The 57671-nt window shown below is 71.4% G+C and carries 51 protein-coding genes and 2 pseudogenes (2 of these 53 only partly in view); 28 read left to right on the top strand and 25 right to left on the bottom strand.

All coding sequences use genetic code 11. From position 1 onward, the window contains the following. Positions 1–1603, bottom strand: the 5' portion of a protein-coding gene (locus ABEA87_RS12125) for a serine/threonine-protein kinase (protein ID WP_345628900.1). It extends 170 nt beyond the left edge of the window; 1603 of the gene's 1773 nt are visible here — the first part of the coding sequence; its start codon is at positions 1601–1603; its stop codon lies beyond the left edge, outside the window. 333 nt (positions 1604–1936) lie between these two features. Here ABEA87_RS12125 and ABEA87_RS12120 point away from each other — a divergent pair, with 333 nt between their 5' ends. From ABEA87_RS12120 to ABEA87_RS12100, 5 genes are all read left to right on the top strand, one after another. Continuing rightward, positions 1937–3517 carry an acyl-CoA mutase large subunit family protein gene (locus tag ABEA87_RS12120; protein ID WP_345628898.1) on the top strand — a complete coding sequence of 527 codons (1581 nt, stop codon included), beginning with the start codon at positions 1937–1939 and terminating at the stop codon, positions 3515–3517. Between the two features lie 691 nt (positions 3518–4208). Beyond that, on the top strand, positions 4209–5519 hold the full coding sequence (locus ABEA87_RS12115; RefSeq protein ID WP_425570845.1) for an amidohydrolase: 1311 nt from the start codon (positions 4209–4211) through the stop codon (positions 5517–5519). 184 nt (positions 5520–5703) lie between these two features. Then, positions 5704–6336 carry an MBL fold metallo-hydrolase gene (locus ABEA87_RS12110; protein ID WP_345628894.1) on the top strand — a complete coding sequence of 211 codons (633 nt, stop codon included), beginning with the start codon at positions 5704–5706 and terminating at the stop codon, positions 6334–6336. 15 nt (positions 6337–6351) lie between these two features. Then, positions 6352–7413, top strand: coding sequence for a hypothetical protein (locus ABEA87_RS12105; RefSeq protein WP_345628892.1), 1062 nt, complete (start codon positions 6352–6354; stop codon positions 7411–7413). A 31-nt stretch (positions 7414–7444) separates the two neighbouring features. Then, positions 7445–8209 (top strand): SCO6745 family protein, encoded by a 765-nt coding sequence (locus tag ABEA87_RS12100; protein WP_345628890.1) that lies wholly within the window; start codon positions 7445–7447, stop codon positions 8207–8209. 151 nt (positions 8210–8360) lie between these two features. Here ABEA87_RS12100 and ABEA87_RS12095 read toward each other — a convergent pair whose 3' ends face one another. Next, positions 8361–8816 carry a gamma-glutamylcyclotransferase family protein gene (locus ABEA87_RS12095; protein WP_345628889.1) on the bottom strand — a complete coding sequence of 152 codons (456 nt, stop codon included), beginning with the start codon at positions 8814–8816 and terminating at the stop codon, positions 8361–8363. A gap of 68 nt (positions 8817–8884) precedes the next feature. Between ABEA87_RS12095 and ABEA87_RS12090 the strand changes: the two genes are divergently transcribed. After that, the gene (locus tag ABEA87_RS12090) at positions 8885–10285 is read left to right on the top strand and encodes an NAD(P)H-quinone dehydrogenase (RefSeq protein ID WP_345628887.1); all 1401 of its coding nucleotides are present in this window, start codon (positions 8885–8887) and stop codon (positions 10283–10285) included. Positions 10286–10488: 203 nt separating this feature from the next. Continuing rightward, a complete protein-coding gene (gene thrS, locus ABEA87_RS12085) occupies positions 10489–11697 on the top strand; it encodes a threonine--tRNA ligase (protein ID WP_345628886.1) in 1209 nt (402 codons plus the stop codon). A 4-nt stretch (positions 11698–11701) separates the two neighbouring features. Here thrS and ABEA87_RS12080 read toward each other — a convergent pair whose 3' ends face one another. Further along, positions 11702–13447 carry an acetyl/propionyl/methylcrotonyl-CoA carboxylase subunit alpha gene (locus ABEA87_RS12080; protein ID WP_345628884.1) on the bottom strand — a complete coding sequence of 582 codons (1746 nt, stop codon included), beginning with the start codon at positions 13445–13447 and terminating at the stop codon, positions 11702–11704. Positions 13448–13578: 131 nt separating this feature from the next. Between ABEA87_RS12080 and ABEA87_RS12075 the strand changes: the two genes are divergently transcribed. From ABEA87_RS12075 to ABEA87_RS12065, 3 genes and pseudogenes are all read left to right on the top strand, one after another. After that, a complete protein-coding gene (locus ABEA87_RS12075) occupies positions 13579–14130 on the top strand; it encodes a PadR family transcriptional regulator (RefSeq protein ID WP_345628883.1) in 552 nt (183 codons plus the stop codon). 109 nt (positions 14131–14239) lie between these two features. Then, a pseudogene (locus ABEA87_RS12070) lies at positions 14240–15180 on the top strand (ATP-binding cassette domain-containing protein). A 93-nt stretch (positions 15181–15273) separates the two neighbouring features. Continuing rightward, positions 15274–16026 carry an ABC transporter permease gene (locus ABEA87_RS12065; RefSeq protein ID WP_345628881.1) on the top strand — a complete coding sequence of 251 codons (753 nt, stop codon included), beginning with the start codon at positions 15274–15276 and terminating at the stop codon, positions 16024–16026. Between the two features lie 67 nt (positions 16027–16093). Here the strand turns inward: ABEA87_RS12065 and ABEA87_RS12060 are convergent, their stop codons facing one another. Together ABEA87_RS12060 and ABEA87_RS12055 are read right to left on the bottom strand one after the other, a co-directional pair. Next, positions 16094–16735: a Maf family protein gene (locus ABEA87_RS12060; RefSeq protein WP_345628879.1), complete on the bottom strand. Its 642-nt coding sequence runs from the start codon at positions 16733–16735 to the stop codon at positions 16094–16096. Between the two features lie 65 nt (positions 16736–16800). Next, positions 16801–17004 carry an acyl-CoA carboxylase subunit epsilon gene (locus ABEA87_RS12055; RefSeq protein WP_345628877.1) on the bottom strand — a complete coding sequence of 68 codons (204 nt, stop codon included), beginning with the start codon at positions 17002–17004 and terminating at the stop codon, positions 16801–16803. Positions 17005–17045: 41 nt separating this feature from the next. Between ABEA87_RS12055 and ABEA87_RS12050 the strand changes: the two genes are divergently transcribed. Then, on the top strand, positions 17046–20540 hold the full coding sequence (locus ABEA87_RS12050; RefSeq protein ID WP_345628875.1) for a serine/threonine-protein kinase: 3495 nt from the start codon (positions 17046–17048) through the stop codon (positions 20538–20540). A gap of 19 nt (positions 20541–20559) precedes the next feature. Further along, on the top strand, positions 20560–21285 hold the full coding sequence (locus ABEA87_RS12045) for a M50 family metallopeptidase (protein WP_345628873.1): 726 nt from the start codon (positions 20560–20562) through the stop codon (positions 21283–21285). Positions 21286–21431: 146 nt separating this feature from the next. Here the strand turns inward: ABEA87_RS12045 and ABEA87_RS12040 are convergent, their stop codons facing one another. Continuing rightward, a complete protein-coding gene (locus ABEA87_RS12040) occupies positions 21432–23018 on the bottom strand; it encodes an acyl-CoA carboxylase subunit beta (protein ID WP_345628871.1) in 1587 nt (528 codons plus the stop codon). Positions 23019–23161: 143 nt separating this feature from the next. Between ABEA87_RS12040 and ABEA87_RS12035 the strand changes: the two genes are divergently transcribed. Both ABEA87_RS12035 and ABEA87_RS12030 read left to right on the top strand, forming a co-directional pair. Then, on the top strand, positions 23162–23983 hold the full coding sequence (locus tag ABEA87_RS12035) for a biotin--[acetyl-CoA-carboxylase] ligase (protein ID WP_345628869.1): 822 nt from the start codon (positions 23162–23164) through the stop codon (positions 23981–23983). Between the two features lie 70 nt (positions 23984–24053). Further along, positions 24054–24629 carry a PH domain-containing protein gene (locus ABEA87_RS12030; protein ID WP_345628868.1) on the top strand — a complete coding sequence of 192 codons (576 nt, stop codon included), beginning with the start codon at positions 24054–24056 and terminating at the stop codon, positions 24627–24629. Positions 24630–24811: 182 nt separating this feature from the next. Here ABEA87_RS12030 and ABEA87_RS12025 read toward each other — a convergent pair whose 3' ends face one another. The 3 genes from ABEA87_RS12025 to ABEA87_RS12015 are packed head-to-tail and all read right to left on the bottom strand — an operon-like array spanning position 24812 to position 26487. After that, a complete protein-coding gene (locus tag ABEA87_RS12025; protein ID WP_345628867.1) occupies positions 24812–25309 on the bottom strand; it encodes a MaoC/PaaZ C-terminal domain-containing protein in 498 nt (165 codons plus the stop codon). Continuing rightward, on the bottom strand, positions 25306–25938 hold the full coding sequence (locus ABEA87_RS12020; protein ID WP_345628865.1) for a GtrA family protein: 633 nt from the start codon (positions 25936–25938) through the stop codon (positions 25306–25308). The genes ABEA87_RS12025 and ABEA87_RS12020 overlap by 4 nt, the downstream gene beginning before the upstream one ends. A 30-nt stretch (positions 25939–25968) precedes the next feature. Then, positions 25969–26487, bottom strand: coding sequence for a GtrA family protein (locus ABEA87_RS12015; protein ID WP_345628863.1), 519 nt, complete (start codon positions 26485–26487; stop codon positions 25969–25971). 388 nt (positions 26488–26875) lie between these two features. Here ABEA87_RS12015 and ABEA87_RS12010 point away from each other — a divergent pair, with 388 nt between their 5' ends. Next, entirely contained in the window at positions 26876–28708 is a 1833-nt protein-coding gene (locus ABEA87_RS12010; protein ID WP_345628861.1) for a phosphoenolpyruvate carboxykinase (GTP), read from the top strand. Between the two features lie 115 nt (positions 28709–28823). Further along, complete coding sequence (locus ABEA87_RS12005) at positions 28824–29594, top strand: isoprenyl transferase (protein WP_345628860.1); 771 nt, start codon at positions 28824–28826, stop codon at positions 29592–29594. Between the two features lie 73 nt (positions 29595–29667). On the opposite strand, the gene ABEA87_RS12000 is transcribed toward ABEA87_RS12005, so the two are convergent. After that, positions 29668–30036 (bottom strand): hypothetical protein, encoded by a 369-nt coding sequence (locus tag ABEA87_RS12000; protein ID WP_345628858.1) that lies wholly within the window; start codon positions 30034–30036, stop codon positions 29668–29670. A gap of 155 nt (positions 30037–30191) precedes the next feature. Further along, the gene (locus tag ABEA87_RS11995) at positions 30192–30629 is read right to left on the bottom strand and encodes a helix-turn-helix domain-containing protein (protein ID WP_425570844.1); all 438 of its coding nucleotides are present in this window, start codon (positions 30627–30629) and stop codon (positions 30192–30194) included. A gap of 368 nt (positions 30630–30997) precedes the next feature. On the opposite strand from ABEA87_RS11995, the gene ABEA87_RS11990 reads away from it, so the two are divergent. The 6 genes from ABEA87_RS11990 (at position 30998) to ABEA87_RS11965 (ending at position 36375) form a co-directional block, all read left to right on the top strand. Beyond that, positions 30998–31330 (top strand): hypothetical protein, encoded by a 333-nt coding sequence (locus tag ABEA87_RS11990; protein WP_345628856.1) that lies wholly within the window; start codon positions 30998–31000, stop codon positions 31328–31330. Continuing rightward, positions 31327–31620, top strand: a complete 294-nt coding sequence (locus ABEA87_RS11985; protein WP_345628854.1) for a hypothetical protein — start codon at positions 31327–31329, stop codon at positions 31618–31620. Before ABEA87_RS11990 ends, ABEA87_RS11985 begins: the two co-directional genes overlap by 4 nt. A 568-nt stretch (positions 31621–32188) precedes the next feature. Beyond that, the gene (locus tag ABEA87_RS11980; RefSeq protein ID WP_345628852.1) at positions 32189–33508 is read left to right on the top strand and encodes a PhoH family protein; all 1320 of its coding nucleotides are present in this window, start codon (positions 32189–32191) and stop codon (positions 33506–33508) included. 235 nt (positions 33509–33743) lie between these two features. Beyond that, positions 33744–34433: an aggregation-promoting factor C-terminal-like domain-containing protein gene (locus tag ABEA87_RS11975; RefSeq protein ID WP_345628850.1), complete on the top strand. Its 690-nt coding sequence runs from the start codon at positions 33744–33746 to the stop codon at positions 34431–34433. 43 nt (positions 34434–34476) lie between these two features. Next, entirely contained in the window at positions 34477–35166 is a 690-nt protein-coding gene (locus ABEA87_RS11970; protein ID WP_425570842.1) for a rhomboid family intramembrane serine protease, read from the top strand. 240 nt (positions 35167–35406) lie between these two features. After that, on the top strand, positions 35407–36375 hold the full coding sequence (locus ABEA87_RS11965) for an NAD(P)/FAD-dependent oxidoreductase (protein ID WP_345628849.1): 969 nt from the start codon (positions 35407–35409) through the stop codon (positions 36373–36375). 31 nt (positions 36376–36406) lie between these two features. Here ABEA87_RS11965 and ABEA87_RS11960 read toward each other — a convergent pair whose 3' ends face one another. The 3 genes from ABEA87_RS11960 to glpX all read right to left on the bottom strand — a co-directional run bounded on the left by ABEA87_RS11960 (position 36407) and on the right by glpX (position 39297). Then, a complete protein-coding gene (locus ABEA87_RS11960) occupies positions 36407–37111 on the bottom strand; it encodes a TetR/AcrR family transcriptional regulator (RefSeq protein WP_345628848.1) in 705 nt (234 codons plus the stop codon). Between the two features lie 102 nt (positions 37112–37213). Next, entirely contained in the window at positions 37214–38230 is a 1017-nt protein-coding gene (locus ABEA87_RS11955) for a DMT family transporter (protein ID WP_345628847.1), read from the bottom strand. Positions 38231–38271: 41 nt separating this feature from the next. Further along, positions 38272–39297, bottom strand: coding sequence for a class II fructose-bisphosphatase (glpX, locus tag ABEA87_RS11950; RefSeq protein ID WP_345628845.1), 1026 nt, complete (start codon positions 39295–39297; stop codon positions 38272–38274). Between the two features lie 49 nt (positions 39298–39346). On the opposite strand from glpX, the gene ABEA87_RS11945 reads away from it, so the two are divergent. Together ABEA87_RS11945 and ABEA87_RS11940 are read left to right on the top strand one after the other, a co-directional pair. Then, the gene (locus ABEA87_RS11945; RefSeq protein ID WP_345628843.1) at positions 39347–40087 is read left to right on the top strand and encodes a DUF4245 domain-containing protein; all 741 of its coding nucleotides are present in this window, start codon (positions 39347–39349) and stop codon (positions 40085–40087) included. A 95-nt stretch (positions 40088–40182) separates the two neighbouring features. Further along, complete coding sequence (locus ABEA87_RS11940) at positions 40183–40980, top strand: LppX_LprAFG lipoprotein (RefSeq protein ID WP_345628841.1); 798 nt, start codon at positions 40183–40185, stop codon at positions 40978–40980. 112 nt (positions 40981–41092) lie between these two features. On the opposite strand, the gene ABEA87_RS11935 is transcribed toward ABEA87_RS11940, so the two are convergent. Then, on the bottom strand, positions 41093–41317 hold the full coding sequence (locus tag ABEA87_RS11935) for an exodeoxyribonuclease VII small subunit (protein ID WP_345628840.1): 225 nt from the start codon (positions 41315–41317) through the stop codon (positions 41093–41095). Then, positions 41314–42483, bottom strand: a complete 1170-nt coding sequence (xseA, locus tag ABEA87_RS11930; RefSeq protein ID WP_425570840.1) for an exodeoxyribonuclease VII large subunit — start codon at positions 42481–42483, stop codon at positions 41314–41316. Before xseA ends, ABEA87_RS11935 begins: the two co-directional genes overlap by 4 nt. Positions 42484–42508: 25 nt before the next feature. Between xseA and ABEA87_RS11925 the strand changes: the two are divergent. Continuing rightward, a pseudogene (locus tag ABEA87_RS11925) lies at positions 42509–43595 on the top strand (4-hydroxy-3-methylbut-2-enyl diphosphate reductase). Between the two features lie 90 nt (positions 43596–43685). Here the strand turns inward: ABEA87_RS11925 and ABEA87_RS11920 are convergent. Beyond that, positions 43686–44834, bottom strand: coding sequence for a DNA recombination protein RmuC (locus tag ABEA87_RS11920; RefSeq protein WP_345628835.1), 1149 nt, complete (start codon positions 44832–44834; stop codon positions 43686–43688). A gap of 88 nt (positions 44835–44922) precedes the next feature. On the opposite strand from ABEA87_RS11920, the gene ABEA87_RS11915 reads away from it, so the two are divergent. Next, complete coding sequence (locus ABEA87_RS11915) at positions 44923–45741, top strand: hypothetical protein (RefSeq protein WP_345628834.1); 819 nt, start codon at positions 44923–44925, stop codon at positions 45739–45741. Positions 45742–45853: 112 nt separating this feature from the next. On the opposite strand, the gene ABEA87_RS11910 is transcribed toward ABEA87_RS11915, so the two are convergent. The 6 genes from ABEA87_RS11910 to ABEA87_RS11885 all read right to left on the bottom strand — a co-directional run bounded on the left by ABEA87_RS11910 (position 45854) and on the right by ABEA87_RS11885 (position 53492). Further along, complete coding sequence (locus tag ABEA87_RS11910; protein WP_345628832.1) at positions 45854–46462, bottom strand: DUF1349 domain-containing protein; 609 nt, start codon at positions 46460–46462, stop codon at positions 45854–45856. 15 nt (positions 46463–46477) lie between these two features. Continuing rightward, entirely contained in the window at positions 46478–48319 is a 1842-nt protein-coding gene (locus tag ABEA87_RS11905) for an ABC transporter ATP-binding protein (RefSeq protein WP_345628830.1), read from the bottom strand. A 35-nt stretch (positions 48320–48354) separates the two neighbouring features. Then, the gene (locus tag ABEA87_RS11900) at positions 48355–50127 is read right to left on the bottom strand and encodes an ABC transporter ATP-binding protein (protein ID WP_345628828.1); all 1773 of its coding nucleotides are present in this window, start codon (positions 50125–50127) and stop codon (positions 48355–48357) included. Between the two features lie 114 nt (positions 50128–50241). Continuing rightward, complete coding sequence (locus ABEA87_RS11895) at positions 50242–50742, bottom strand: methylated-DNA--[protein]-cysteine S-methyltransferase (RefSeq protein ID WP_345628826.1); 501 nt, start codon at positions 50740–50742, stop codon at positions 50242–50244. Beyond that, complete coding sequence (locus tag ABEA87_RS11890) at positions 50742–52346, bottom strand: DNA-3-methyladenine glycosylase 2 family protein (protein ID WP_345628824.1); 1605 nt, start codon at positions 52344–52346, stop codon at positions 50742–50744. The genes ABEA87_RS11895 and ABEA87_RS11890 overlap by 1 nt, the downstream gene beginning before the upstream one ends. A 180-nt stretch (positions 52347–52526) precedes the next feature. Continuing rightward, on the bottom strand, positions 52527–53492 hold the full coding sequence (locus tag ABEA87_RS11885) for an alpha/beta hydrolase (protein ID WP_345628823.1): 966 nt from the start codon (positions 53490–53492) through the stop codon (positions 52527–52529). A gap of 331 nt (positions 53493–53823) precedes the next feature. Here ABEA87_RS11885 and ABEA87_RS11880 point away from each other — a divergent pair, with 331 nt between their 5' ends. Beyond that, positions 53824–54270, top strand: coding sequence for an HIT family protein (locus ABEA87_RS11880; protein WP_345628821.1), 447 nt, complete (start codon positions 53824–53826; stop codon positions 54268–54270). Between the two features lie 102 nt (positions 54271–54372). Here ABEA87_RS11880 and ABEA87_RS11875 read toward each other — a convergent pair whose 3' ends face one another. Next, a complete protein-coding gene (locus ABEA87_RS11875) occupies positions 54373–55299 on the bottom strand; it encodes an ROK family protein (protein WP_345628819.1) in 927 nt (308 codons plus the stop codon). A 205-nt stretch (positions 55300–55504) separates the two neighbouring features. On the opposite strand from ABEA87_RS11875, the gene ABEA87_RS11870 reads away from it, so the two are divergent. Then, the gene (locus ABEA87_RS11870; RefSeq protein WP_345628817.1) at positions 55505–56533 is read left to right on the top strand and encodes a LacI family DNA-binding transcriptional regulator; all 1029 of its coding nucleotides are present in this window, start codon (positions 55505–55507) and stop codon (positions 56531–56533) included. Between the two features lie 69 nt (positions 56534–56602). Here ABEA87_RS11870 and ABEA87_RS11865 read toward each other — a convergent pair whose 3' ends face one another. Then, positions 56603–57671, bottom strand: the end of a protein-coding gene (locus ABEA87_RS11865) for a glycoside hydrolase family 2 protein (RefSeq protein ID WP_345628815.1). Its footprint extends 1376 nt past the window's final position; only the last 1069 of its 2445 coding nucleotides appear in the window; its start codon lies beyond the right edge, outside the window; the stop codon is at positions 56603–56605.

Genomic DNA, 57671 nt, shown 5'->3' with positions numbered 1-57671 from the left:
CCAGCTCCGCGGCGGGGTGGCCGCTGAGCGTGACGTCGTCGTTGAGCGCGACCTGCTTGTACGGCGCGGTGCAGACCTTCGGGTTGTCCAGCGCCCGCCCGACCGCCTTCATGTAGTCGGCGTTGCTGTTGCCGGCCGTCTCCACGTTGACCCGCAGCCGCCGCAGCGGGTCCTTCGGGTCGGTGAAGTCGAAGTAGCTGCTGCCGGTCTGCTTCCAGTCGGCGGGCACGTTCAACGAGAAGCCGCGCGGGTCGGAGTACTTGACGACCGGCAGGCCCGGGCCGCTCGGCGAGGCCGCGGCGCTGGCGCGTGCCGCCGGGGTGGACGAGCCGCCCCCGAAGCCGCCGGCCAGCCCGATGATGGCGATCACCAGGACCACCGCCACGCCGCCGACGATCCCCGCCTGGGCCGCCTTCGGCAGCCCCCGGAACCGGTTGAGCAGTGGCTTCGCGCCAGCGCTGATGTCGGCGAGCATGCCACCGCCGCGCGGCTTGCCGTGCACCGTGCCCCGCTGCGGCTGGTTCGGAAACGTGGGCTGCGGCTGGTTCGGGAACGTGGGCTGTGGCTGGTTCGGGAACGTGGGCGGCGGCGGGAAGCCCGGGCTGGTGTGCTCCAGCATGGCGGGCCCGCCGGCCAGGTTGTGCGGGGGCGGCGGGACCGGGCGCCCGGAGATCCGGTCGGTCGGCAGCTCACCGGGGGCGAGCATGGCCCGGCCGCCGATCTGGCCCTGCTGGGCGGCCCGGTCGCTCTGGTAGACAGGCCGGGGCGGCTGGGCCACCGGCACCACGGTGTAGGGATCGGTGACGTGCTGGCTGGCGTTGCTGGCGAGCGGGCCGGCGAGCAGGTCGCGCAGGGCCTGCCGGGCGGCGCGCACGTCCCAGCGCCGGGCCGGGTCCTTCTCTAGCAGCCCGTACAGCACGGGTGCGAGCAGGCCGGCCCGCACCGGCGCGGCGGGCGGCTCCTCGACCACCGCGCGCATGGTCTCGAACGGGTCGCCCTTGTCGAACGGCGGTCGGCCCTCGACGGCCGTGAACAGCGACACGCCCAGCGAGAACAGGTCGCTCGGCGGCCCGAAGGCCCCGCCGACGGCGCGCTCCGGCGAGATGAAGTGCGGCGAGCCGAGCACCATCCCGGGGGTGGTCAGGTTGCTCTCCGCCGGCATCCGGGCGACCCCGAAGTCGGTGAGCACGCACCGGCCATCGGTGCAGATCAGCACGTTGGCCGGCTTGACGTCGCGGTGCAGCACGCCGGCCCCGTGGGCGACCTCCAGCGCGCCGAGCAGCGCGATGCCGATCTTCGCGACCGCGCGGGGAGCCAGCGGGCCGTCGGAGATGATCATGTCGGCGAGGCTGCGGGCGTGCAGCAGTTCCATCACGATCCACGGCCGACCGCCCTCGGTGACCACGTCGTAGACCTGCACCACGCTCGGATGCGACAGGGCCGCCGCGGCGCGCGCCTCGCGCAGGGTGCGCTCATACATCGCGTCGCGGTCCGAGGCCGCCATGCCCGGCGGCAGCAGGACCTCCTTGACGGCGACGTCGCGGCGCAGGATGGTGTCCGCCGCGTGCCAGACCGTGCCCATGCCGCCGTTGCCGATGGCCACTCGCAGTTGGTAGCGGCCGCCGATCACGGTCCCTGGGACGGCCCGCTGGGAAGAGGGCTGGGGATGAGGTTCGCCGTGCCACGTCGAGGTCTGAGTTGTCACTGGCCTTCAACCGTCGCTGGGAAATCAGTGCCGAAAATCTGGTGTAGCGGGAGGTGCTCTTGAGCAACCTACCTATCTTGCGCGGTCATCTCTCCGAGGGAAAGTCGCGGGTCCACGGATCGGACAGTTCCCACGAGATGTAGCCACCAACTTACTTATGGTCGCGATCGTGCGCTCAATCTCCGCCGGTACCGGTGTCGTTGCTCACGTTACCGACCCTACGATCCCGGTATGACACAGCGTCGGAGCGAGTCGGGTTTCTTGTTCAAGAGCGTGTACGGCCCGGCCGACGTCCCCGGCGACGTGGCCGAGCGGCTGGGCGAGCCCGGCGAGTACCCGTACACCCGTGGCGTGTACCCGACCATGTACACCCAGCGGCCGTGGACCATGCGGCAGTACGCCGGTTTCGGCACGGCGGCCGAGTCCAACGCTAGGTACCACCAGTTACTCGAGGCGGGCACCACGGGCCTGTCGGTGGCCTTCGACCTGCCCACCCAGATGGGCTACGACTCCGACAACCCGGTGGCCGCCGGCGAGGTCGGCAAGGTCGGGGTGGCCATCGACTCCATCGAGGACATGCGCCGGCTGTTCCATGAGATCCCCCTGGACAAGGTCTCCACCTCGATGACCATCAACGCTCCCGGCTCGGTCCTGCTCCTGCTCTACCAGCTGGTCGCGCAGGAGCAGGGAGTGCCGGGCGACCAGCTGTCCGGCACGATCCAGAACGACGTCCTCAAGGAGTACATCGCCCGGGGCACGTACATCTTCCCGCCCAAGCCCTCGCTGCGGCTGGTAGCCGACACCTTCGCCTACTGCCGCGAGGAGATCCCGAGGTGGAACACCATCTCGATCTCCGGGTACCACATGGCGGAGGCCGGCGCGACGCCCGTGCAGGAGGTGGCGTTCACCCTGGCCAACGGGATCGAGTACGTCCGCGCCGCGCTGGCCGCCGGGCTGGCGGTCGACGACTTCGCGCCACGGCTGTCGTTCTTCTTCGTGGCCCGCACCACCCTGCTGGAGGAGGTGGCCAAGTTCCGGGCGGCCAGGAGGATCTGGGCCCGGATCATGCGCGACGAGTTCGGCGCCCAGAACCCGAAGTCGTGGATGCTGCGCTTCCACACCCAGACCGCCGGCGTGCAGCTGACCGCCCAGCAGCCGGAGGTGAACCTGATCCGGGTGGCCGTGCAGGGCCTCGGCGCGGTGCTGGGCGGCACTCAGTCGCTGCATACGAACTCCTACGACGAGGCCATCGCGCTGCCCACCGAGAAGGCGGCCCGGCTGGCGCTGCGCACCCAGCAGGTGTTGGCGTACGAGACCGACCTGACCGCGACGGTCGACCCGTTCGCCGGCTCGTACGTGGTCGAGGCGATGACCGACGAGATCGCGGCCGAGATCGACGGGTTGATCGGCAGGGTCTTCGAGCACGGCTCGGCGGTCGACGCGATCGAGGCCGGGTTCCAGAAGCGCGAGATCGAGACGTCGGCGTACCGGATCGCCCAGGAGATCGACTCGGGCGAGCGGGTGGTGGTCGGGGTCAACCGGTTCCTGATCGAGCAGGAGGAGCCGTACCAGCCGCTGCGCGTGGACCCGGCGATCGAGGCCGAGCAGGCGGCCCGGCTGGCCCAACTGCGCGAGTCCCGGGACGCCGACGCGGTGGCTCGCTCGCTGGACGCCCTGCGGGAGGCCGCGGCCGGCACCGCCAACGTGCTGTACCCGATGCGGGAGGCGTTGCGGCTGCGGGCGACGGTCGGTGAGACCTGCGACGCGCTGCGCGAGGTCTGGGGACGGTACCAGCCGACCGAACGCTTCTGACCGGACGCCGCCGCGCGTCGTCACCCGCCGCTCACCTCACCGCCGCTGTTTTTTCGCGCCGTCGCCCCTTTGCCCGGCCGATTCTTAGCGCCATCGCCGATCGGCGTCCTCGTCTTTTGCAACGTCGTCTTTTCGCAACCTCGCTTCCCGCCCGATCGTCTTCTCCTGAGGTCGCTTCTTCGCCGCGTCGTCCTTTCGCAACATCACCTCTTCGCGGTGTCGCCCCTTCGGGGTTGTCGCTTTTCGAGGTGTCGTTTTTCGCGGTTTCGGCTCCCCTCGATGTCGTCGTTGGTTCGTGTGGCGACCGGGCGTGCGGGTGCGCTCACGGTGCGCGGCGGCGCCTGGAAATCTCCTTCGAATCGGGCATCCGCCACGGTTTCGATGCAACCCGAGGGGTACCCCTAGGCGTTTCCTAACGGGACCGTTACGCGTTGTAGGAGGTTGAGGCCGGATGACCGCGATACACGGGGGTTCGCGTGGCGATTCGCTGGCCGAGGAACGCCTCTACCAGGGGATTCGTGACGCACCGCAACCTCGTCGCCACGGGAATGAGATTGCGCAGCGTCACCATGCTGGGTCTAGGCTGACCAAGTTGTCAACGGAGGTGCCGACTCGTGGCAAGAGGCCCGAACTGGCCGCTATGCCGACCGACTCGCTGCCCCCTCCCTCCGAGCGAGAGCAACCAGAGACTGTGACTAGTGCGTTGACTTTGCCGAAGAGCGCATCGCCTTCCGGACGCACCACCGGTCGCCGGGCCGGTGGGGAACGCGCTGCCGCCTGGCCGGGTGTCATGTCGGGCGCTTCGCCGCTGCCGGGAAACCTCGATCGTTGGCTCGCCTCCCGGGGCGCCGAGCTGATCGGGGTGCGCCGTCACCTGCACGCGCATCCGGAGCTGTCCGGGCAGGAGTTCGCCACCACCGCGCTGGTGGCCCGGGAACTGGAGGTCGCCGGCCTCTCCCCGCGGGTACTGCCCAAGGGCACCGGCCTCATCTGCGACATCCCGGGGAGCGGGGACAACGACCGGATGATCGCGCTGCGCGCGGACATCGACGCGCTGCCGCTGGCCGACACCAAGGACGTGCCGTACCGGTCCACGGTGGACGGGGTCTGCCACGCCTGCGGGCACGACGTGCACACGACTGTGCTGCTCGGTACCGGGCTGGCCCTGGCCCAGCTGGCCGAGCGCGGCGAGCTGCCCGGCCGGGTACGGCTGGTGTTCCAGCCCGCCGAGGAGGTGATCCCGTCGGGTGCGCCGGAGGTGATCGCGGCCGGCGGGCTCGAGGGTGTCTCCGCGATCTTCGCGCTGCACTGCGCCCCGCAGCTCGCGGTCGGCCAGCTCGGCATCCGTACCGGGCCGATGACGGCCGCCGCCGACATGGTCGACCTGACCCTGCGCGGGCGTGGCGGCCACACCGCCCGGCCGCACCTGACCACCGACCTGGTGCACGCGCTGGCCCGAGTGATCGTTGACGTGCCCGCCCTGCTGGATCGGCGGGTCGACCCGAGGGCCGGAGTGTCCATGGTGTTCGGTGCGGCGCACGCGGGCGAGGCGGCCAACGCGATCCCGAGCATCGGCCGGGCCCGGGCCACCGTGCGGGTGCTCAACCGGGACGCGTGGCACGAGGTGCCGGCGCTGATCTCCAAGCTGATCGACGACGTGGTGGCGGGTACCGGCGCGGAGGCCGAGGTGGTCTACCACCGGGGCGTGCCACCGGTCATCAACGACCACCGCGCGGCGGCGGTGGTCACCGACGCCGCCTGTGCCGCCGTGGGCCCCCAGCGGGTCGTGGAGGCCGAGATCAGCATGGGCGGCGAGGACTTCGCCTTCTACCTGGAGCACGTGCCGGGCGCGATGATGCGCCTCGGCGTCGGAGCGCCCGGCGCGACGGTCCGCGGCGACATCCACCAGTCGAGCTTCGACGTGGACGAGCGCGCGATCGGCCATGGCGTGCGCGTCATGGTGCGTACCGCGCTCGGCGCGCTGGCCAGCTCGGCGTTCTGACCCGCTCGCCGTTCTGAGCGGCTCGGCGTTCTGACCCGCTCGCCGTTCTGAGCGGCCCGGTGTTCTGAGCGGCCCGGCCGGCGGACTCTTCTCGGTCCGCCGGCCGGGCCGGCTCCTGAGTCGGCGCCGCTGGCCGGGGCGTCGATCCCGACGGTACCGGCCCGGTTCCGGCACACTGGCGGACATGCGACTGACCAAGTTCTCCCACTCCTGCGTCCGCCTGGTGCGCGACGGCGCGGTACTGGTCATCGATCCCGGCAGCTTTTCGGAACGCGCCGTGCTGGACGGGGCCGACGCGATCCTGATCACCCACGAACACGCCGATCACCTCGACGTGGACAAGCTCGCCGACGCGCTGGACAGGCACCCGTCGGCCACCGTGTACACGCATCCCGAGGTGGCCGCGAAGCTCGGCGCGCTCAACGGCGTGGTGCGGACGGTCAACGCGGGCGACACCTTCCAGGCCGCCGGCTTCGAGGTGCGGGCGTACGGCGGCTGGCACGCGGTGATCCATCAGGACCTGCCGGTCGTACCCAACCTGGGCTTCCTGATCGAGGGTTCGGTGTACCACCCCGGCGACTCGTTCGACGTGCCGCCGGACGTGGAGGTCGACACGCTCTTCGTTCCCGTCTCGGGGGCCTGGCTCAAGGTCTCCGAGGCGATCGACTTCGTCCGCGCGGTCGCCCCCCGGCGCGCCTTCGCGCTGCACGACTGCCTGGCCAACGACAACGGGCTGACCCTGCTCGATCGGCTGCTGGGCCAGTTCTCCGGCGCCGATTACAGCCGGCTGGTGCCCGGCGAGACGGTCGATGCCTGAGGCGGTGCGCGAGGCGTGACCGGACCGCCCGTGCCCGAGCCGGACCTCTACGAGCTACCGCCGGAGAGGTTCATCGCGGCGCGCGACGAGGCGATCGCCCGGGCCCGTACGGCCGGTGACCGGGCCCTGGCCGCCCGGCTGCGCACCCTGCGCCGGCCCACCGTGGCCGCCTGGCTGGTCAACCTGGTCGCGCTCCGGCGCCCCGAGCAGATCGGCGAGCTGCTGGATCTGGGTACCGAGCTGGGTGAGGCCCAGCGCCAGCTGCGCGGCGAGCGGCTGCGCGAACTGTCCGCCCGGCGCCGCGCGGCGGTCGCGGGGGTGGTGGCGCAGGCCCGGCGGTTGGCGGTCGAGGCGGGGCGCCGGCCACGGGACCCGCTGCCGCTGGCCGAGGTGGAGGCGACCCTGGCCGCGGCGCTCGCCGACGAACAGGTGGCGGAGGCGGTCCGCGCCGGCCGGCTGACCAGGACCGCCGGGTACGCGGGGTTCGGCGAGACGCTCCGCCCGGACCTGCGGATCATCGACGGCGGCGCCGGTGCGGCCGAGCCGCCGGAGCCACCGGCCGAGCCGGCCGAGGCGGGCGAGCCGGCCGGGCGCACCCCCCGGCGGCGCGCCGAGCCCGGCGATCGGGCGGGCACGGCGGGCGGCACGAGGAGAACGGAAGGGCCGGCCGAGCCGGCGCGGTCCTCGGCGGCCGGCCGGCCGAACCAGACGGGGAAGGCCGTCAAGACCGGCCCCGCGGAGAAGGCCGCCAAGACCGGCCCCGCGGGGGAGAGGCTCGATCGGGCCGGACCTCGCGGGGCGGCGTCCGACCAGGCCGAGCGGGAGCGGGCGCGAGCGCGGGCCGAGGCGGCGCGTTCCGCTCGGATCGAGAACGCCGCCGCGGCCCTGCGCCGGGCCGAGGGGGACGAGCGGGACGCGGCCCGCGCGCTGGCCGCCCTCGCCGCCGAGCTGGACCGGGTGCGCGAGCGGCACGCGGCCGCCCAGCTCGCGCTGCGCGAGGGCAGGCTGCGGCGCAGGGCGGCGGAGCGCGACGCGCGCCGGGCGCTCGGTGGGGAAGCGCCCCGGGCCGGGCAGTGACGCCCGGCGTGACAGGCGGCACAATCGACGCGTGACCCCCGAGCAGGCCGCCTCGGCCTCTCGCCCAGCAGTGCAGGAGCTGGGCGGGGCGTTCGCCGAGTGCCCGAAGACGCTGCGCCGCGCCCGACAGCTCGGTTTGACGGGCTGGGCCTTCTACGTGACCGGATGGGGCGGCGCGTTGGGCGACGTCGGCCCGGAGACCCTTGCCGCGACGCTCGGCTTCGTCGCGGCCGACGCCGTGCAAGAGGGGTGGGAATCGGGCCGGCGGGTGGACGCGCCGATCCGGATCGCCGAGCACTACCTCGCCGAGTGTTGCCGGTGGGGACGCGAGCGGCTGGACGCCCTGCCCGGGGTCGACCGGCTGGTGGTCCTCGCGGAGCGGGTGGTACTCGCCGCCGATCCGGCCGGGCTCCCGCTGTTCGCCGCGTGGCGGGCCATGCCGGTGCCGGACGACGCGCCGGGCGCCCGTGCCGCGGTCCTCGTCAGGCTGCTGCGTGAGCACCGCATGGCGGCGCAGCTGCTGGCCGTACGCTCGGCTGGGATGACCCCGCTGGAGTCGTTGCTGGCCGGCCCGGAGGGGGCGGCCGGGGCGATCGCGTACGGCTGGCAGCCGCCGTTCCCGCCGTTCGAACCGCTGGTGCGCCGGCGGGTCTGGGCGGACGCGATCACCGACCGGATCACCGGCGGGGCCTACCGGATCCTCGAGGCGTCCGAGCGCCACGAGCTGGTCGGCCTGCTGAACGAGGCGGTACAGGCGCTGCGGATGCAGGCCGGGCAGTATCCGGCCGTCGGCTGAGTCCTGTCCTTGGCTGAGTCCTGCCCTTGGCTGAGTCCTGCCCTTGGCGGAGCCCAGCCGTCGACTGGGCCGGACGCCGGGCCCGGCCGGGCCCGGCCGGTCGCGCCGGTGGCGCCCCGGCCTCGGCCCGGCAGGATCGCCGGGACGGGGCCTAGGGCTGGGACGTGCGGGTGGGCCGGCCGCGCAGCTCGGTGAGGTAGTCCGCCGGGGCGCCGGCCTTCTCGGCCGCGGCCGCGATCTCGGCGAGGTACCACGCCGTGGGCAGGCCGCCCTCGTACCCGCTGAACACGTACACCCAGGCGGTCACGTCGCCGTCGAGCGTCGCGACCCGCAGGTGTAGCTTGCGGTACATGCCGGAGGTGACGCCCTCGACCTCGTCGAGCTGGGCGGCGTCCCAGGGATGTACGTCGTAGAGCGCGACGAAGACCCGGTCGCCGGGGGACTCGACGATCGTGGTGACCGCACCCTCCCAGCCGAGATCTTCCTCGCCGGCGAAGGTCAGCCGCCAGCCTTCCAGCCAGCCGGTGCCGATCATGGGCGAATGCGGGCAGTAAGCCCTCATTCGGCCGGGGTCGAGGTTGGAGCCATACGCGGCGTAGTGACGCACGGCGATGACGATAGTCCCCCGCCGGGCTGAGAGAGAATAAACAGAGCGTGTCGAGTGCGGAGGGTGTCGTGGGGCAAGTTGTGATCATCGGCGGCGGGCCGGCCGGGTACGAGGCGGCGCTGGTCGCGGCGCAGTTGAATGCCGAGGTCACGGTGGTTGAGGCGGAGGGTGCCGGAGGGGCCTGTGTGCTGTCCGACTGCGTTCCCTCGAAGACCTTCATCGCCTCGTCGGACGTGGTGACCGGGTACCGGGACACCGACGAGTTCGGCGTGCACGCCGACGGACTGGCGGCCGTGAGCGTGGACGGAGCGGCCGTCAACGCGCGGGTGAAGCGCCTGGCCAGGGCCCAGTCGGCGGACATCAATGCCAAGCTCGTCAAAGCCGGCGTGACGTTTGTCTCAGGAACTGCCCGATTGGGTGCCGACACGTTGGGTCACACCCATCGCATCGAGGTAAATCCATCGGATAGTAACCCTGCGTACTCGATTGATGCGTCTACCGTCTTGATCGCGACCGGGGCGACCCCGCGGGTCCTGCCCACCGCCGTCCCGGACGGCGAGCGGATCCTCACCTGGCGCCAGGTCTACGACCTTCCCCGGTTGCCGGAGCACCTGATCGTGATCGGTTCGGGGGTCACCGGGGCCGAGTTCGCCTCGGCCTACCTGGCCATGGGCGTGGCGGTGACCCTGGTCTCCAGCCGGGACCGGGTCATGCCGCACGAGGACCCGGACGCCGCCATGGCCATCGAGCGGGTGTTCCGTTTCCGCGGGATGAACATTCTGAACAACTCGCGCGCCGCGTCGGTGGTGCGCACCGGCCCCGGCGTCGCGGTCACGCTTGAGGACGGTCGGGTGGTCGAGGGCTCGCACGCGCTGATCGCGGTCGGCTCGGTGCCCAACACCGCCGAGCTGGGACTGACCGAATACGGCGTGGACGTGGCGCCCGGCGGGTACGCGCGGGTGGACGGGGTGTCCCGCACCAACGTGCCGGGGATCTACGCGGCCGGCGACTGCACCGGACTGCTGGCGCTGGCCAGCGTCGCCGCGATGCAGGGCCGGATCGCGATGTGGCACGCGCTCGGTGAGGCGGTCGCCCCGCTTCGGCTGAAGTCGGTGGCGGCCAACGTGTTCACCGATCCGGAGTTGGCCGCGGTCGGCGTGTCGCAGTCCGATGTGGACAGCGGCAGGGTGGTGGCCCGCTCGGTGATGCTGTCGCTGGATGGCAACCCACGCGCCAAGATGGCCGACATCCACGACGGGTTCGTCAAGCTGTTCTGCAGCCCGGCGTCGGGCCGGGTGCTCGGCGGCGTGGTGGTGGCGCCAAGGGCCAGCGAGCTGATCCTGCCGGTGTCGATGGCCGTGGACAATCACCTGACCGTCGACCAGCTCGCGCACACCGTCACCATCTACCCGTCGCTGTCGGGGTCGATCGCCGAGGCGGCGCGCCAGCTGATGCACCACGAGCCGTAAATCGCTGGCGGTCGGCGGGGCGGGCGGTTAGCCTCGGCGACGTGATAGCAGCGGCCAGGTTCACGACGACGCCGGGGAGTCCCGGCGTCACTTCGCGCTGACCGCATCAGACGTCGAAGGCCCCGGGCACCGAGCCCGGGGCCTTTTCGCGTCTCCGCCGGTGTTCGAGGCCGCAAAGGCCCACGAACGCCAGGAGGAGACCAATGAACGACCATCGAAGGCTCGGCCGGGAGCTGGAGCTGTTCTGCTCCGATCCGCTGATCGGCGCGGGGTTGCCGATCTGGCTGCCGGACGGTGCCGCCGCCCGGCACGCTGTCGAGGAGTACCTGCGGCGGCAGGAGTCGGCCGCCGGGTACCAGCACGTGTATTCGCCGCCGATGGGGCGGCGGGAACTCTACGAGATCTCGGGGCACTGGGCCCATTTCGCCGAGGACATGTTCCCGCCGATGCGCGACGGCGGCGAGGAACTGGTCCTGCGGCCGAGCCTGTGTCCGCACCACGCGTTGGTGTACCGCGCTCGCCAGCGTTCCTTCCGGGATCTGCCGATGCGGGTGGCGGAGATCGGCGGCATGTACCGGGCGGAGCGCTCCGGAGTGCTCGGCGGGCTGGCCCGGGTACGCGCCATCTCGCTCAATGACGCGCACATCTTCTCTCCGCTTGAGCTGGCCGGCGAGGAGATAGCCCGTGTGCTGGCGATGATGCGCCGGGTGCACGCCGCGCTCGGCCTGGTGCCGGCCCGGGTCCGGCTGTCCCTGCGGGGACCCGATCGCCAGTACGCCGGATCGGCCGAGCAGTGGGAGCTGGCGGAGGGCATCCTGCGCGACGCGCTGGCCGGTTCGTCCTATGTGGAGGCTCCGGGTGAGGCGGCTTTCTACGGGCCGAAGGTGGACGTGCAGATCGTCGATCCGGCCGGCCGAGAATCGACCCTGGCAACCGTGCAGCTCGACCTCCATCAACCCGCCCGCTTCGACCTGTCCTATGTGGACTCATCCGGCTCCGCGGCCCGGCCGGTGATGGTGCACCGGAGCCTGGTCGGCAGCCTGGAGCGGCTGTTCGGCCACCTCATCGAGGTGCACGCCGGCGCCTTCCCGGCCTGGTACGCGCCGGTGCAGGTGGCGGTCCTGCCGGTCGGCGCGAACGAGGCGTCGCACGCGAGCCGGTTCGCGCGGGAGTGCTCCGCGGCCGGGCTTCGGGTGAACCTGGCGGTCGACGGCTCGCTGGGTGCCCGGGTACGGGATGCCCGGCGGGTGCCGTACCTGGCCGTGATCGGCTCCCGCGAAGCGGGGTCGGGGGAGGTGTCGCTGCGGACCAGACCGCCCCGGGGCGTGCCGGCCGCGGCCGGGCCGGCCCCGAAGGTGGCGCCCGCCGGCGAGGCGGTACGGATGCTTGTCGAGGCGTGCGCCGCGCCCTGAACCCTTACTTCAGCTCGCAGATCACGGACCCGGCGGAGATGACGTCCCCGACCGAGGCGGCAAGGCCGGTGACCACGCCGGCCTTGTGCGCATTCAGCGGCTGCTCCATCTTCATCGCCTCGAGCACGATAACCAGGTCACCCTCGGCGACCGTGTCGCCGTCGGCCACCGCTATCTTCACGATGGTGCCCTGCATCGGCGAGGTGAGCGCATCCCCGCTGACCGCGCCGCCGCCCTTGTGACCCCCGCCGCGCCTGGGGGCAGGCTTGGCGGCGGCGGGGGCCTTCACAGTGGTACCCATGGATGCGGGGAGGGAAACCTCCAGCCGCTTTCCGCCGACCTCGACCACGACCGTCTGGCGCGGCTCCGGCTCGTCCACAGTGGATCCCGCGCCGAACGGCGGGACACCGCCGGCCCAGTCGGTCTCGATCCAGCGGGTGTGCACCGAGAACGGTTCGCTGGTGAAGGCCGGATCGCGCACCACCAGGCGGTGGAACGGCAGCGCGGTGGCCATCCCGTCGACCACTAACTCGTCGAGCACCCGCCGGGCCCGCTCGATCGCCTCGGCGCGGGTCCGCCCCGTCACGATCACCTTCGCGAGCAGCGAGTCGAAGTTGCCGCCGACCACGCTGCCCGACTCGATGCCGGTGTCCACCCGCACGCCCGGCCCGCTGGGCAGCCGCAGTTCGCTCACCACGCCGGGCGCCGGCAGGAAGTTGCGTCCCGGATCCTCGCCGTTGATGCGGAACTCGATCGCATGTCCGCGCGGGGTCGGGTCCTCGGTCAGGCGCAGCGCCTCGCCATCGGCGATGCGGAACTGCTCGCGCACCAGGTCGAGACCGGCGGTCTCCTCGGTGACCGGGTGCTCCACCTGCAGCCGGGTGTTGACCTCCAGGAAGCTGATGGTGCCGTCCACGCCGACCAGATACTCGACCGTACCGGCGCCGTGGTACTCGGCCTCGCGGCAGATCGCCTTGGCGGAGGAGTGGATCTGCTGCCGTTGAGCGTCGGTCAGGAACGGCGCGGGCGCCTCCTCGACCAGCTTCTGGTGCCGGCGCTGCAGCGAGCAGTCCCGGGTGCCCACGACTATCACGTTGCCGTGCTGGTCGGCGAGTACCTGAGCCTCCACGTGCCGGGGTCGGTCCAGGTACCGCTCGACGAAACACTCACCCCGCCCGAACGCGGCGATCGCCTCGCGGGTGGCCGACTCGAACAGCGCCGGGATCTCCTCCATCGTCCGGGCCACCTTGAGCCCGCGCCCGCCACCGCCGAACGCGGCCTTGATGGCCACCGGCAACCCGTGCTCGGTGGCGAAGTCGATGATCTCGCTGGCGTCGGCGACCGGCTCGGCCGTGCCCGGTACCAGCGGAGCGCCGGCACGCTGCGCGATGTGCCGCGCGGTCACCTTGTCGCCCAGGTCGCGGATCGCCTGCGGGGTGGGGCCGATCCAGGTCAGCCCCGCGTCGATGACGGCCTGGGCGAAGTCCGCGTTCTCCGAGAGGAAACCGTAGCCCGGGTGCACCGCGTCGGCGCCGCAGCGGTGGGCCACGTCGAGCAGCTTCTCGATGTTCAGGTACGTCTCGGCGGAGGTGTCGCCGCCGAGCGCGAAGGCCTCGTCGGCCAGCCGGGCGGGCAGGGCGTCACGGTCGGAGTCCGCGTACACGGCGACGGACTCCAGCCCGGCGTCGCCGCAGGCCCGGATCACCCGTACCGCGATCTCGCCCCGGTTCGCGATGAGCACCTTACGCATGCGGGGCAGTGTAAACCGGTGGCCCCGGGCCGGCCTTGGTGACCTTGAGCACCGGCTCAGATCGTCCGGCGCGGGCCGGACCCGTGGTCACGAGCGCGCCGATAGTCAAATTTGGCTATTACGCTGTGCCCGTGTCGACAACCAGACTCCTGATTCTCGGCGTGGTCCGGATCTTCCAGCCCGTGCACGGTTATGACGTACGCCGTGAGCTGCTCAGCTGGCACGCCGACGACTGGGCCCACGTCGCGCCCGGCTCCGTCTACCACGCGCTGAAGAAGCTCGCGGAGGAAGGACTGCTCACCGAGGTGGCGACGCAGCGGGTCGGCGCGCGGCCGGCCCGGACGACGTACGAGATCACGGACAAGGGCGAGGCGGAGTTCCAGGATCTGCTGCGCCGGTACTGGTGGGAGTACACGATCCCGGCCGACCCGTTCACGCCGGCGTGGGCGTTCCTGCCCGCGCTGAGCAGGGACGAGGCGGCCGGCGCGCTGCGTAACCGGGCCCGCCTGCTGCGGCTGTTCATCGACGGCACCCGGGTACGGCTCGCGGCCGCCCCCAGTCCCGACGCGCCGCACGTGGCCGAGCTGTTCGAGCTGTCCATGGCCAAGGCGCGGGTCGAGGCGGAGTGGTGCGAGCGGCTGGCCGGCCGGGTCGAGGCGGGTGAGCTGCCGAGCGCGGATTGACGGGGAAGGCGATACAACGAGAGATAATCAAGCTTGACCCATCGCGACATATCGCGTTACCTTACCGAGGGCATCGGTGGGATGGCGTGCGTACCCGGTTGGGGGAGCCATGATCAATACGTTGGGCCTACGGAAATCGTTCCGAGTCCGCAAGGCGACCGTCGACGCGGTCCGAGGGGTCGACCTGTCCGTGCGGGAGGGGAGATCTTTGGGTTCCTCGGGCCGAACGGCGCGGGGAAGACCACCACCCTGCGGATGCTTGCCACGCTCATCTCGCCGGATGGCGGCGAGGCCACCATCGCGGGCGCAGACCTGCGCCGGGCCCCCGGCGAGGTGCGCCGCCGGATCGGCTACGTAGCCCAGGGCGGCAGCACCTGGGACGCCGTGACCGCGCGGGAGGAGTTGGTGCTGCAGGCCCGGCTGTACGGGATCGCCAAGCCGGAGGCGGGCCGGCGCGCCGCCCGCGCGATCGAGGCGTTCCAGCTCACCGAGTTCGCGGACCGTAAGTGCCAGACATACTCCGGCGGCCAGCGCCGCCGGGTGGACATCGCGCTGGGCATCATCCACGAGCCCAGGCTGCTCTTCCTCGACGAGCCGACCACCGGCCTCGACCCACAGAGCCGCGCGCACATGTGGGACGAGGTGCGCCGGCTGCGGTCGGAGGGGATGACGGTCTTCATCACCACTCACTACCTGGACGAGGCCGACGCGCTCTGCGATCGGATCGCCATCATGGACCACGGCGAGATCGTCGCCGAAGGCACGCCGGAGGCGCTCAAGCGCGAGGTCTCCGGTGACGTGGTGACAGTCGGCGTGACCGGCCCCGCCGACCAGGCGGCCAAGGTGCTCGACGGCGCGCCGTACGTGCGCCGCCTGGAGGCTCTGGATTCGGGCGTGCGGCTCTACGTCGACGCGGGCGCCACGGCCATCCCGCAGATCCTGCGCACCCTGGACGGCGCGGGCATCCCGCTCGACTCGATCGAGCTGCACCGTCCGAGCCTTGACGACGTTTTCCTGACCAAGACCGGCCGCTCGCTGCGCGACTCCTGACCAGGGGCTCGCCGCAGGACCGCTGACCGGCCGTTCGCTGGGCGAAATCCGAGCGTGCCTCGACAGGCCGCCGCTTCCGAAGGAGGCATCACGATGAAGCTCGCACGAGACACCTGGCTCATCTTTCAACGGCAGATGATGCTGGTGCTGCGCAATCCCGTTTGGCTGGTGGTGGGGATCATCCAGCCGCTGTACTACCTGTTCCTGTTCGGCCCGTTGCTCAAGGGGGCGCTGAGCCTGCCGAGTGCCCAGGCGTACCAGATCTTCGTACCGGGCATCCTGGTCCAGCTGGCCATCTTCGGTACGTTCTTCGTCGGCTTCGCGCTCATCTCCGAACTACGCGCCGGCGTGATCGAACGCAGCCGGGTCACCCCGGTGAGCAGGCTGGCGCTGCTGCTCGGCAGGTCGCTGCGGGACGTGGTCTCGCTGCTGGTGCAGGCCGTGATCATTACCGTGCTGTCGGTGCCGTTCGGGCTCACCGTGGGGCTGGCCGACGCGCTGCTCGCCTTCGCGGTGCTGGGCCTGATCGCGCTGATGCTCTCCGCGGTGTCCTACGCGGTAGCGCTCAAGCTGCGCAGCGAGGACGCGCTGGCGCCGCTGCTGAACACCGTGGGCGTGCCGATCCTGCTGCTGTCGGGCATCCTGCTGCCGATGCGGTACGCGCCGCACTGGCTGGCCACCGCGGCGAAGTGGAACCCGTTCTCCTGGGCGGTGGACGGCAGCCGCGCGCTGTTCGCCGGGCACCCGGGGGACGCGAGCGTCTGGAAGTCGCTGCTGATCCTGGGCGTGCTCACCGTGGCCGCGGTGTCCTGGGCGGCCCGGTCGTTCGCCAAGAGCGTCCGCTGAATCGGGGGAGGTCGGTGCCGCCGACGGCCGGCGGCGCCGACCCGGGCTCGCCGCCGATGAGCCGGCCTCACGAATCGGTGGGGCCGGGCTCCCAGAGTTCGGTGATCGGGATGTCGAGGTTGCCGAGCAGCCGGCGCAGCAGCGGTAGGGATACGCCGACGACCGTGCCGGGATCGCCCTCGATCGACTCGACGAACGGGCCGCCCAGGCCGTCGATGGTGAACGCGCCGGCCACCTGCAGCGGCTCCCCGGTGTTCACGTACGCCTCGATCTCCGCGTCTGTGATGTCGGCGAAGTGAACAACCGCGCTCACGGCGGCGTCCGCCCGGCGGTCGTCGTTCAGCCGGATGAGACTGTGGCCGGTGAACAGCAGCCCGCTGCGGCCCCGCATCGCCCGCCAGCGGGCCACCGCCTCCTCGCGGTCGGCCGGCTTGCCGAGGATCTGCCCGTCGAAGGCGAGTATCGAATCGCAGCCGAGCACCAGGACCGTGGTGTCAGGCCGAACCGGGCCGGCGTCCCGCAGCCGGTCGGCGACGGCCGCCGCCTTCATTCGAGCCAGGGTGAGACAGAAGTCTGCCGGGTCCGTCATATCCACAGTGGACTCATCGACGCCACTCACGATGACTTCGGTGGCGATGCCGGCCGCGGCGAGGGTCTTGCGCCGGGCGGGACTGGCGGACGCGAGCACCAGGTGCGGTCGATGGGTCACTCGGGCATCGTAGTGTCCGTCCGAGCCGGCCGGATCACTGACCGTGCCGGCCGGTCGGCCAGGTCTCAGCGAGGCAACGCGGCGGCGCGCCAGGCACCCGGACCGCGCGTGATCGCACCCGGCCGACCGCTTCGCACCCAGTGGGACTCCACTGGTGCGTTCCGCTGCGACTCGGCGGGCACCCGGGACAGCAGCACCCCGACCAGAGCCGCCAACTCCTCGGCGGTCGGCGTGCCACGTTCGACCTTGATCACGTGTTGACCGTCCATCCGCCGAGCCTATCCGGACGTGGGCCAGGTACGTTCGATGAGTGCCTTCGCCCCCCAGAACCCCAGCAACCGAGCGCTACCGCCTGATCAGTCCGCTCGGTGAGGGCGGCATGGGCCGCGTCTGGCTGGCTCGTGACGAGGTCCTTCACCGCGATGTCGCGGTGAAGGAGGTTGTCCCACCATCTGGACTGACTGAATCAGAGGGTGAACAGGCAAGCGAACGAGGGCTGCGCGAGGCGCGCGCGATCGCCCGGCTGAACCACCCCAATGTCGTACGCATCTACGACGTGGTGGCCAAGCCGCGCCGGCCGTGGATCGTCATGGAGTACGTGCGCTCCCGTTCCCTTCAGGAGCGGATCACGCAGGACGGGCCGCTGCCGGTCGCCGAGGTGGCCCGCATCGGGCTGAGCATCCTCAGCGCGCTGGTCGCCGCTCACCGGGCCGGTGTGCTGCACCGGGACGTCAAGCCGAGCAACGTCCTGATGGCCGCCGACGACCGGGTGGTACTGACGGATTTCGGACTCGCCACCCTGGCCGGCGACGCGACCCTGACCCGCAGCGGCCTGATCCTGGGCTCGCCGGCGTACATCGCACCGGAGCGCGCCCGGCAGGGGATCACCGGCACGGAGTCGGACCTCTGGTCGCTGGGCGCCACGCTGTACGCGGCCGCCGAAGGGCGGGCCCCGTACCATCGCTCCACCGCGATGGCGACGCTGACCGCACTGGTCACCGAGCCGCCGGACCCCACGATGCTGTCCGGACCGCTGGTGCCGGTGCTCGACGGGCTGTTGGACAAGGATCCGGCCACCCGGATGACCGCGCCGGAGGCCGCCCGGGCACTGCGTCGCCTGCTCGGTCCGCTGCGCCGTGCCGAGGCCCCGCAGTGGCGTACCCGCGAGCAGCGGCAGGTGGGCCGACCCCAGGCACTTGGTACGCCCGTACCACCTCCCATCGCGCCCGTGCAGCGCCCCGGTACCCCCGCCCAACCGTCCGCCGTACCGCCGCGCCAACCGGCGGTGGGTCGGGCCGCACCGCCGACCAGGCCGGCGGTGGGTCGGGCACAGCCGCCCGTCGCGCCGATCCAGCGTCCGGGAATCTCGGTCCGGCGGCTGGCGGTCGGCCGCGCCCAACCGCCCGGCTCGACGGTTCAGCCGCCACCCGCGGGCCCGCCACGGATTCCCGCCGACCCACCGGCGGCCCCGGCCCAGCCGCCCACGGCCCCGCCCGAGTGGCCCCCGATTCCCACCCAGCCCGCGGTTCGCGCTGAGCCGCCCACGGCTCCCACCGAGCCGCCTGCGGCTCCCGATGCGGAGCCGGCGGCTTCGGCCGCCGCGCCGGCCGCCGCGGTCGAGTCGCCTGCCCTCGACATTGCCGCCGATCGGCCCGTGCCGGCCACAGTCGAGCGGGACGCGGAACCGCCCGCCGTCGAGTTCGGTGTCGATGAGCCCGTCGCTGTTGAGTCCGTCGCTGTCGAGCCGGCTGGCGTCGAGCCCCGTGCGGTCGAGCCCGCTGCCTCGGCCGAGCCGATCGCGGAGCCGGCGGTGCAATCGGCGCCGGCGGTGGAGTCGGAGCCGGTTGCGCTGACGGAGCCGGTTGCGCTGACGGAGCCGGCGACAGAGCCCGAGCCGGCGGCCGACGTTGTTGAGCGGGCCGGGGATTTCGGGACCGCCGACTCGGCCACGCCGCTGGAAGCCGGCGAGCCCGCGACCGACGAACCGGCCAACGGCTCTCCCGCCGGCTCCTCGCCCGCTGACCTCTCTCCCGCTGACGGGCAGCCCGTGCCCGACGAGCCGGCCTCCGAGGAGCCGGCCGATCAGTCGGCCTTCGACCAACCTGCGGCGGAACAGCCCGAACCCGAGGCCGAGCAGCCCGAACCCGAGGCCGAGCAGCCTGAACCTGTGACGGGACAGCCTGCGGTCGAGCAGCCTGCGGTCGAGGAGCCGGTCGCCGAACAGTCGGTGACTGCTGAGTCGGCTGGGATGTCAGCGGTCGGCGACTCAGTCGTCGAGCCGGAGAGTGTGCAGCCGGGGACCGCCGGGCCAGCCGAAGACCTGGCCGAATCCGCGACTGCCGAGGCCGAACCGGTGGCCGGCGGCACCGAGCCGGCCGTTGAGTCCGCCACGTCCGAACTCGCCGCGCCCGAACCTGCGACGGCCGAGCCCGCCGCAGCCGAGGCCGCCGGAGCCGAGCCCGCCGCGGTCGAGCCCGTGACGGCCGAGCCCACTGCGGCCGAGCCCACTGCGGCCGAGCCCCCCGCGGCCGAGCCCCCCGCGGCCGAGCCCGCCGCAGCCGGGTCCCTGACGGCCGAGCCCGCCGCCGTCTCGCCGGTGATTGACGAGTCGCCAGAGGCTCCGGCCGAGCCCACGGACGGCGAGTCGTGGCAGTCCTTCACCGAGCCGCCCGCCGACGAACCGTCGGACACCCCGACCGAAATCACGTCGACCGGAACCACCCCGACCGAGATCATCTCGACCGGAACCACCCCGACCGAAATCATCTCGACCGAAACCGCCCCGACCGAATTCATCTCGACGGCTCAGCCCGCCGTCGATTCGCCGCTGGTCGACCAGACGATGGTCGAGCCCCTGGGGCTCGGGGCGGTGGCGACCCTGGCCGAGTCGCCGGTCACCGTCGGGCGCTACGGCTCGCCGGCCGATGCCGGGCGGGACCGGACTCAGGTCACCGCCGGGCGGTACGGGGCTCCGGCCACCGTCGTGGCACCGATGCCGGTCGGGCCGGCGGTCGATCGCCGGCCGCTGTCGCCGGCGCCCGGAGCGCGGCCGGACGATCGGTCCGAGCTTCCGATCCGGACCCTGATGCTCGCCGCGCTCGTGGCGCTGGTCGTCGTGTTCGTCATCGCCGCGTCCGTGGGGCTCGCGCTGCGTCCGTCGCACCCCGCCGGCACCGCCGCCGGTGCGCCCAAGCGCCGGCCGCAACCCGCCCAGGCTTTGCCGGCGGTGTCTCGGACGCCAGCAAGGGTGCCGTCGGAGACGCCGTCCGGAACGCTGTCGTCAGCGCCCGTCACCCAGTCGGCGACGACCAGCGCCGGACCGCCATCGTCGCCGCCGCCGGCCAACTCGACCGGTACGGTCCTTCCGGCCGGCTGGTACATGTACCACGACCCGACCGGGTTCTCCGTCGCCGTACCGAACGGCTGGAGGATCTCGCACGACGGCACCATCGTCTACTTCCACGATCCTTCGGGTGGCCGCCTGCTCGGCATCGACCAGACCAATCAGCCGAAGTCCGATCCGGTCGCGGACTGGACCAGCCAATCCGAGTACCGGGTCGCCCACGGCGACTTCCCCGGGTACCAGAAGATCAAGATCGCTGCCGTCCCCTACCACGTCTCCGCGGCCGACTGGGAGTTCACCTACAACAGCCACGGCGTGCGCACCCACGTCATCAACCGCGGCGCGGTCTTCGGGCCGCACCAGGCGTACGGCTTCTACTGGTCCACCCCGGATTCGGTCTGGGCGGCGAACCTGCCGAACTTCGAGCTGATCACCTCGACCTTCCAGGGCAGGACTCAGTGACAGCCCTTAACCTGTCGCGGTGAACACCCTCAGCGATCTCTGGCACCGCGTCCTCAGCACCCAGCCCGACCCGCCGCACCTGCTGGTCGTGGTGACCGGCATCGTGGCCCTGCTGGTGGTCGTGCCGCGCCAGGCGTGGACCTTGTCCCGCAACGCGGTGACCATCGCTCACGAGGGCGGTCACGCCCTGGTCGGCGTCCTGTGCGGCCGGCGGCTGCAGGGCATCAGGCTGCACTCGGATACATCGGGCCTTACGGTCTCCAGGGGCAAATCGCACGGGCCGGGAATGGTGCTGTCCCTGTTCGCCGGGTACGTCACGCCGTCGCTGCTCGGGCTGGCCGGCGCCGCGCTGCTCGGGCTGGGCCGGATCACGCTGCTGCTCTGGATCAGCCTCGTGCTGCTCCTGGCGGTACTGGTGATGATCCGCAACGTGTACGGCGCGCTGGCGGTGCTCGTGGTCGGTGCGCTGGTGTTCGTGGTGTCCTGGCTCGCGTCGCCCGCGGCCCAGGCGGCGTTCGCCTTCGCGGGCACCTGGTTCTTGCTGTTCGGCGGGGTACGCCCCATCCGGGAACTGCAGCGGCTGCGCAGGCGCGGCGAGGCGCCGGACTCGGACGCCGATCAGCTGGCCCGGCTCACCCGGGTGCCAGGGCTGTTCTGGGTGGTGTTGTTCGGGCTGGTGAACCTGGCGGCCCTGGTGCTGGGCGGGTACCTGCTGGTCCAGCCCCTGCTGCGGTCAGCGGGTTAGCGCGGCGGGTCGAGTTCGACGGGGACCGGCTCCGTGAGAGCTCGAAATACTGCTGCTCGGTCCAGGCCTCGGACCTCTCCAGCACGAAGGCGGATGTCATCGGGTCACCTCCCGCGTCTCGCTTGACCACCGAAGGCTCCACAAGATCACAGAGGGATGTTGCCGTGCTTCTTCGGCGGAAGCGTCTCCCGCTTGGTACGCAGCGTACGCAGTGCGCGCACGATCTGTACCCGGGTCGCCGACGGGGCGATGACCGAGTCCACGTACCCGCGCTCGGCGGCGATGTACGGGTTCGCCAGCGTGTCCTCGTACTCCGCGACCAGCTGACCCCGCAGCTCCACCGGATCGTCCGCGTCCCGCAGCTCCGACCGGTACAGGATGTTGACCGCCCCCTGCGCGCCCATCACCGCGATCTGCGCCGTCGGCCAGGCGAAGTTCAGGTCCGCGCCGAGGTGCTTGGAGCCCATCACGTCGTACGCGCCGCCGTACGCCTTGCGCGTGATCACGGTGACCTTCGGTACCGTGGCCTCCGCGTACGCGTAGAGCAGCTTCGCGCCACGGCGGATGATCCCGTCCCACTCCTGCCCGGTACCGGGCAGGAAACCGGGCACGTCGACGAACGTGAGCAGCGGGACGTTGAACGCGTCGCAGGTGCGCACGAACCGCGCCGCCTTCTCCGACGCCGCGATGTCCAGGCAGCCCGCGAAGTGCATCGGCTGGTTGGCCACCACACCCACCGGGCGCCCCTCGACGCGGCCGAAGCCCACCACGATGTTCTGCGCGTACAGCGGCGAGACCTCCAGGAATTCGCCGTCGTCCAGCACGTGCTCGATCACCCGGTGCACGTCGTACGGCTGGTTGGCCGAGTCCGGGATGAGGGTGTCCAGCTCCAGGTCCTCGGCGGAGATGGACAGGTCCGCGTCCGCCTCGTAGACCGGGCCGTCGTCCATGTTGTTCGACGGCAGGTAGGACAGCAACGCCTTGACGTAGTCGATCGCGTCGGACTCGTCGCTGGCCAGGTAGTGCGCGTTGCCCGACTTCGTGTTGTGGGTGCGTGCCCCGCCCAGCTCCTCGAAGCCGACGTCCTCGCCGGTGACGGTCTTGATGACGTCGGGGCCGGTGATGAACATGTGCGAGGTCTGGTCGACCATCACGGTGAAGTCGGTGACCGCGGGGGAGTAGACGGCGCCTCCCGCGCAGGGCCCCATGACCAGTGAAATCTGCGGGATCACCCCGGACGCGCGCACGTTGCGGAAGAAGATCTCGCCGTACAGGCCGAGGGAGACCACGCCCTCCTGGATCCGGGCGCCACCGGAGTCGTTGATCCCGATCACCGGGCAGCCGGTCTTCATGGCCAGGTCCATGACCTTCACGATCTTCTCGCCGAACACCTCGCCCAGCGAGCCGCCGAAGACCGTGAAGTCCTGGGCGAAGATGCACACCGGGCGGCCGTCGACCGTGCCGTACCCGGTGACCACCCCGTCGCCGTACGGGCGGCTGTTCGGCAGGTCGAACGCGGTCGATCGGTGCCGGGCCAGCCCGTCCAGCTCGACGAACGAGCCGGGATCCAAGATCAGGTCGATCCGCTCGCGGGCGGTCTTCTTGCCCCGAGCGTGCTGCTTCTCCACCGCGCGCGCCGAGCCGGCGTGCACCGCCTCATCGATCCGCTCGCGCAGCCCGTCGAGCTTCCCGGCGGTGGTGTGGATGTCGATCTCGGTGCGCTGCCCAGTCATGCTGGCGATGCTAGCGGCCCCGCTCGCGATGGTTTTGATCAAGGATGAACATCACTGCCGGTGGCCGGTCCGCCCGGAGGGGGTGAGCGTTGCTCGCCCGCGTCACCGCCCGACCGGGCCGCGCTGCCGGGTAGGGTCGTCGCGTGTCGTCGCCGTACGCCAGACTCGACCGTCCGCCGCTGTCCGCCGCAGCCCTCCGCCGCGCGCTGGTGAGGCCGGGCGGGCTGTGGTCCGCGCTGGAGGTGGTCGACCGGACCGAGTCCACCAACGCCGACGTGGCCCGCGCCGCGCGGGAGGGCGCCGCCGAGGGCCTGGTCGTGGTCGCGGAGCAGCAGACCGCCGGGCGCGGCCGGCTGGGCCGGCGGTGGGAGTCTCCGCCGCGGGCGGGGCTCGCGGTCAGCGTGCTGCTGCGGCCCGGCCCGGCGGTGCCGGGGGCGCGGTACGGGTGGCTGCCGCTGCTCGCCGGCGTCGCGCTGGCCGCGTCGGTGCGCCGGCTGGGTGAGGTGGACGCGCTGCTCAAGTGGCCCAATGATCTGTTGATCGATGACCGCAAGTGTGCCGGGATCCTCGCCGAGGCCGGGTCGGACGGCGCGGTGGTGGTGGGCATGGGGCTCAACGTGACGTTGAGCAGCGACGAACTGCCCCGCGAGGATGCCATCTCCCTGACGCTGGCCGGCTCCGCCTGCACCGACCGGGATCCGCTGTTGCGCGCCGTGCTCCGGGAACTGGCCGACTGGTACGGGCTCTGGCGCGAGGCGGCCGGGGACGCCGACGCGTGCGGGCTGCGCGACGCGTACCGGGCGGCGTGCGCGACGCTCGGCACGCCGGTACGCGTGATGCTGCCCGGGAGCGCCACGCTGACGGGTACGGCCTCCGATGTGGACGGTGATGGTCGACTGCTGGTGATCGACGACGAGCAGAAGGTGACAGCGGTCGCTTCAGGGGACATAGTTCATCTGAGATAGGCGTCTGCCTGACCCAAAAATTAGCGGGATACCGCTACCGTCACATCCGTCTGTCTATAAGGAGGTTGTGGTGGGATTCCCGGAGAGTGTGCTCACCAAGGACGAGCACGTCGAGATCCACCTGCACCCGCACTGGAAGGCAATGGTACGGCCGGTCCTGGTGCTGGTCGTGGTGATTATTGGCATCGGTGCGGCTTGGTTCTACCTGCCCGACGAGAGCTGGTCCAGCGTGGCCCTGGTCGTGCTGGGTGTTGTCGGTCTGATTCTGGTTTTGTGGCTGACGGTCTGGCCCTGGATGAAGTGGCGGACCACTCACTACGTGTTCACCAACGAGCGGGTCATCATGCGGGAGGGCGTGTTCTCCCGGAACGGTCGGGACATCCCGCTCGGCCGGGTCAACGACGTGTCGTTCCACCACACGTTCTTCGAGCGGATGCTGGGCTGCGGCACGCTGGTCATCGAGTCGGCCGGCGAGCGCGGCCAGGTGGTGCTGAAGGAGATCCCGCACGTGGAGCCGGTGCAGAGCCGGCTGTACGAGCTGGTCGAGGCGGACCACGACTCGCACACCTTCGGCGACGACGACCGGGAGGCGCTGGCCGAGGACATCGCTCGGACCAAGGTGCGCAAGGGCGGCAGGGACGAGTGACTCGCGCACCGGTGGCCGGTGGGCCGGGCCGAGGCCCGACCACCGGCCCGGCCCACCGGCCACCGGCTACCGCGTTCGAATCGTCGATCCGGATCGCACCGGATCAGGATCGCTGACGATGCGGTCACCCCGCCGTGAATCGGTGCGAAGTGGTGCGAACCGGTACGAGGTGGTATCGCTGGTTACCGCGTCGCGGGCGGTCGCAGCGCGAACCAGCCCCGGAACCGGGTGCGCAGCACGTCGTCCTCGGGCTCGCCGTCCGCTCCGAGCCGAGTCATGGTCGCCGCCAGTACGACCGTGCCGAAGCCCGGCCGGGCGCGGGACGGGGCCCGGTCGATGATCTCCAAGCGCACCGCCAGCCGGTCGCCGGCGTAGACCGGGGCGGTCCAGCGCAGCTCCTCCATGCCGGGCGACGCGGCTGCCGCGGCCCGGTCGAGTACATGATCGACGTAGGCGCGCATGAACAGGCTCACCGTGTAGAAACCGCTGGCGATCACGGCGCCGTACGCGCTCTCCGCGGCGAGGGACTCGTCGACGTGGTACCACTGCGGATCGAACCGGCGCGCGAAGGCGAGCATCTCGCCCTCGTTGACGTCGGCCACCCCGAGGTCGAAGACCAGGCCCGGGGCGAGGTCCTCGTAGAAGAGATCGGCCTCCCGGCCGGTGCCGGAGCGCGTCATGACAGGGCCGCGCCTCCCAACGCGTCGCCATCCAGTTCCGGCGTAGGTGTCAGATCGGTGGGCAGCTCAAACTCGATCTCCAGCGGCGCGGTGAGCGCGTCGAACGAGTTGGGCGCCGGCGCTCGCTGGCCGGAAACGGCCGGCGGTGCCTCGTGGCCCCCGATCGCGGCACCGCCGGACGAGGTGGTGTCCGCCGGTGGCCTCGGGTGAGGCCTGAAGACAAATGTCCGGTATGCCCAGAATCGAAATATCATCGCCACGGCGACGCCCAGGCACTTGAACAGGTTCAGCAGCAGCCGGTTGGCCGACATGTCGTGCACGCCGAGCCCGGCCACCGCCAGCACGACCTCCTGGATGACCAGTCCGACCAGGTTCACCCCGAAGAACATCGTGTACTCGCGGTGCAACGCCGTCTTGGGCCGGTCGCGGTACACCCAGTGCCGGTTCATCAGGAACGAGGTGGTGGTGGCCACGATGGTGGAGATGCTGTTCGCCTTCAGCGCTCCGAGCGAAATCAGCCCGTTGAACAGCGCAAAGTCGATCGCCGTGTTGATGATGGCGACGATCCCGTACGTCGTGACTTCGCGGGCGAGCCGGCGGCGCTCGGGCAGCGGGCGGGCAAGTGGCACCCAGAAACCCTACGCCAGCTCATTGGGGGGCTAACCGTGGCTCGCCGTCTCCGGCCCGGTGGCCGAATGGGGGAAGACGAACCGCCGGTAGGCCCAGAACCGGAACAGCGTCCCGAAGGCCGTGCCGACCAGCTGCGCGGACACGTTGTCGGCCAGCCGGGTGTGGAAGACGCCGGGCCACACGGAACCCAGCGCGTTGTGGCTAAGCCACAGGCAGGCCAGGCCGATGAGCAGCCCGACCACGTTGAACGCGAAGTACAGCCCGTACTCCCGGTGCAGCGCCGAGCGCTGGCGGTGCCGCCAGGTCCACCACCGGTTGCCGACGAAGGCGAGCGTCGCCGAGACGATCGTGGAGCCCACCTTGCCCCAGAAGGGGCCGAGCGGGTCCAGCAGGACGTTGTAGAGGGCGGTGTCCACGAGGAATGAGGCGCCGCCGACCACCCCGAACTTGCCGACCTCACGAACGAGGCGATCGAGCCGAGCCCGCAGGGTGCCCGGCTGGCTGGGCCGGGGCGGATCCGTCGCCGAGGTTGTGGCCGGTACCGACACGCAGGAGAGCCTACCGGGTCCCCGGCCCGGGGACTCCATGGCCGCGCATCCGGGTCAATTTCCGGTCGCCGTACTCCGCGGGCGCCATCGAGGCCATTTGTTGCTCTCAGTAAGCGCTAATGGTTAGCTAATTAGTCGTTCAGGAAAGCCCGAGCCTGTTAACAGGATCTCGTAGATACGATAATGCCGATGCGCAAATGCGCGTAGTACCAGCGAAAATCGCGCCGCAGCGCGCATTTGAACGAAAAATCTTGCCCGCTTGTGCATTTCTTCACAAGCTCCCACGATGCCGACCACCGCAATCGGGCTTACGCTGAGCAGATCCCCGCCAAGTCCACATTGGTCGTTTGGCACCCTTCGCAACGTCGCGATGATTGAGGAGATGGTCATGAGCGCGCCGACCGTTACCCCGGGTTTGGATACCGCCCCCACATCTCATCCACGGCTCCTCGCCTGGGTACGCGAGGTCGCAGAACTCACCACGCCCGAACGGGTGGTCTGGTGCGACGGCTCAGCGCCGGAGTGGGAGCGGCTGACCGGCGAACTCGTCGACGCCGGGACGCTCGTGCGGCTCAACCCGAGCCTGAAGCCCAACTCGTTCTGGTCCCGCACCGACCCCTCGGACGTGGCCCGGGTCGAGGAGCGGACCTTCATCTGCTCGGTCGACGAGGCGGACGCCGGACCCACCAACAACTGGATGGCGCCGGCCGAAATGAAGCGCACCATGACCGAGCTGTACCGCGGCTGCATGACCGGGCGCACCATGTACGTCATTCCGTTCTGCATGGGCCCGCTGACCGCCGAGAATCCGATGTTCGGCGTGGAGATCACCGACTCCGCCTATGTGGTCGCCTCGATGCGCGTCATGACCCGCATGGGTCAGCAGGCGCTGGACAAGATGGGCGACGACGCGGACTTCGTGGCGTGCCTGCACTCGGTCGGCGCCCCGCTCGCCCCGGGCGAGTCCGACGTGCTCTGGCCGTGCAATGACACCAAATACATCTCGCATTTCCCGGAAACCCGAGAGATCTGGTCCTACGGCTCGGGTTACGGCGGGAACTCGTTGCTGGGGAAGAAGTGCTACTCGCTGCGCATCGCCAGCGCCATCGCCCGCGACGAGGGCTGGCTGGCCGAGCACATGCTCATCCTCAAGCTGACCTCTCCCGAGGGTGACGTGCGTTACATCGCGGCGGCGTTCCCGTCCGCCTGCGGCAAGACGAACCTGGCCATGCTCGAGCCGACCATCCCCGGCTGGACGGTGGAGACGCTCGGAGACGACATCGCCTGGATGCGCTTCGGCTCCGACGGGCGGCTCTACGCGGTCAACCCGGAGTACGGCCTGTTCGGCGTCGCTCCGGGTACGGACTGGAAGACCAACCCGAACGCCATGCGCACGCTGGCCCGGGGTAACTCGATCTTCACCAACGTCGCGCTCACCGACGACGGCGACGTCTGGTGGGAGGGGATGGGCGAGCCGCCGGCGCACCTGACCGACTGGCACGGCAACGACTGGACCCCGACGTCCGACCGGCCGGCCAGCCACCCGAATTCGCGGTTCTGCACGCCGATCAGCCAGTGCCCGATCCTCGCGAACGAGTACGAGGACCCCAAGGGCGTACCGATCGACGCCATCCTGTTCGGTGGCCGGCGCAAGACCACCATTCCGCTGGTGACCCAGGCGCGCGACTGGACGCACGGGGTCTACCTGGGCGCCACGATCTCATCGGAGACCACGGCCGCGGCGGCCGGCAAGGTCGGCGTGGTGCGCCGCGACCCGATGGCCATGCTGCCGTTCATCGGGTACAACGCGGGCGACTACCTGCGCCACTGGATCGAGATGGGCAAGGGTGCCGAGGGCGACCCGGACAAGCTGCCGAAGATCTTTTACGTCAACTGGTTCCGGCGGGGCGACGACGGCCGGTTCCTGTGGCCGGGCTTCGGGGAGAACTCGCGGGTTCTCAAGTGGGTCGTCGAGCGGCTGAACGGGACGGCCGACGCGGTCGAGACACCGGTCGGGTTCGTACCGGCGTCCAGTTCGCTCGACGTGTCCGGGCTCGACCTGTCCGAGGCCGACCTAGCGGCCGTGCTCGCCGTCGACGCCGAGGAGTGGCGGTCGGAGATTCCGCAGGTGACGGAGTGGTTTGAGAAGTTTGGCGACAAGCTGCCCGGTGTCCTGTGGTCCGAGTTGGACGCGCTGAAGGCCCGGCTGGGCATCGAGTGATGGGTCTGCGGGGCCGGCGCTGTCTGGCCGGCCCCGGTACTCCGTACGGCTATTCGTTGCTCACCTGTTGCGGCGCCCGCGCCGTCGCTCGGCGCGGTGTGGCTAGGCTGCGGTAGTGAGCCTGCGAGACCTGGTCTACTCGTTGTACGAGCGACGGCTCGCCGCGTCGCTGGTCGGAAAGCCCCGGCCGGGGCATGTCGGAGTGATGTGCGACGGCAACCGGCGGTGGGCGAAGGAAATGGGATATGTCGATCCCAACGACGGCCACCGAGTCGGTGCCCGTCGGGTTCGGGATGTCCTTCGATGGTGTGACGAAGTCGGCATCAAGCACGTCACCCTCTATCTGTTGGCGACCGACAACCTCCAACGCCCGGCCGCCGAACTCGATCCCCTACTACAAATCATCGAAGACTTGGTGACCGAACTGGCCGCCGAGGGCAACCCCTGGCGCCTGCGCATGGTCGGCGCGCTGGACATCCTCCCGTCGTCCACCGCGGCCGCCCTGAAGGCCGCCGAGGAGGCCACGGCCGACCGCAGCGGCGGCGTGGCGGTCAACGCGGCGGTGGGCTACGGAGGTCGGCGGGAGATCACCGACGCGGTCCGCTCCCTGCTGCACGAGCACGCCAAGGCGGGCGGGACGCTCGAGGAGCTGGCCGAGGTCCTCGACGTCGAACACATCGCCGAGCACCTCTACACCAAGGGCCAGCCGGACCCGGACCTGGTCATCCGGACCAGCGGGGAGCAGCGGCTGTCCGGCTTCCTGCTGTGGCAGTCGGCGCACTCCGAGTTCTACTTCTGCGACATGAACTGGCCGGACTTCCGGCACATCGACTTCCTCCGGGCGCTGCGCTCGTACGCCAGCCGCCAGCGCCGCTTCGGCGCCTGACGGCACCTCGGCCGGTCCCGGCCGCCGTCACAGCGCGGCGGCCCGGACCGGGTCGGGACTGAGGCCGGGCTGGTCAGTCGTCCTGGCTGCCCGCGGCGCGGCGTACGCCTCGCGGTGCCAGCGGCACCACCGAGGCCTCCGGCCCGCGGCTGAGCATGTACCCCTCGACGAAGCCGCTGTTGCGGTCCCCGATCCGGGTCTCCAACTCGTCGAATCGGCCGACCACCAGCTCGATGATCAGATCGATCTTGGCTTCCACCCGGCCGTACGCGTGCGAGACGATCGCCACGACGGCGGCCACGGTCGCGCAGGCGACCGCGAACAGGTTCACCACCTCGGGGACCGAGTGTGTGGTGAGCGTGGCCAACAGCAAGTTCGCCAGCGCGTCCAGCGCGGCCGTCAGGACCGCGGTCAGTATGCTGGCCCATTTGAAGCCGATCATCGCGTCTCCTTTGGTGCGAGCGCGGAACCACGCTCGCACTAGCCCCCACCTGGCATGACGCTGATTTGGCGCCCCTGACGGAAGGTAAACCGCACCGGTACTCAGGTGTGGCGGAAGATTGCGATTTCAGGGAGTTCTTTCGCCATTTGCAGATCTCAGCCGGCGCGCCGTTGCCCCTTGCGCTGATCGTCCGGGATCGACGGACGATAGGCGAGATATCGGATTGTTTCCCGAATATGGTACTTTTCGGACTCCGAGACCGTCGGATCGACGAGCCTGCGCAGCAACGCCTCCACGTCGGGGTCCATCGGCGGCGCCGCGGGCGCCGGTCGGGTCGGCGCGGACCGGTCCCAGCCGAGGATGCCGAACGCGATCGTCGGATTGATCCCGAGACCCTCGCAGAATGCCACTACCCGGGCGGGCTCGGGATCGTTACTCCAGTCGCCACGTACCCATCGATTGATGGTCTGGCGGGAGATCCCGGTGCGGCGCGCGACCTCGGAGCCGTTCCAGGCTCGAGTGCTGCGCGCGTCCGATAGGGACTTGCGCACGAAGGTGGCGAACGCCTGGTGGCGGCTGGGGGTGTCACGCACGCGGCCAAGGTACGTGCCGCCGTTCACCTGACCGCCTCGTGGACGCATATTGTCACGTGGGTGAGACGTGTCGCCGTAGCGGTCGGGCGGGTCTGATTTCCTGAAATAGAGGGGATGCACCCGCTCAAGGTACCGGGCCCGAATGGTTGAATGGAATAAGCCGAACGGATGATGCTGTAACGCGGACGTGACGCCGTAACGTGTGTCACGTACCCGGGACAGTCGGCGGCCAGAGTAGTCACCTCGACGCGTCAAGGGGCAACGAAGTGCTGCAGTTCGGGCCGACAAAGGAAACCGGATCACGCATTCGCCGCAGCGTCGGCGCCCCAGGCGGGACCCGGAGGCTGGGAGGTAACCGGGGTGTGCGGATGACCGAAATCGCAAGTCGTACCGAGGCATTCAGCCTCGTCGCCGACGGCGTGGCGGCTGGCCTCGTCGCACCGTGGCGGCTCTACCTGGCTCGAGGCTGCCGGTACCTGTCCATCAGCGTGGGTGAGCGCAGCGAGTGGGACGCGTGGCGCATCCATCTCGGCTGCCCGGACCTGACGATCCGCGTGTACGAGGCGGAGGGCGTGGTGCGCCGCTCCTCGGTCGCGGAGATAGTCCAGGGCGGCTGCCGCATCGCGATCGAACTGATCGAGGATGTGGACACCGGTGACCTGCGCATGCTGCTCGACGACGAACCCGGAGTGACGCCATGAGTCCAGGCGCGGCGCTGTTCCTCATTTTGCTGCTCGGGTCGTCGACGTACGCGGCGGGCAGGCTGCACGCCCGGGTGGGCTACCGGTTCGGGTACCGCTTCGGGTACCGGCAGGGGTACTTCGACGGTGACCGGGCCTGCTGGAACCGGCGCCGCCGGGAGGCGCAGGTCGCCGTGAGCGCCGCACTGACCAGCAAGGGGCGGACGGACACGTTCTCGATCGTCCGACCCGGCACGACTTACACCAGCGCGTCTGGCGTCGGGCGGCACGCCCAGCGTCCTGACGCGTGAGCATCTACGCCGCCGATCCCTAGATATCGGCTGCGATCGCGGATCGGCACGCGGACCGGACCGGCACCGGTAACCGCGAGCCATGGCCGGACCCGGCCCGGCTGCCGCGATACAGATGCCGGGGCGCCCGGCGGGGACGGGAACACCCGCCGGGCGCCCCTTCAACCCGCGCCCAATTCACCGGCCGACGAGCCCACCGGGCCCGGCCGCCAACGGAGGGTCCCGCCGCGCCCGGACGCTGCCCGCGCGGGCGGTCGCGGTCCCTGACCGCCGCCGGCGGCCCGTACCGGGCCGGCGCGAAGAGGCGTCGGAGAGGTGTCCCTTTCCGTGCCGCGATTGCCATCTGGACCCCTTCGCCATCGAGTAATGCGCCTCACCAGAGCCGGAAGACACTGGCACAGTTGGCGGCGGGCCGTTAGCTTCTAGTCATGGCATCGGGGGCTTCCCGGGCCAACCGGCAGGCCCGGACCGCTCTACCCAAAGCCACGAGGTCTCGCACCCGATCTCGTGCCACCGGGCACCGGACGTGCGTAGTCGTGAGCGGGGGTGCCGCTCGCCGGAGCAGCCTGTGACCACTCGTCGTAACACTCGCAAGGCCGCGCCCCGCACCTACGTCCTGGACACCTCGGTCCTCCTCGCCGACCCGGCAGCGTTTCTGCGCTTCGCCGAGCACGAGGTGATCCTCCCGCTTGTGGTGATCTCCGAGTTGGAGGGCAAGCGGCACCATCCGGAACTCGGCTACTTCGCCAGGCAGTCCCTGCGGCTGCTCGACGACCTGCGGATCCAGCACGGCCGGCTGGACGAGCCGATCCCGGCCAACGAGGTCGGCGGCACGTTGCGGGTAGAGCTGAATCACGCCGACCCGAGCGTGTTGCCGCCGGGCTTCCGCAACGACGCCAACGACACCCGGATCCTGTCCGTGGCCCTGGCGCTGTCCGCGGAAGGCAAGGACGTTGTGCTGGTCAGCAAGGACATGCCGCTGCGGGTCAAGGCCGCCTCGGTAGGGCTTGCCGCGGACGAGTACCGGTACGGTCAGGCCAGCGACCCGACCTGGACCGGCATGGCCGAGCTGGATCTCGGCGAGGCCCAGATCAGCGCCCTCTACGCCGGCGAGACCCTCGATCTGGACCAGGCCTCCGGCCTGCCGACCCACACCGGGCTGGTGCTGCACTCCACCAGCGGTTCGGCCCTGGGTCGGGTCCTACCCGACAAGACGGTGCGGCTGGTCCGCGGCGACCGGGAGGCGTTCGGGCTGCACGGCCGGTCGGCGGAGCAGCGCATCGCTCTGGACCTCCTGCTGGACGAGTCGATCGGGATCGTCTCCCTGGGCGGCCGGGCCGGGACCGGCAAGTCCGCGCTGGCCCTGTGCGCCGGCCTGGAGCAGGTGATGGAGCGGCGCAGGCACAAGAAGGTGATCGTCTTCCGCCCGCTGTACGCGGTGGGCGGCCAGGAGCTGGGGTACCTGCCCGGGTCCGAGGCCGAGAAGATGTCGCCCTGGGCTCAGGCGGTGTTCGACACGCTCGGCGCGCTGGTCCACGACAACGTGCTGGACGAGGTCTTGTCCCGCGGCATGCTGGAGGTGCTGCCGCTGACCCACATCCGGGGCCGCAGCCTGCACGACGCCTTCGTGATCGTGGACGAGGCGCAGTCGCTGGAGCGGGGCGTGCTGCTGACGGTGCTGTCCCGGATCGGAACCGGGTCGCGAGTCGTGCTCACCCACGACGTGGCGCAGCGGGACAACCTCCGGGTCGGCCGCCACGACGGCGTCGTGGCGGTGATCGAGGCGCTCAAGGGCCACCCGCTGTTCGCGCACGTGACCCTTACCCGTTCGGAGCGGTCCCCGATCGCCGAGGTGGTCACCGATCTCCTGGAGGAAACTCCGAATTAGGGTGTTTTGCGCGGCTTTGTCGCGTGATCCAAATCACAATTTACCGCCCTTCGGCAGACGCCGGGCGCCTTGCTGGTCCTAGTGTGGTCCCTGGAACGCCTGTGACTGATGGTGCCAGAGTGGCACCAAAGGCCCATTCCGCTGATCTGGCGGAAGGCGTTCAAGGCGCCCGGCTCGCCGGACATGCGAAGGAAGGTGAGCGCGCCGGTCCTTGTCCCCGACGAAGGGAACATTCGTGAGTCGGCTGTGCAGCCGGTTCGGGATGCGGGTGCTCGCCATTGGGCTGCTGGTTCTCGGTCTGACCGGTGGGTTCCTGCTGAGCTCCGACCGACGGGACCAGGACAAGCGGATGGCCGCGAGCGCCGCCGCGATGACGGAGTCTGACGAGATCCAGCAGCTGGCGATGGCGCGCAGCGAGGCGTGGCGGCTCGGCGCACCCCAGCGCGCCGCGCAGGCCGACGCCCAGGCCAAGGCGAACGCCGCCGCCCAGACCGCCGCCGGGCAGGCCAAGGCGGCCGACGACGCGACCCGCCAGGAGCAGGAGGCCAGCCGCTCCAAGCTCCGCGCGACCCCGACCCCCACCCCGACCCCAACGCACTACAAGGTGCCGTCGTCGTGCTCCCAGTACAGCGGCAACCAGGGCATCGGCTGTGGGCTGCTGCTCGACGCGGGGTTCGGGCTCGACCAGATGCCCTGTCTGGTCAACATGTGGAACAAGGAGAGCGGCTGGCGCACCACCGCGAAGGCGAGTTCGGGTGCGTACGGCATCCCGCAGGCGCTGCCCGGCAACAAGATGGCGTCCTACGGTTCGGACTACCTGACCGATCCGGTGCCGCAGATCAAGTGGGGGCTCAGCTACATCAAGGGCCGCTACAGCACGCCGTGCGGTGCCTGGTCCTTCTGGCAGGCCCACGGCTTCTACTGACGGTGGTGGCGGGGTCTGGCCCCCGTCTGCTACCAGTGGATACGTGAGCCTGAACCCACCGGTGCCCGACCCCGAGTCGGATCCGAACAGCTTCGGCACGGTCGCCTTCTACGCCGCGCTCGGCAAGGCATTCGTCGCCATGTGCGGCGTGGTCGTCGGGCTGTTCCTGATCGAGGTGCTCAACCACGCTGACGGCAACCGGCTCAACGCGCTCGGCGGGATTCACCCGCACTCGCTGGACGGCATCGACGGCATCGTCTTCGCGCCGTTCCTGCACGCGAGCTTCGCGCACTTCTACTCCAACGCGGTCCCGTTGCTGCTGACCGGCACCTTCGCGCTGGCCATCGGGGTCAAGCGGTTCCTCGGCGTGACGGTGCTGATCGCGTTGGTCAGCGGCCTGGGCGTGTGGTTCATCGGGTCGCCGAACACCCGGGTGGTCGGCGCCAGCGGTGTCATCCTGGGATACATCGGGTTCCTGCTGGTGCGCGGGATCGTGGAGCGCAGTTGGTGGGGCATCGCCGTGGGGCTGCTGATCGGCCTGTTGTACGGCACACAGATCTTCGGGGACATTACGCCCACCAACGAGCAGGTCTCCTGGCAGGCGCACCTGTTCGGCCTCATCGGCGGGGTCATCGCGGCCATCCTGTTCCGCCGGCGACGGCCCCGGCCGGTCACCCCGAGGGAGCCCGAGCCGTTGGTCAATCCGACCCTCGACCTGCCCAGCCTGGACTGACCGGCCCCACACGCCGCACCCGGATCGGCGCCTCCGGGGCGCTGGCGCTCGCCATCGCGAGGCGTGAGCCGGGCCGGATCATGCCACCGGGGTCGCCGACCCGCCAGGGTTCAGGCTCAGATCACACGGCCGGCGGATCAGGTCCCCCCACACGGGGGATCTGAGCCTGAGAACCTGTTGCTCAAGCCGGCTGGTGACCGTATGGTCCCTCTCAGCGACTGGACGGACGGTGGTGAACGAGTGCGCCAGGTCGATGTGGCGATTGTCGGGGCAGGTCCGACGGGGCTCTACGCGGCGTATTATGCCGGATTCCGTGGTCTGTCGATTGCGCTGATCGATGCGCTGCCCGAGGCGGGCGGCCAGGTCACCGCGATGTACCCGGAGAAGCAGATTTACGACGTCGCCGGCTTCCCGGTCATCCGTGGCCGCGATCTGGTCGCCAATCTCGTCGAGCAGGCGGCCCCGTTCGACCCCCAGTACATGCTCGGGGTGCGTGCCGAGGGTCTGTCCTATGAGGACGAGAAGCCGGTGCTCGCGCTGTCCGACGGCAGCAGCCTCCAATGTGGAGCAGTCCTGATCACGGGCGGGCTGGGCAGCTTCACCGCGCGCCCGCTGCCGGCGGCCGAGGCGTTCACCGGCACCGGCCTGGTCTACTTCGTGCCGCACCTGGACGACCTCGCCGGGCACAACGTGGTGATTGTCGGCGGCGGCGACTCCGCGTTCGACTGGGCGTTGTCCCTGCACCCGATCGCCAAGTCGGTCACCATGGTGCACCGGCGGGAGAAGTTCCGCGCGCACGCCGGCACGATCACCAAGGTTCAGGCCCTGCCCGTGGAGATTCTCGTCAACGCCGAGGTCACCCAGATCCACGGCGACGGTGAAATCGACGGGGCTGAGGTGCTGGTGCGTGGCCAGGAGCCGAGGGTGCTGCCGGCCGACACGGTGGTGGCGGCGCTGGGCTTCACCGCGGACCTGGGCCCGCTCGCCGAGTGGGGGCTCGACCTGGACCGGCGGCACATCCTGGTGGACACCAAGATGGCCACGAACCTGCCGCGCGTGTTCGCCGCGGGCGACATCTCCGAATACCCGGGCAAGGTGCGCCTGATCGCGGTGGGCTTCGGCGAGGCGGCCACCGCGGTCAACAACGCCGCGGTTGCCATCGATCCCGCGGCCCATTTGTTCCCGGGCCACTCCTCGGACAACGGCTGATCCAGGCGGCGCCGGGATCGCCGGTAAGGGCTCACAGGCCGAGCTGTGCGGCCATCGTCCGCAACTGCTGGTCGAAGAACGCCCCGGCGTCCTCGATGAGCGCTTCGAGCCGGCCGAAGACTTCGAAGCTGACCGCCCCGAGCAGCTGGATCCACCCGGTCATGCCGCGCGCCAGCACCGGCTCGGGGAGGTCCGCGAACCGCGGATCGGCACCCATCCGCCGCAGGTCCGCGCGTAGCGTCTTGGGCAGCCGCTCGCCCGCGGTGCGCACCACGCCGGCCGCGACCGCGTCGCGCAGGATGGAGGCGAGCACCGCCGGGATGCGGCCGGCCGGACCGACCATGTCGACAGGCGCGGCGTAGCCCGGCACCGGGCTGCCGTAGATGAGCGCGTACTCCGCGGGGTGGTCCAGCGCCCAGGCCCGGACGGCGTGGCAGCTGGCCAGCCAGCGCCCTCGCAGGTCGCGTCGCGGCACCGCCGCCTCGGCGCGCTCGACGGCCTGGCCGAGCGCGTCATGGGCATCGGCGACGAGCGCGGTGAGCAGCGCGTCCCTGCTGGGGAAATACCGGTACACGGCAGAGGAGACCATGCCCAGGTCGCGGGCGACCGCGCGCAGCGACAGGTTCGCTCCCTCGGCGGCCAGGTGTCGACGGGCCGTCGCCTTGATTTCTTCTACCATCTCGGTGCGGACCCTGGCCCGCAGGCCTCGTGCCGGATGCTCGCCACCGATCGTCATGACCGTGAGCCTACAACGAGAGCACTGCTCTCGACTCGGAGCGGTGCGAGGCATCACTGATGCGAGAGCACTGCTCTCTTACAGGGCAGGTGATCCCGGACCCTACTGGCCGGCCGCGCCGGCGGCCCGCTCGCGACGGGGCCACGGATGCGGAACCCGGGACGAGGCGATGAAGATGGCAAGCAGGGCCAGCGCGATGCCGATCACGAGCGTGGCCCCGACGGTGCTGCCCGGCTCCGGGGCCACCGAGTCGAGGATGAGCGCGCTGACCATCTGCCCCGACGTCAGCGACAGGCCCAGCAGCAGGACGCCGGTGTACCGCACCACCATCGCGCTGACGCCGATGTAGAACGCGCCGATGACCCCGGGCGGGTAGAGCCAGGGCTGGCTGGGCAGGGTACCGGCGGGCAGCCCCCGTACCCCGATGTCCACGGCGACCGCCACCATCAGCGCGGCCGTGCCGATCGCGAAGTTGACCCCGGTCGTGGCCAGCGCACTGTCGCTGGTCGCCCGGACCCGGCCGTTGAACCCCTGCTGCCAGGCGACGCTCAGCCCGGCCACCGCCGACAGGACGGTCGGGCCCACCACCGAGCCGTCGTACAGCCGGCCGCCGGCCGCCACGAGCACCGCCGCGATCGCCAGGGCCGCGCCCACGGCGCGGGGCGCGGTCAGCGGCTGCGGCGGTGTCGGGCCCGTCCCCAGCCGGTCGACGAGCAGGCTCGACAGGGTCTGTCCGGCGACCACCGCGACGGAGAAGACGGTCACCCCGAGCGCCGCCACCGTGATGCTCTGTGCGGAGACGAGCAGCGCGCCGCCGAGCCCACCCAGGCACTGCCAGGGCCTCAGGGCGCCCCCGCGCAGGCCGTCCCGCACCCGGGCCGAGGCGCGGCGCGCGCCGGGCCGAGAGGTGATCAGCCCGCCGGTCACGGCCAACCCGACGGCGAAGGTGACCCCGGCCGTGGCGACGCCGTCGTGCAGGCGGGAGCCGAATTCCCCGTTGAGCCGGGACCGCACGGCCTGCGTGGCGCCGCCGATCGCGGCCAGCCCGCACCCGGCCACGCGATGACCAACCCGTGGCCGGTGGCTGGGACGGGTGGAAACGGGGCCAAGCGGGCGCATCACCCCTATCCTCGCCCGGGCGGCGCCGGGCGGGAGGGGAGTCAGGCCTTGTACGCCCGCGCGTCGAAGTCCACGACCGAGTACTGCGCCAGCTTCTCCAGCCGGTGGTAGGAATCGATCATCCGGATCGTGCCGCTCTTGGAGCGCATCACGATCGATTGCGTGTACGCCCCGCCGGACCGGTACCGGACTCCGCGCAGCAGGTCGCCCGAGGTCACCCCGGTCGCCACGAAGAAGCAGTTGTCACCGGTGACCAGATCGTCGGTGGTGAGCACCCGGTCCAGGTCGTGCCCGGCGGCCAGCGCCTTTTCCCGCTCGGCGTCGTCGCGCGGCCACAGCTTGGCCTGAATGGCGCCGCCGGTGCACTTCAGGGCGCACGCGGCGGTGATCCCCTCCGGGGTACCGCCGATGCCCATCAGGACGTCGGTCTCCGAACCCTCCCGGGCGGCGCTGATCGCGCCGGCGATGTCACCGTCGGAGATGAACCGGATCCGGGCTCCGGCCTCGCGTACCTCCTCGATGAGCTGGGCGTGCCGGGGGCGGTCCAGGATGCACACCGTGACATCGGACACGCTGGACTTCTTGACCTGCGCGATCCGGCGCAGATTCTCGGTGACACCCGCGTTGATGTCGATCACATCGGCGCAGTCGGGGCCGACGGCCAGCTTCTCCATGTAGAAGACCGCGCTCGGGTCGAACATCGCGCCGCGCTCGGCGACCGCGAGCACCGCCAGGGCGTTGGGCATGCCCTTGCTCATCAGGGTGGTGCCGTCGATCGGGTCGACCGCGACGTCGACCTCCGGGCCGGTCCCGTCGCCCACGTGCTCCCCGTTGAACAGCATCGGGGCGTTGTCCTTCTCGCCCTCGCCGATCACCACGACGCCGCGCATCGAGATGGAGTTGATCAGCTTTCGCATCGCGTCGACGGCGGCACCGTCGCCGCCCTCCTTGTCGCCCCGGCCGACCCACCGGCCAGCGGACAACGCTGCGGCCTCGGTCACCCGGACCAGCTCGAGAGCCAGGTTGCGGTCGAGCTCCTGCGGAGTACGGGGATTTTGTCCGGTCATTATCGGCCACCTCGTCATAGTCGCGGTCTCTTGATCCTGACATGCCCAGATGGCTAACGCTCGTTCGGGTCAGCAGATCGACCAGGCAGCGGCGCTGCTCGCGCCCTCCGGCGACCCCCCGAACGCCGGCCGGACGCCCGCCGCGGGCCGGCCCGTCGCGCTCCCGAACGGCGGTCGGCAGCCCGGGTCGGTACCCGGGTGGCGCCCGTCCGGCGGCGTCGGCCACCATGGAGACGTGGAAACCGTGGACGCCCCGGCCCGGCCGGCGGCGCGCCCCGCCGCCGGCGGTAGGTCGGCGCGGGACATGGCGCTGTCCATCGCCGTCCTGATCATTCCGATCTTCGTGCTGCTCGGCGTGTACCGGGTGTTCTTCGCCGGTGACGCTCCGATCGCGGTCGACGCCGCGCAGGAGTATGCGAACGCCAAGCACGACGCACCGTTCCCGGTCCTCGAGCCGACCAGCCTGCCCGGCAAGTGGACACCGATCAGCGCCACCTTCGGCAAGGTCTCCGACGGCTGGGTGCTGCGGGTGTCATACGTGCCGCCGGCGAAGACCGGGGCGCAGCTGGTGGAGAGCGACCGACCGGTGAACGCGCTGCTCGCGGACGAGTTGGGTGGCTCGGCGCGGCCGGGCAACCTGGAGGTCATCGACGGCAGGACGTGGCGTCAGTACCCGATCGCCAGCAACAACTCCCGAGCGCTGGTGTTGGCCAACGACGGCCAGACCACCATCATCAGCGGTACCGCGTCCTTCACCGACCTGCACGCCCTGGCCGCCGCGCTGCACTGATCGAAGGTATTGATTTTGCGGCGACTGGGTACTCTCCGGATTAGCAAGTCCTTGATCCATACGGAGCGTGTGGACACTCACACACGGGAGGCCAGTTGAACACGCGTCGTATCGCCCTCGCCGGTGCCGCGGCACTCGCGGTGCTCGGCTTCGCCGCGGGCTGCAGCACGGGGAAGACGACCGCCGCCGGATCGGCCGGCAACGCCACCGGCGCCGCGGCCTCCTCCTCATCGGACGCCCCGAAGACCGCCCTGCTCGCCTCGACCAAGCAGCTCGGCCAGCAGAGCTACCGCTACACGATCTCCGCGGCCGGCATGTCCGGCAGCGGGGCCATCGACCCGGCCGCCAAGAGCACGTCGATATCGCTGAGCGGTGTGCAGGCCGGCGCGCCGATGAAGATCGACGACGTGACGGTGGGTACCGACGTCTACCTCAAGGTGGACGCCGGCCAGCTCGGCGCCCAGCTGGGCGTCGCGCCCGACAAGTGGATGCACCTCGACACGTCATCGCTGGGTGCCGGTGAGCTGATGGCCCTGCCCGGCGCCGACCAGGAGGGCGTCAACCAGCTGCTGTCCGGCGTCGTGAACGTCACGAGCACGGACGGTAACAACCTCAGCGGCACCATCGACCTGACCAAGGCCAGCGGATCCTCGGCGCTGGACGCGGCGGCGTTGAGCGCGGCCGGCGACAAGGCCAAGGCCGTGCCGTTCACCGCCGTCCTCGACGACCAGGGCCGGTTGAGCACCCTCAAGATTGACGGCAGCGGCATCGTGAGCGGGCTCACCGTCCAGATGGCCTTCTCGGACTACGGCCAGCCGGCGAACATCACCAAGCCGGCCGCGTCCTCGGTCGTTGAGGCGCCCGACGCCATCCAGCAACTGCTCAAGCGGTAGTCGTAACTGCTCACGCAGTAAGCACGGACGCGACAAAGGGGCGGCGCCATACCGGCGCCGCCCCTTTCGCTGTCGGCCATCCGTGCGCGCGGCGATCCCGCCGCGACGGGAATCAGGACTCGCGCTCCTCGCGGGCCGCGGACAAGCGTTCCCGCGCCCCGTCCAGCCAGCGCTGGCAGACGTCGGCGAGCTGCTCGCCGCGCTCCCACAGGGCCAGCGACTCCTCCAGGGTGATGCCGCCCGTCTCCAGCCGCTCCACGACGGAGGCGAGTTCGGCCCGAGCCTGCTCGTACCCCAGCTCGGCTGCGCTTGCCCGGGGCGGCGCGTCGTTGGTCATTCCGCCACAGTAGCGGCCAGCTCGCCGCCGGCCAGCCTCAGCCGCAGCGCGTCGCCGGGCCGCACCTCACCCGGCTCGCGCAGCACCGCACCGTCCGCCGGGCGTTGCACGATCGCGTACCCGCGCTGCAGGGTCGCGGCCGGCGAGAGCGCGCGCAGCCGGGCGACGGTGTGGCTCAGCGCGTCGTGCCCCCGGTCCAGCCGGTTCGCCAGGCAGCGGGCGGCGCGTTCGCGCAGCGCGGTGACCTCGGCCGCCCTCGTGTCCACCATGACCTCGGGCCGGGCCAGCACCGGGCGGCTGCGCACGGCGTCGAGCCGGTGCTGTTCGCGGTCGATCAGGCCGCGTACCGCGCGGTCCAGCCGCGCCCTGGCCTGCGCGATGCGCTGCTGCTCCTCGGCGAGGTCGGGGACCACCCGCTTGGCCGCGTCGGTCGGGGTGGAGGCCCGGACGTCGGCCACGAAGTCCACCAGCGGCGTGTCGGTCTCGTGACCGATGGCGCTGATCACCGGCGTGCGGCAGGCGAAGACCGCCCGGCACAGCGCCTCGTCGGAGAAGGGCAGCAGATCCTCGACGCTGCCCCCGCCGCGGGCCAGGATGATCACGTCGGTATCGGGGTCACGGTCCAGCACCTCGATCGCGTCCAGCAGCTGCGGTACGGCGGTCGGCCCCTGTACGGCGACATTGATCACGCGGAACTGCACCGACGGCCAGCGTCGCCGGGCGCCTGCCAGCACGTCCCGTTCGGCGGCGCTGGCGCGCCCGGTGACCAGGCCGACCTTGGCCGGCAGGAACGGGGGGCGGCGCTTGCGGCGGGGGTCGAACAGGCCCTCGGCGGCCAGCAGCCGCTTGACGCGCTCGATCCGGGCCAGCAGCTCGCCGAGGCCGACCTGGCGGATCTCGTCGGCACGCAGGGACAGCGTGCCCCGGCCGGGGTAGAACTCGGGCTTCGCGTGCAGAGTCACCCGGGCGCCCTCGGACAGGTTGGGCGCGCCGGCGTCGAGCACGTCGCGGTTGGTGGTCACGGTGAGGCTCAGATCGGCCGACGGGTCGCGCAGGGTCAGGAACACCACCTGGGCGCCCGGCCGGCGGGTGATCTGCGCGACCTGCCCGTCGACCCACACCCAGCCCAGCTTGCCGATCCAGGCGCCGATCTTCTGGTTGACCACCCGTACCGGCCAGGGCTGCTCCGCGGTGCTGCCGGGTGCCTGCTCGCTCACGCCGAGAAGCCTACGACCCCCCCGGGCCGGGGGGTGGCCGTGGTCACTGCGCCGCCTGGGCCGGCCGGCGGGCGGCCGGGGCGGGTCCCCGTAGGATGGGTGACGTGACCAAACGCGTGCTGCTCGCCAAGCCCCGTGGCTACTGTGCCGGCGTGGATCGTGCGGTGCAGACGGTGGAAGAGGCCCTGAAGCTGTACGGCGCACCGATCTACGTGCGCAAACAGATCGTGCACAACAAGCACGTGGTGGCCACCCTGGAGGCCCGTGGGGCGATCTTCGTCGAGGAGAACGACGAGGTGCCCGAGGGCGCGACGGTGATCTTCTCAGCGCACGGCGTGGCCCCCGAGGTGTACGAGCAGGCGCGCGAGCGTGGCCTGAGGGCGATCGACGCGACCTGCCCGCTGGTGACCAAGGTCCACCAGGAGGCCCGTCGGTTCGCCGCCGAGGATTACGACATTCTGCTTATTGGGCACGAAGGGCACGAAGAGGTCATCGGTACCTCCGGCGAGGCGCCCGCGAACATCCACCTGGTCGACGGGCCGGAGGGCGTGGACTCCGTGACCGTCCGCGACCCGGCCAAGGTGGTCTGGCTCTCCCAGACGACGCTGTCGGTCGACGAAACCATGGAAACGGTGACCCGGCTCAAGGAACGGCTGCCCCTGCTGCAGTCGCCGCCCAGCGACGACATCTGCTACGCGACGCAGAACCGCCAGCACGTGATCAAGGAGATCGCGCCGTCCTGTGACGTCGTACTGGTCGTGGGCTCGCGCAATTCGTCCAACTCGGTGCGGCTGCGTGAGGTGGCCGTGGACGCGGGCGCGCGGGCCGCATACCTGATCGACTACGCCTCCGAGATCGACCCCGAGTGGCTGACCGGGGCGGAGACGGTCGGGCTGAGCTCGGGCGCGAGCGTGCCGGAGGACCTGGTCGTGGAGGTGCTCGCGGCGCTGGCGGAGCGCGGATTCGCGGACGTCGAGGAAGTCGCCACGGTCAACGAGCGGCTCACCTTCTCGCTGCCGCGCGAACTCAAGCGGGACATGAAGGCCGCGACCGGCAACTGAGCGACCGGCAACTGAGCGGCCGGCAACTGACCGGCCGGCAACTGACCGGCCGGCAACTGACCGGCCCCGCGAGCGCGCGGCGCCCGTTCTTCACCCGGCCGCGTCCTCCTGATCGGTGGCCAGCTCCGGGGACTGGAGCTGACGCGGCGCCACCTCCAGCTGGCCCGGGCCCTCCAACTCCTGGTCGGAGATCCCCAGCTCCGCGAACTTGCGCGCGCTGACCAGCACCCGGGACTCCAATGAGCCCATCGCCCGGTTGTACGCGGTGACCGCGCCCCCCAGCGAGCTGCCCAACTTGGCCAGGTGGGCGCCCATGGTGGAGAGCCGGGCGTAGAGATCGCGGCCGAGCGAGTGCACCGCCACCGCGTTGCGGGCCAGCGCGTCCTGGCGCCACGAGTAGGCGATAGTGCGCAGCATGGCGATCAGCGTGGCCGGGGTGGCCAGCACGACGTTGCGGCTGAACGCGTACTCCAACAGGGTGGCGTCGCGCTGCAGGGCGGCGTCGAGGAACGGATCGGCCGGCACGAACAGCACCACGAACTCCGGGGTCTGCTCGAACGCGGCCCAGTAGGACTTGGCGGCCAGCGCCTCGACGTGGCCCCGCAGGTGCTTGGCGTGCCGGTCCAGCTCGTCGTCGCGGGTGCGCTCGTCGCGAGCCTCCATCGCGTTGAGGTAGGCGTCGAAGGGAGCCTTGGAGTCGACCACCACGTGCCGCCCGCCGGCCAGGCGCACCACCAGGTCGGGCCGTACGACGCCCCGGTCGGTGGTCGCGGTCACCTGCTCGTTGAAGTCGCAGTTGGCCAGCATGCCGGCCGCCTCGACGATCCGGCGCAGTTGGAGCTCGCCCCACCGGCCGCGGGTGGCGGGCGCGCGCAGCGCCGCGACGAGCTGACTGGTCTCGGTGCGCAGGGAACTCGCGACCGACTGCATGGTGCGCAGCTCGGTGCGCAGCTCGGCGTAGGAGTCGACCCGATCGTTCTCCACCTCAATGACCCGGCGCTCGTAGCGGTGGATGGCCTCCTGTAGCGGGGTGAGCAGCTGGTTGAGGCTGGCCTGCTGGTCGCGGGCCGCCTCGTGGGACAGGGCGCGCAGCGACTGCTCCAGCCGTGCCTCGCCCTCCTTGGTCGCCCGCAGCGTGGCGTCCAGCCGGGCCACTTCGGCCGCCGACCGGGCGCGTGCGGCCAGCCAGCCGAGCGCCGCGCCGGCCAGCAGACCGATCACGAGGAGCACCACCGCCATGCCGCCAGCATGCCCGATCGGTGCGACAAATGGCCCGGCGGCTCGCGACCGCTCGGACAGGTGGCTCCGGCCCGGTACCGTGTGGCGCATGTGGTGGTCGCGCAGGCGTAAGGAACGGGAACTGGCGGACGCGCGCGAGGAGACGTTGCGCTGGTACGAACGGCTCGGTGGGCAGATCATGAACCTGCCGCCGGGCGAGGACGCGGCCACGAAGCAGGCCCTGGTCGACGCGGGGGAGCGGTATAACGCGGCCGGCGGCCAGCTCGACCGGGCCACCACCGTCAAGCAGTACGAACTGGCCCGGGAGACGGCGCTGGAGGGCCTGGCGTATGTCCGGGCGGCCCGGGTGTCGCTCGGCCTGGACCCGGGCCCCGAGCTGCCCCCGCTGGCCGGGCAGCGGCAGGCCGGCCAGGTCCGCCAGGAGCGCTCGGTGCAGGTCGAGGGCCAGGAGTACCGCGCCTCGCCGCGACCGGCTTCGGGCACGCCGTACTACTACCCGGGTGGCATGGTCTCCGGCCGCCCGGTCCCCGCCGGCTGGTACTCCGACCCGTGGTGGAAGACGGCGCTGGTGGCGGGCGCCTGGGGGGTGGGCGGCGCGCTGGTCTTCGACGCCCTGCTCGGCGGCGGGGGCTGGGGCGGCGGCGGCTTCGACCAGGGGTACGGCTCCGGTTACGACCAAGGCTTCGACGCGGGCTACGACCAGGGCCAGGATCAGGCCCAGGACCAGGATCAGGATCAGGATCAGGGACAGGACCAGAGTCAAGATCAGCTGGCGGACTACTCCGACGGCGGCTACGACGATGGTGGCTACGGAGACGGCGGGGGCGACTTCGGCGGCGGTGACTTTGGCGGGGGCGACTTCGACGGCGGCGACTTCGGGGGCGGCGATTTCGGCGGCGACTACTGAGGTAGGCGGTGCTGGGGTAGCGCGGTGGCCGCGAGCTGTGCGCTGCCGGGGTAGTGCGGTGGCCGCCGAGCCGGGCGGCCATCGGGATGGGCGACTACCGCCGGGTGGCGGGTCACGAGCCGTCGCGCAGGTCCGCCAGCCGGTGCGGGAGGTAGCGGACGTCGTCGAAGTCGACCGTGCAGCCACGCCCGGTCGGGGACTGCGCCTCGAAGCCGATCCGCACCGCCTCGGCGCCCAGGTCGAAATACCGCACGAACGACCAGTCCCGCCCGTCCGACGAGGTCGACGCGTGGAACGCGTACGCCTGACCCAGCCGGGAGATCCGTAGCCGGACCCGGTTGCCGTTCACCACGAACGCGTTGGCGTCGTCGGACGCCCCGCGGGTCACCACAGAAACGATCATCGGTTCGCGTTGCGGCGAGAATTCGAAGCACAGCTTCGCCCAGCGCTGCTCGTCCGCCCACAGCAACAGCACGCCGGCGTCGAAGGTGTCCGCGAAGTCCACGCGCACGGAGGCCGACAACTGGAAGTCGCCCCCCGGGGGAGTGCCCAGCAGTCGCGGCGCGTTCAGGTGCGTCGCGTCGCCCGCCGGGTCCACGAACAGGTCAGTCTCCGGGCCGGCGTTCATCCGCAGCGACGGGGAGTAGCCGAACCAGCCGGCCGGCGGCACCTCCCAGCGCAGCGGCATCGGCAGCCCGGCAAGCGTGATCGAGTCGTCCATTGTAGAGATTGTGGCCTATACGAGGCTGTCCTGCCACTGCCGGTGCAGCCGCGCGTAGCGCCCCTCGCCCTGAATGAGTACGTCCGGGCTGCCGTCCTCCACGACGGCGCCGCCGTCGAGCACCAGAACCCGATCGGCGATCTCCACAGTGGACAGACGGTGCGCGATGACAATCGCCGTACGGGAGGCCAGGATCGTGCGCAGGGCGTGCTGTACCAGGCGCTCGGAGGGGACGTCCAGGGACGAGGTGGCCTCGTCGAGGATGAGCACCGTCGGGTCGGCGAGGAACGCCCGGGCGAACGCGACCAACTGGCGCTGCCCGGCCGACAGCCTGCCGCCGCGCTTGCGCACGTCCGTCCCGTACCCCTCGGGAAGCGCCCGGATGAAGCCGTCCGCGCCGATGGCCCGGGCGGCGGCGACCACCTCTTCGTCGGAGGCGGCCGGTCGCCCGAACCGGATGTTGTCCGCGACGGTACCGGAGAACAGGTAGTTCTCCTGGGTCACCATCACCACAGCCGCGCGCAGTTCCTCGTCCGACAGTTCCCGCAGGTCGACCCCGTCCAGCCGGACCCGCCCTCCGGTCGGGTCGTAGAAGCGGGAGACCAGCTTGGCGATGGTGGTCTTGCCGGCGCCGGTCGCGCCGACCACGGCGAGCGTCTGGCCGGCCGGGATGCGCAGATCGAAGGTGGGCAGCACGAGCCGGTCGAGCCGGTACCCGAAGGAGACCCGGTCGAATTCGACCTCGCCGCGCGCGCCCCGCGACGGCAGGGCGAGCGGTGCGGGGGGCTCGGGTACGGCCGGGGGCTCGTCCAGCACGCCGGACAGCTTCTCCAGGGCCGCGGTCGCGGACTGCAACGAGTTGTAGAACTGCGACAGGTCCTGCATGGGCTCGAAGAACTTGCGCAGGTACAGCAGAAACGCGGCCAGCACACCGATCTCGGTGTGGTGGTGCAGCACCCGGTACCCGCCGTAGGTGAGCACCGCCGCGATGGTCACGTTGCCGATCACCTTGATGCCCGGCGAGAACAGCGAGATGAGCTGGAACGCGCGCAGGTTGGCGCGCCGGTAGTCGTTGTTGACCGCCTCGAAGATCTCCTGGTTACGCGGCTCGCGCCGGAACGCCTGCACGGCCCGGATCCCGCCGGTCGACTCGACGAAGTGCACGATCACCAGCGCCACCGCCTCCCGGGTGCGCCGGTAGGCTCGCGCCGAGTTCTGCTGGAACCAGCGGGACAGCCAGAGCAGGAACGGGAAGGCGACCAGCGACACCAGCGCCATCGGCGCGTCCAGGGTGAGCAGGATGGCGGCCACGCTGACCACCGACAGTGCGGAGAGCACCAGGTCCTCGATGCCGCCGTCGAGCAGCTCGGAGATCGAGTCCATGTCGCTGGTCAGCCGGGAGATCACCCGGCCGGAGGTGTACCGCTCGTGGAAGCCGACCGACAGCCGCTGGAAGTGCTGGTACACCCGGTTGCGGAGGTCGAACAGGATGGCCTGCCCGATCCGGCCGGATAGCGCGATGAAGCCGCGCTTGCCGCAGTACGCGGCGACCGCGGACACGGCGAACGCGATGCCGATGTTGATCAGCACGCCCGGGTGCCGGGGATGCCCGGACAGCGGCGGCAGGCCCCGGTCGATGCCCAGCATCACCAGGTACGGGCCGGCCATCTCGGCGCCGCTCTGCAGAAGCAGCAGCCCGACCACCACCATCAGCATCCGCCGGTGCGGGCGCACCAGGGAGCCCAGCAGCGCCCGGGATCCGGCGCGCAGCCGGACGGCGGAGCCGCCCTCGGCCGCGGTGCGCTCGGCGTCCTCCTCGGCGGCCCGACCCCGCCATGCCTCCACATCGATGCTCACGCTGCTACCCCCTGAATCGGCCTGTCCGCCGCGCGCTACGCGTCGATCCGCGTGCCGTTGGTCCGGACGCCGTTGACCGGGACTCCGTTGACCGGGACGCCGTCGGCCGGCGTCGCCGCCGCCTCGTGTTCGCGCGGTGCGCCGTCCGCCTCGGCGGAGAGCACCGCGCGGTACTCCGGAACCGTCGCTAGCAGTTCCGAGTGGGTGCCGACCGCCGCGATCACGCCGTCGCGCACCAGCGCCACCCGGTCGGCCAGCGCGACGGTTGACGGCCGGTGCACCACGAGCAGGGCCGTGGTGCCGTGCAGCACCCTGGCCAGCGCCTCCTCGACCAGCGCCTCGGTGTGTACGTCCAGCGCGGAGAGCGGGTCGTCGAGGACCAGTACCCGCGGCTTGCCGATCACCGCCCGGGCCAGCGCGAGCCGCTGCCGCTGCCCGCCCGACAGCGACAGCCCCTGCTCGCCGACCCTGGTGGCCAGGCCCCAGGGCAGGTCGTAGACGAATTCGGCCTGGGCGACCGCCAGCGCCTCGGCGATCTCCTCGTCGGTCGCGCCCGGCCGGCCCAGCGTCAGGTTCTCCCGCACCGACATGGAGAACAGCGTGGCCTCCTCGAACGCCATGCCGACGATCTCGCGCAGCGAGTCCAGGCGCAGCGAACGGACGTCCCGCCCGTCGATGGTGATCCGGCCGGCGGTCACGTCGTAGAGCCGGGGCACCAGCGACACCAGCGTGGTCTTGCCGGATCCGGTCACGCCGACGATGGCCAGCGTTTCACCGGGCTGGACCTCCAGGTCGATCCGGTTGAGCACCGGGGTGTCCGCACCGGGGTAGGTGAAGCCGACCCCCTCGAACCGGAGACACCCCTCGACCTGGCTCGCGGCCAGCGGATCCGGACCGTCCACGATGGACGGTTCGACGTCGAATACCTCGAAGATCCGGTCGGCAGCGGTCATCGCCTCCTGGCCGTTCGCGATGATCCAACCCAGCGAGTCGATCGGCCAGATCAGCATCAGCTGCAGGGTGACGAACGCGACCAGGCCGCCCACGGTCATTCCACCGGTGGCCACCGCGTACGCCCCGCCGACCAGCACGATGGCCAGCGTGACGTTGGGTACCGCGTCGAACTCCGCCCAGCTGCGGGCCAGCAGTCGCGCCTTGGCCACCCCGGTGTCGTGCACCCGCCGAGCGCCGGTCTCGAACATGCCCGCCACGTGCCGCCGCCGGCCGAACGACTTGATCACCCGTATCCCCTGCGCCGACTCCTCGACCAGCGTCGCCAGGTCGCCCTGCTGGTCCTGCTGGAGCCGGGAGATGGTCAGGTAGAACTTGGTGAACTTGCGGGAGGCGAGGAACAGCGGGATCGAGGAGAGCGCGACCACCAGGCCGAGCGGCCAGTACAGCCGCAGCAACAGGAACACCACCGCGATGTAGGTCGCGATGTTGACCACCAGGAAGATCAGGCCGAAGGACATGAACCGGCGGATCACGCTGAGGTCGGTGGTCACCCGGGACAGCAACTGGCCGGACTGCCACCGGTCGTGGAAGGACATCGGCAGGCGCTGGAGATGGGCGTAGAGATCGTTGCGGATCTCGTACTCCATGTCCAGCGAGGTCTGCGACTGGGTCCACCGCCTGATGAAGATCAGCAGTGCCTCGATCAGCCCGAGGGCCAGGGCCAGCGCGCCGAGCAGCAGCAGGCCGCTCGACTGCCCGTGGCGGATCGGGCCGTCGACGACCTGCTGCACGACCAGCGGGACGACGATGCTCGCCCCGGTCGCTCCGGCCGCGGCGATGAACATCCAGACCATCGAACCGGCGTAGGCGCGGAGGTAGGACCGGAGGCGCCAGAGGTTTGTTAGCGGACGTTTGGTGGGAGAAACGTCGGCGGACACCCCTCGACGGTAGTCGCTACCCGCGACGTCTCACGAGCGAGTTTCCGTTACCCGACCCTCGTGGGTGAGCAGCCATCGTTTCACGTGAATCCCCCATCGGTAACCACCGAGGGCCCCACCGGTCCGTACAACTCGGTGGCAGGGAACGAACAGTACGACGGCGTTGCGCGCGCAGGCCTGCGCCGCCGCGCGTACCGCCGCGGGCCGCCCGGCCCGGCCCGCGTACTCCGCGTAGCTGATTGGGGAGCCGGCCGGCACGGTGCGCAGCACGTCCCAGGCGCGGGCCCGGAACTCGCCGCCGGTGCGCTGCCGCACCGGTACCCGGTCGATGGCGGTGAGGTCCCCGTCGAAGTACGCCCGGACGGACTCGGCGACCAGATCGAGGTCCGCGTCGGCGCCGTCGCGCAGCTCGGGGGGTACCAGCGCGGCAAGCTCCGCGCTGTCGGCGGTGAAGCCGGCCGCCACCACGGCGCCATCGCTGCCGGCGACGCTCAACGGGCCGGCCGGGGTATCGATCGTGATGGTGTTCATCAGAGCCTCCAGAGCCGCAGGACGGCGTACGACCGCCAGGGCCGCCAGCGCCGCGCGTGCGCCTCGAGTTCCGTCGGGTCGGTGGGCAGCCCGAGGCGGGCGGCGCCGCGGCGCACCGCGATGTCGGTCGGCAGGAACACGTCCGGGTCACCGAGGGCGCGCATCGCGACATACCCGGCGGTCCACGCGCCGATGCCCGGGATACGACGCAGGGCCGCCTCGGTCTCGGCGCGGTCGGCGCCGTCGTCGAGGCACAACTCGCCGGAGGCGACGGCGGCGGCGAGCGCCCGGATGGTGGCCCGGCGCGCGGTCGGCATGGCGAACGCCTCGTCGGGCGCGCCGGCCACGGCTGCCGGATCGGGGAACGGGACCAGCCCGTCGAGCGCGTCGGGACGGGACGCCGCCGGGGTGAACTCGCCGGGCGCGGGCCCGTCCGGGGCGGGCTCGCCCGCGACCGACGCGGCCTGGGCCGGCAGGGGCTGATCCGGCAGGGGCTGGGCCGGCAGGGATTGGGCCGCCGTGTGGGCCACCAGCCGGCCCAGGACGGTACGGGCGCCGGCCACCGAGATCTGCTGCCCGACGATCGCCCGTACGGCGATCTCGAACCCGTCCACCGCGCGCGGGACCCGCAGCCCGGGCTCCTTCGCGATCAACGGCGCCAGCAGCGGGTCGGCGCCCAGCGTCTCGTCCACCGCGAGGGGATCGGCGTCCAGGTCGAGCAGCCGCCGGCAGCGCGCCACGGCCGGAGCCAGGTCGCGCAGGTCGCTCAGGCGCAGCGCGGCCGACACGTACCCGTCCGCCGGCGTGAGCACCACCGTGGCCGGGCCGTGGGGCAGCCGCAGGGCCCTCGTGTACCGGTTCCCGTCGGCGCGTTCCACGCCGGGTACCGCCCGGGCGGTGAGGAAGTCCATCAGGGCCGGGGCATCCAACGGGGGCCGGTACGCCAGCCGGAGCGTGAGCGTGCCGGCCGCGCCCCCGGCAGGGGTGGCCGACCCGGCCCCGCCGGCCGTGGCAGTGCCCGGCACGCCTTCGCCGGCCCGGCCCCGGGCCGTGGCGCGCAGCTGCGACGGGGTGCTCGCGTACACCTCGCGCAGCGTGTCGTTGAACTGTCGTACCGAGCCGAAGCCGGCCGCGAAGGCGATCTCGGCCAGGCCCAGGTCGGTCGCCTCGACCAGCACCCGTGCGGTCTGGGCCCGCTGCGCCCGGGCCAGCGCGAGCGGCCCCGCGCCCAGCTCGGCCGCCAGGAGCCGGTTGAGGTGCCGCGTCGTGTACGCCAACCGTGAGGCCAGCCCCGGTACGCCCTCGCGGTCCACCACGCCGTCGCCGATCAGCCGCATGGCCCGGCCGACAACGTCGGCGCGCACGTCCCACTCCGGGGACCCGGGCGCGGCGTCGGGCCGGCAGCGCTTGCAGGCCCGGAAGCCGGCGCGTTGCGCGGCCGCCGCCGAGGGGTGGAACTGGACGTTGGTCCGCTTGGGAGTCAGGGCGGGGCAGGACGGTCGGCAATAGATCCCGGTCGAGGTGACGGCCGTCACGAACCAGCCGTCGAATCGCTGGTCGCGCGAGTCGACCGCCCGGTAGCAGCGTTCGAAGTCGAGTTCCACGCCATCCATCGTGCCCCGGACCCCGGGGCGCTGGCTCGCGGGTTTCGGACCTGACCGTGCCGGTTGCGCAGGTCGGCGCCGGGCCGGTCAGTCCGGAGCGGCCGGGTCAGCTCGGGGCCAGCCCGGCCGGGGGCGTGACGGCCGGGCTGGGTGCGCGGTCGGGACAGTCGTGCGGGCGGGTCAGTAGGACTCGAGCGCGCCGCGCAGGAACGCGCCGGCCTGTGCGATCGCGGCGCGGGCCGGCCCGGTGCCGGCGAGCGCGTTGAGCATGACGAAGTCGTGGATCATGCCCTGGTACCGGACCTCCACCACCGGGACCCCGGCCATCCGCAGCTTCGCCGCGTACGCCTCGCCCTCGTCCCGCAGCACGTCGGCCTCGTCCGTGATGATGAGCGTCGGCGGCAGCCCCTTCAGGTCGTCGAGGCTGGCGCGCAGCGGCGAGGCGGTCGGCTCCGAGCGCTGGTCGTGGTCGGGCAGGTACTGGTCCCAGTACCACGCCATCTGCTCCCGACCGAGGTAGAAGCCCTCGCCGAACTCCTGGTAGGAGCCGGTGTCGAAGTGCGCGTCGGTGGTCGGATAGAACAGCACCGCCTCCAAGAAGCGCGGCCCGCCGCGCTGCTTGGCCAGCATGGTCAGCACCGTCGCCATGTTGCCGCCGGCCGAGTCGCCGGCCACCGCCATGCGCGCCCCGTCCAGGCCGTTCGCCTCGCCCTGCTCGGCGATGTACTGCGCGACCGCGAAGCACTCCTCCAGCGCGGTGGGGTAGCGCGCCTCCGGCGACCTGCTGTATTCGGGAAACACGATCGCGGCGCCGGAAAGCACACACAGTTCGCGGATGAGCCGGTCATGTGTGTTCGCGTCCCCGTACACCCAACCGCCCCCGTGCAGGTACAGCACGGCCGGCAGGGAACCCGTCGCGTTTTTCGGTCGCAGGATCCTGACCGGTACCTGTCCGGACGGGCCGCCCGGCACCATCATCTCCTGCGTGTCCACTTCCGGCCGGGGTACCGGGTTCGACTGCAGTTGGGTGAGGGCCTCGCGACCCTGCGCGGGCGTCATCTGGAACGAAAACGGTGGTTTGGCGGCAGCCTCGGCGACCTCGCGTGCGGCGGAATCGAGTACGACCGTCGTCGTGGCCTGCGCCATGGCGCGTCCTCCTCTCGCGGCGGCGCCGCGGTTGGCGGGTGGTGCGGGGCCGGACGCCCGACACGAATGACAGATGCTTCCCGCGGCCTACCCTGACCGGTCAGCGGTCAAACCCCTCCGAGCGCGGCCTCAGGCCGTGGCAGCGACCCCAAGCCCGGCCCCAGCGACCCCACCCCGGCCCCAGCGCCGGCAGCCTCGGCCCCACCGGCGGTGGCCTCGGCCGCAGCGCGCGTGGGGGTGGGCGCGGACGACGTCCGCCCGGCGGAAGGGCACAATATCCGGGTCCCGCGAGGCGGGCCAACGGATCGCCGGAAGGTCAGATGCTCCCGTGATGCACGCCGACGACTGTGTCTTCTGCCAGATCATCCGTGGCAGGCTGCCCGCGAGCTACGCGTACGCGGACGAGGAGGTGGTGGCGTTCATGGATCTGCGACCGCTCACCCCGGGCCACCTGCTGGTCGTGCCGCGCGAACACGCCTCCGGGCTGATGGACCTGGACGAGGCCGGCGGCCTGCATGTCTGGCTGGTGGCGCACCGGCTCGCGCGGGCCCTGCGCCATACCAAGCTGCGCTGCGAGGGCGTGAACCTTCTCGTCGCCGATGGTGCGGTCGCCGGGCAGCAGGTGTTCCACGCGCACCTGCACGTCATTCCCAGGTTCGAGGCGGACGGCGTGCGCATCGGCACCGAGGCGCCGGACGGCGAGCGCGCCGCGCTGGACTCCGCGGCCGCGGCCGTGCGCGCCGGGCTGCGCCGACTGGCGGTGGTCGAGTCCGACTGACCCGGGCACAGATTGACCCGGGCACAGATTGACCCGGGCGTCGACTGATCCGGGCGCCGATTGACCCAGGCGCCGACTGACCCGAGCCGGAGGTGCCGGCGGTCAAGCGGCGGCGGGATTCAGCGCCAGCGCGGCCGCGCCGAGCAGGCCGGCGTCCCCGCCCAGCGCGCTCGGCTCGATGCGTACCCGCCGGATGAACTCCGGCCCGGCCAGCCGCCGCACCTCGTCGCGGATCCGGGCGAGCAGCAGATCGTGGGCGCCGGTCGCCACGCCGCCGCCGATGACCACGTCGTCCAGGTCGGCGAGGGCCGCCGCGCACAGCACGGCGAGGGCGATCGCGTCGGCGGCCCGGTCGAACGCCTGGCGCGCGATGGGATCGCCGGCCCGGGCGCAGTCGGCCAGCGCGCGGGTGTCCGTTCCGGCGTCCGAGCCGCACCAGCCGTGGGCGTGCGCCCAGCGGAGCATGGATGGGCCGCTGGCGAACATCTCGACGCAGCCCCGCCCGCCGCACGGGCAGGCCGGGCCCCGCGGGTCGATGACCATGTGGCCGATGTGGCCCGCGTTGCCGGTGGGGCCGGCCTGAATCTGGCCGTCCAGTACCAGTCCGCCGCCGACGCCGGTGGACACCACCATGCCCAGCAGTGCCCGGGACGTCTGGTGGCCGCGCCAGTATTCACCGAGCGCCATGCAGTGCCCGTCGCCGGCCAGCCGCACGGGCCGGCCGGGCAGCGCCCGCTCCAGCAGCCCGACGATGGGAAATCCGCGCCAGGCCGGGATGTTGACCGGACTGACCGTGCCGGCGGACGGGTCGATCGGGCCGGCGGAACCGATGCCCACTGCGTCCGGACGGCGCCCGGCGTCCTCGACCGCGCCGGCCACCACCCGCAGCACCGCGTCCTCCAGTGCCGGCAGGCCCTCCCGGGCCGGCGTCGAGACCTGCCGGCGGGACAGCAGGGCGCCGTCGTCGCCGATCACGGCGGCGGCCAACTTGGTCCCGCCGACATCGAGGGCCATGGCGGTCCGCGGCAAGAGGATTCCTCCCGGCCTGGCTGCTGAACCGGATAAGTGGATAGACCCTACGAGCGGACGTGGCGGCTGTCAACGGGCGGTGCGCCGCGCCCTCCGACCGCTGCGCCGCGACCGCTGGTGCCTCGGCCGTACGGGCAGCCGGAAGCGGCCCGACGGGCCCGCTGCGGTGCGTGACTTAACCGTGTTAGCTTGTGCTCCTTGGAGGATGAGCGTGAAGCGTCCCACGATCGCCGACATCGCCCAGCGGGCCGGAGTGTCCAAGGGTGCGGTGTCGTACGCGCTCAACGGGCAGCCGGGGGTGTCCGAATCCACCCGCCGCAGGGTGCTGGCCATCGCGAAGGAGATCGGCTGGAACCCCAACGGCGCCGCCCGCGCGCTGTCCGGCGCGCCGAGCGACACGATCGGCATGGTGCTGCGGCGGCCGGCCCGGATCCTGGGCGTCGAACCGTTCTTCATGGAGCTCATCAGTGGCGTCGAGGCCGAGCTGTCGGCCCGCTCGTACGCGCTGACCCTGCAGGTGGTCGCCGACCAGGCGGCCGAGATCGAGGTGTACCGGCGCTGGTGGGGCGAGCGCCGGGTGGATGGCGTGCTGGTGTGCGATCTGCGGGTCGACGATCCGCGCATCACCGCGCTGGCGGATCTGTCGCTGCCCACCGTGGTGGTGGGCTCGCTGGGTGAGGTCGCCGGGCTGGTCAGCGTGTGGTCTGACGACGCCGCTCCGGTCGTGGAGGCGGTGGAGTACCTGAACGCCCTGGGGCACCGGCACATCGCGCGCGTGGGCGGCCTGCCCGATCTGCGGCACACGGCGGTACGCACCGAGGCGTTCGAGGAGGTGTGCCGGCGGCTGAACGTGGAGCCGGCACTGACCATCCCGACCGACTACACCGGCGAGGACGGCGCCCGGGCCACGCGCCGGCTGCTCAGCTCGCCGCGGCGCCCGACCGCGATCCTGTACGACAACGACGTGATGGCGGTGGCCGGGCTCGCCGTCGCGCACGAGATGGGCTTCTCGGTGCCGGGCGACGTGTCCCTGGTCGCGTGGGACGACTCGGTGCTGTGCCAGCTGGTCCACCCGCCGCTGACCGCGATGTCCCGCGACATCCCGGCCTACGGCGGGCACGCCGCGCGCCGGCTGCTCGACGTGATCGCCGGTGGGTCGGTCGCCTCCCTGCAGGACGTGGCGGCCCACCTGATCCCGAGGGGAAGCACGGCAGCACCGGCGCCGCGCGCTTAACCGGTACAGTGGCCGGCCGCCCCCCGTGTCGGCCGGCCAGGCCACGGTGGCCGGCCACCACGGCGGGCCTCAGCGCACGTCGTTGACGCAGCGCAGCACAGGTCGATCGCGCAGCTGATCGGCGGGCAGCGACCGCGAGCCGCGCACGGTGAACGTCGCCGACTCGCCCGGCAGCAGTGTCACCAGCGCCTCGTCCACCGAGGCCGCGGGGTCCAGCCGGTCGGGGAACAGGGTCAGGTCGCGCAGGATGGTCTGCGCGGACACCGTGACCAGTACCGTGTCGCCCGCCTCCTCGACGCTGGCGGTGAAGCGCGGCTCCGGGTATGCGATGTCCCGGTCTTCGGCGAAGAACCACCAGGCGCTCTGGCCGTCCTCGGCGCGTGCGCGCAGCAACTCGTCCGGTCCGCCGTGGGAGGTCAGCTCCGCGGGCAGCGCCACGGTCGTGGAGCTGCCCGCCGGCAGCGACAGTTCGACCCCGAACTTGGCGCGCGGCTGCCCGTCCAGCGTGTACCGCACGACCTCCACCGCGACCGTCCACTCGTCGGCGCCGTCGTTCACCGCCACCAGGGCCGGGCCGGCCTCGCGAGGCTGGATGGTCAGCAGCCGCGGCGCGAAGCTGTGCCGCATCGCGTACCACACCGGCTTGCGGCGCTCATCTCCGTCCACGGTGGACCAGGAGATGACCGGCCAGTCGTCGTTCAGCTGCCAGAAGACCGCGCCCATGCACACCGGCCGGTGCGACCGGAAGTGCTCGACGCCGAGGCTCAGGGCCCGCGCCTGGTTGACCTGCGTGAGGTAGTGCCAGTCGTCGAAGTCGTGCGGCTCGGGCAGGTGCGCGGCCAGCCCTCGGGCCAGCTTCCCCGCGCCGCCCACCGCCTTCTGCCGCCCCGCCAGAGCCGGCGAGTCCACCTCGAACGGGGACTGCGCGACGGCGCGGCGCAGGGTCGCGTACGCCGGTGGAGCCTGGTACCCGAACTCCGCCACGAACCGCGGAACGTAGTCGCGGTACCGCGTGTAGTCGTCGGTGTTCCACACGTCCCAGACGTGCATGGAACCGTGCGTCACATCGTTCGGGTGCAGTTCGTCGCTGCCGGAGTAGGGGCTGCCCGGCCAGTACGGGCGGGTCGGATCGAGCCGG

The sequence above is a fragment of the Rugosimonospora acidiphila genome (genome assembly GCF_039543385.1).
Taxonomy (GTDB): Bacteria; Actinomycetota; Actinomycetes; order Mycobacteriales; family Micromonosporaceae; genus Rugosimonospora; species Rugosimonospora acidiphila.
Note: the sequence above shows the minus strand (reverse complement) of the source record. Positions and strands in the feature narration are given on the sequence as shown.

Excerpts from the sequence above, each read along its gene's own strand:
- ABEA87_RS12120 (WP_345628898.1), top strand. The coding sequence starts at position 1,937 with ATGACACAGCGTCGGAGCGAGTCGGGTTTCTTGTTCAAGAGCGTGTAC.
- ABEA87_RS12110 (WP_345628894.1), top strand. The coding sequence starts at position 5,704 with ATGCGACTGACCAAGTTCTCCCACTCCTGCGTCCGCCTGGTGCGCGAC.
- thrS (WP_345628886.1), top strand. The coding sequence starts at position 10,489 with ATGAACGACCATCGAAGGCTCGGCCGGGAGCTGGAGCTGTTCTGCTCC.
- ABEA87_RS12080 (WP_345628884.1), bottom strand. The coding sequence starts at position 13,447 with ATGCGTAAGGTGCTCATCGCGAACCGGGGCGAGATCGCGGTACGGGTG.
- ABEA87_RS12065 (WP_345628881.1), top strand. The coding sequence starts at position 15,274 with ATGAAGCTCGCACGAGACACCTGGCTCATCTTTCAACGGCAGATGATG.
- ABEA87_RS12055 (WP_345628877.1), bottom strand. The coding sequence starts at position 17,004 with ATGGACGGTCAACACGTGATCAAGGTCGAACGTGGCACGCCGACCGCC.
- ABEA87_RS12040 (WP_345628871.1), bottom strand. The coding sequence starts at position 23,018 with ATGACTGGGCAGCGCACCGAGATCGACATCCACACCACCGCCGGGAAG.
- ABEA87_RS12025 (WP_345628867.1), bottom strand. The coding sequence starts at position 25,309 with ATGACGCGCTCCGGCACCGGCCGGGAGGCCGATCTCTTCTACGAGGAC.
- ABEA87_RS12010 (WP_345628861.1), top strand. The coding sequence starts at position 26,876 with ATGAGCGCGCCGACCGTTACCCCGGGTTTGGATACCGCCCCCACATCT.
- ABEA87_RS12000 (WP_345628858.1), bottom strand. The coding sequence starts at position 30,036 with ATGATCGGCTTCAAATGGGCCAGCATACTGACCGCGGTCCTGACGGCC.
- ABEA87_RS11990 (WP_345628856.1), top strand. The coding sequence starts at position 30,998 with ATGACCGAAATCGCAAGTCGTACCGAGGCATTCAGCCTCGTCGCCGAC.
- ABEA87_RS11985 (WP_345628854.1), top strand. The coding sequence starts at position 31,327 with ATGAGTCCAGGCGCGGCGCTGTTCCTCATTTTGCTGCTCGGGTCGTCG.
- ABEA87_RS11960 (WP_345628848.1), bottom strand. The coding sequence starts at position 37,111 with ATGACGATCGGTGGCGAGCATCCGGCACGAGGCCTGCGGGCCAGGGTC.
- ABEA87_RS11955 (WP_345628847.1), bottom strand. The coding sequence starts at position 38,230 with ATGCGCCCGCTTGGCCCCGTTTCCACCCGTCCCAGCCACCGGCCACGG.
- glpX (WP_345628845.1), bottom strand. The coding sequence starts at position 39,297 with ATGACCGGACAAAATCCCCGTACTCCGCAGGAGCTCGACCGCAACCTG.
- ABEA87_RS11945 (WP_345628843.1), top strand. The coding sequence starts at position 39,347 with ATGGCTAACGCTCGTTCGGGTCAGCAGATCGACCAGGCAGCGGCGCTG.
- ABEA87_RS11935 (WP_345628840.1), bottom strand. The coding sequence starts at position 41,317 with ATGACCAACGACGCGCCGCCCCGGGCAAGCGCAGCCGAGCTGGGGTAC.
- ABEA87_RS11920 (WP_345628835.1), bottom strand. The coding sequence starts at position 44,834 with ATGGCGGTGGTGCTCCTCGTGATCGGTCTGCTGGCCGGCGCGGCGCTC.
- ABEA87_RS11915 (WP_345628834.1), top strand. The coding sequence starts at position 44,923 with ATGTGGTGGTCGCGCAGGCGTAAGGAACGGGAACTGGCGGACGCGCGC.
- ABEA87_RS11910 (WP_345628832.1), bottom strand. The coding sequence starts at position 46,462 with ATGGACGACTCGATCACGCTTGCCGGGCTGCCGATGCCGCTGCGCTGG.
- ABEA87_RS11900 (WP_345628828.1), bottom strand. The coding sequence starts at position 50,127 with ATGGTCTGGATGTTCATCGCCGCGGCCGGAGCGACCGGGGCGAGCATC.
- ABEA87_RS11895 (WP_345628826.1), bottom strand. The coding sequence starts at position 50,742 with ATGAACACCATCACGATCGATACCCCGGCCGGCCCGTTGAGCGTCGCC.
- ABEA87_RS11885 (WP_345628823.1), bottom strand. The coding sequence starts at position 53,492 with ATGGCGCAGGCCACGACGACGGTCGTACTCGATTCCGCCGCACGCGAG.
- ABEA87_RS11880 (WP_345628821.1), top strand. The coding sequence starts at position 53,824 with ATGCACGCCGACGACTGTGTCTTCTGCCAGATCATCCGTGGCAGGCTG.
- ABEA87_RS11870 (WP_345628817.1), top strand. The coding sequence starts at position 55,505 with ATGAGCGTGAAGCGTCCCACGATCGCCGACATCGCCCAGCGGGCCGGA.